Origin of the sequence: Streptomyces sp. NPDC047043, assembly GCF_040644055.1 — a bacterium.
Classification (GTDB): Bacteria; Actinomycetota; Actinomycetes; order Streptomycetales; family Streptomycetaceae; genus Streptomyces.
The window spans coordinates 144223-200569 of the sequence record NZ_JBEYVO010000003.1; the positions used below are offsets into that span (position 1 = coordinate 144223).

Here is a 56347-nt window from a genome sequence, read left to right on the forward strand (position 1 = left end):
GTCGGGGCCGGCCGGGGGTCCGGGGGTTGTCCCCCGGGTCAGCATTGCCACGGGCGTGGTCGAGCGCGACTTGGTGCCGGTCGAGGAGCGCTGACACCTGCCGGTGGGGGCGCCGCTTCAGTGGTGCCCCGCCGCTGATCGTGCCCGTTGGTATTGGCCGTGGCCGTCCTTCCTTGTGTAGTGCGCCGGCGGTCGGGGCCGGCCGGGGGTCCGGGGGTTGTCCCCCGGGTCAGCATTGCCACGGGCGTGGTCGAGCGCGACTTGGTGCCGGTCGAGGAGCGCTGACACCCGCCGGTGGGGCGCCGGGTGACTGGTGCCCCACGCTGGGGACGTACCGGGGTCTTCGGGAACGTCCGCCCAAGATTCGTCGCTGGCGGTGTGTGGGCGGCTGCGGGTCCGTTGTGGCTTGTCGCGCAGTTCCTCGCGCCCCTTGGGCCCGCTGCCGTGCCGTCGGCCGAGCGCCGAGCGAGTTCCAGGCGTAGAGCAAAAACAGAAGGCGCCCTGGCGCCGGTCCCCCCACGGGCCGACGTCCAGGGCGCCTTCCCATGTCCCGGTGCGGATTCCCCCCACGGGATCCGGCCGGGCGTTTGAGAGAGCAGCGCCTGAATCGCTGTCTTTCGGTGTTGCAGTTGTACTGCCGTTTGAGCAGAACGAGCAAAAGTCGCCGTACTACTCCTGTGTGCGGTCTGCCGGGACAACGCACGTTCGAGAGGGCCGCTCAAAGCTTCCCGATGTACGTGCCCCGGCAACGCAACTCTGAGGAAGTCCCCCAAGACATCCTCAGATGCCAGGTGGCGCCCCCCAAGACGCTGCCTGACATCGTCAACTTAGACCTTCGAACCCCTTCGATGGTTACGTTCACATCACTGTGATCTGCGTCTCTTGCATATGTCCGTTAGATGCGCAAGAGCCCCGATACGTCGATCGAGGCTCAAGCGTAAGGATGATGCGCGAGCCTTGTGAAGAGCTTATGTGAGGCTGGCGCCGGACTCCAGAGGTGCTTTCGCCTCGACTTGGCCTAACCGCCGGTAACTTCGCCGCAGTTCAGCGGAACGTCCGCAGCCGAAGGCTGTTCGTGACCACGAACACCGACGAGAAGGCCATCGCCGCCCCGGCGATCATCGGATTCAGCAGCCCGGCGGCGGCCAGCGGCAGCGCGGCCACGTTGTACCCGAAGGCCCACACGAGGTTGGCCTTGATGGTCGACAAGGTCCGCCGGGACAGCCGGATCGCGTCCGCCGCCACCCGCAGATCCCCGCGCACCAGCGTCAGGTCGCCCGCCTCGATCGCCGCGTCGGTCCCGGTCCCCATCGCCAGCCCCAGGTCGGCCGCGGCCAGCGCGGCCGCGTCGTTGACCCCGTCGCCGACCATCGCGACGCTCCGCCCCTCGCCCTGCAGCCGCCGTACGGCCTCGACCTTGTCCTCGGGCAGGACCTCCGCGATCACCTGCTCGATGCCGACGGATTGCGCCACCGCCTCGGCCACCGCACGGTTGTCCCCGGTCAGCAGCACGGGCGTGAGCCCCAGCGCACGCAGTTCGCGCACGGCCTGAGCGCTGGTCTCCTTGATCGCGTCGGCGACGGTGACGACACCGCGTGCCACTCCGTCCCAGCCGACCACCACGGCCGTACGACCGCCCCGCTCGGCCTCCTCCTTGGCGCGGGCCAGCTCCGGCGGCAGCTCGGCGCCATGCTCGGCGAGCCTCCCGACGGCCACCTCACGGCCCTCCACGCGCCCGCGTACGCCCCGTCCGGGCACGTTCTCGAAGCCCTCGACCTCCGGGAGCCGTCCGACCCGCTCCTCGGCGCCCACGGCGACCGCCCGGGCGACGGGGTGCTCGGAGGCGTGCTCGACGGCGCCCGCGAGCCGCAGTACTTCCTCCTCGTCGGCGCCTTCGGCGGCGTACACCTCCTGAAGGGCCATGCGGCCGCTGGTGACCGTTCCGGTCTTGTCGAGTACGACGGTGTCGACGCGGCGCGTGGATTCGAGGACCTCGGGGCCCTTGATGAGGATGCCGAGCTGCGCGCCGCGCCCCGTCCCGACCATCAGCGCGGTCGGCGTGGCCAGGCCCAGCGCACACGGGCAGGCGATGATCAGGACCGCGACCGCCGCGGTGAACGAGGCGGCGCTGTCGCCCGTGACGCCGAGCCACACCCCGAACGTGCCGATCGCGATCGCGATGACGACGGGCACGAAGACCGCCGAGATCCGGTCGGCGAGCCGCTGCACCTCCGCCTTGCCGTTCTGCGCGTCCTCCACCAGCTTCGCCATCCGCGCGAGCTGGGTGTCGGCGCCGACCCGGGTGGCCTCCACGACCAGCCGCCCGCCGGCGTTGACCGTGGCCCCGGTGACCGCGTCGCCGGCGCCCACGTCCACCGGCACCGACTCGCCGGTCAGCATCGAGGCGTCCACCGCCGACATGCCCTCGACGACGGTGCCGTCGGTCGCGATCTTCTCCCCGGGCCGTACGACGAAACGATCCCCCGCGGCCAGCCGGTACACGGGGATGCGCACTTCACGGCCGTCCCGCAGGACGGACACGTCCTTCGCGCCCAGCTCCATCAGGGCCCTGAGCGCCGCTCCCGCGCGCCGCTTGGAGCGGGCCTCCAGATAGCGGCCCAGCAGGATCAGCGCGACGACACCGGCGGCCACTTCGAGGTAGATCGTGGACGCGCCGTCCGTACGGGAGACGGTGAACCGGAATTCGTCGTGCATGCCCGGCATGCCCGCGTCACCGAAGAACAGCGCCCACAGCGACCAGCCGAACGCGGCCAGCGTGCCGACCGACACCAGCGTGTCCATGGTGGCCGCGCCGTGCCGGGCGTTCGTCCAGGCCGCCCTGTGGAAGGGCAGTCCGCCCCAGACGACCACGGGAGCGGCGAGGGTGAGCGCGAGCCACTGCCAGTTGTCGAACTGCAGGGCCGGGATCATCGACAGCAGCACGACGGGGAGTGCGAGCAGGGCGGAGACGGTGAACCGCTCGCGGTAGCCGGCGAGTTCGGGATCCTCCTCGGCGGCCGGCGTCTCGTCCTCGACGGGCTGCGGCGGTGCGGGCTCCTCGGCGGTGTACCCCGTCTTCACCACGGTGGTGATCAGGTCGGCGACCTGGATGCCGGCGGGGTAGGCGACCTTCGCCTTCCCCGTCGCGTAGTTCACCGTGGCGGTCACGCCGTCCATGCGGTTGAGCTTCTTCTCGACGCGGGCCGCGCAGGAGGCGCAGGTCATCCCGCCGATGAGCAGCTCGACGTCTGACGTGTCCGGGTCGGCTATCGGAATCTGGGTGGATGTGCTGGTCATGGCGGGCACCCGGTACCGGTCAGTCCTGGGCGACGAGCTCGAAGCCCGCCTCGTCCACCGCGGTGCGCACCGCTGCCTCGTCGAGCGGGGCCTCGGAGACGACGGTGACCTCGCCGGTCGCGGCGACAGCCTTGACCGAGCTGACGCCGGGGATCTCGGAGATCTCGCCGGAGACGGAGCCCTCGCAGTGTCCGCAGCTCATGCCGCTCACCTTGTAGACGGCGGTGACGGTACCCGGGGTGCCGGTCTGGGCGGTCATGTGGTTCTCCTCGTCGAGGCGTGTGGGGCTGTGGGGGCCCACTGGGGCCCTCCACTTCTCACACTATACCCCTAGGGGGTACCCATCCAAGGAGGGTCGAGGGGCGTCGGGCGGGGTGAGTCGCGGCGAAGCGCGCCCGGTCAGGGGGCGGGCTGTATCGATATGCGGCTCCGCCGCGGGGCGCGACCAGCCACGATGTACCCGCAGACACAAACGGCGATGGGAGCCCACATGCGGGCAGTGGTGTTCGAGCAGTACGGCGAGCCGGCCGAGGTGCGTGACGTGCCCGACCCCCGCCCTGCCGACCACGGAGTGGTCGTCCGCGTAGAAGCCACCGGCCTCTGCCGCAGCGACTGGCACGGCTGGCAGGGCCACGACCCCGACATCACCCTGCCCCACGTACCGGGCCACGAGCTGGCCGGTGTCGTGGAGGCCGTCGGCGGCAGAGTGACCGCCTGGCGTCCCGGCGACCGCGTCACCGTCCCCTTCGTGTGCGCCTGCGGAACCTGCGGGGCATGCGCGGCCGGAGACCAGCAGGTCTGCGAACGCCAGACGCAGCCCGGCTTCACGCACTGGGGCTCGTTCGCGCAGTACGTGGCGCTGGACCACGCCGACGTGAACCTGGTCGCGATCCCGGACGACCTGTCCTGCGCCACGGCCGCCTCCCTGGGCTGCCGGTTCGCGACGGCGTACCGCGCGGTGGTGCAGCAGGGCCGGGTGGCGGCGGGGGAGTGGGTCGCGGTGCACGGGTGCGGCGGGGTGGGCCTGTCCGCGGTGATGATCGCGGCGGCGTCGGGGGCGCGAGTGGTGGCCGTCGACGTATCGCCCCAAGCCCTGGACCTGGCACGGAAGTTCGGCGCGGTGGAGTGCGTGGACGCGGCGCGGACGCCGGACACGGCGGCGGCGGTCCTCGCCCTGACCGGCGGCGGCGCCCATCTGTCCCTCGACGCCCTCGGCTCGCCCGTCACCTGCGCCGCCTCCGTGAACGGCCTGCGCCGCCGCGGCCGGCACGTCCAGGTGGGCCTGCTCCCCTCACCCACCGGCACGACCCCCGTCCCGATGGCCCGCGCGATCGCCCTGGAGCTCGAACTCCTCGGCAGCCACGGCATGGCCGCGCACACCTACCCGCCGATGCTGGAGCTGGTGCGGGCGGGAGTGCTGCGCCCCGACCTGCTCGTCACGTCCACGATCACCCTGGACGCGACCCCCACCGCCCTGGCGGCGATGGGGACGGCGCCGGGGGCGGGGGTGACGGTCATCGAACCGTGGAGCTGAGGGCGGCCCACTCATGGTCGAGGATGGCCATGATCACCTCGTCCGCCCACATGCCGTCCCGCGACTCGACCTCTCTCCGGACCCCTTCCACCACGAACCCGACCTTCTCGTAGACGCGCAGGGCGCGCCGGTTGTGGCCATAGGCCTCCAACTGGATCCGGTGGAGGCCGAGTTGTTCGAAGCCGTGGCCGACGACGAGCCGGGTGGCCTCGGTGCCGAGCCCCCGGTTCCGGCCGCGCGGGCCGATCAGGGTGCGGAAGGTACAGCTGCGGGCATCCGGATCCCACTCGTACAGGACGACTTCGCCGACGAGTTCACCGGTGGCGCGGTCGGTGACGGCCAGGTCGAGGCGGTCGGGCTGGTCCGCCCGGGAGCCGTACCAGGTGCGCAGCCGCTCCGGAGTGAGCTCGGTGGAGGATTCGCCGGTGAAACGCCGGACCTCGGGGTCCTCGATGATCTCCCACATGGTGTCGGCGTCCGTCTCGGTGAACGGCCGCAGGACGGTCTTCTCGCCGGTGAGGAACGGTTTCACGGAGAAGTTGCTCATCGGACGACTGTGCCCCACGCGGCAGGTGGGGCACAGGTGGTTTTTCAGGAGGCCGGACGCCGGAGATCAGTCGTCTCTACGACCGCGATTGCCGGGCCTGGAAGCCACCCAGGCCCGGACCGTGTCGGCGTACCAATAGGGTCTGCCGCCCTCGACATGGTCGGGTGGGGGCAGCAGCCCGTGCTTGCGATAGGACCGCACGGTGTCCGGCTGCACCTTGATGTGCGCAGCGATCTCCTTGTACGACCAGAGGCGTGGGTCGGTCATGGGGTGCACCTCCCTGCGCGCACCGCGGGGGCGGCCGGAGGCGGCCGTCGGGGGAGCCGGGCGCTGCGCTGGCGATCACAAAGCCTGTGCCTCGTGAAACGAGGGGGAGCGAGGGCAGGACAGTGCCTGTGAGCCGGGTGTGACGCAACACTCGCGTACACATGACATGTGTGACACACGGGGGGCGTTTGTGACAGGAGTGCTGCAATGGTGTGGGCGACCCGAAGGCGCGGCGCGTTGACATCGCCGAAGGGCCCCTGGGCGCACGGGCGTTGGCGAGGTGGGCCGGACCCGCTGCGCCGGGCCCGGCCCACCGGCTCCCCCGCTTCCCCCATGGCGGGCGCGGTCGGAGATCTCCCCCGGGATCAACCGGCCGGACGATCAGCGTGCATTCAGCGGACCCTGCCGGTCTTGGAAAAAACCGCACTTCGCCCGGACGTGAGCAAGAGGCTCGTCGCCTCGCCGGTCATCCGGTCGACGGTCGGCACGCCGGGCTGCGACACCGGCGGGATGACGCGGGCCATGGTGAACTCCCGCGGAGTGCACCCCGTCATGGCCCTGAACTCGCCGCTGAGATGGGCCTGGTCGTAGAAGCCGCAGATCGCGGCGGTCTCCGCCTGGCCGCGGCCCTCCGTGAGCAGCCGCCGCGCGCGTTGCAGCCGCAGCACCCGCGCCGCGACCTTCGGGCCGAGTCCGATCTGCTCCCGGAACCGGTTCTCCAGGTGCCGTACGCTCCAGCCCACTTCTTCGGCGAGCGACCGCACCGGCACCGCCCCCCACGTCCGCACCAGCTCCGACCAGGCCCGTACGACCCGCGCCGAACTCGGCGTCCCGGCCTCCGACCAGCGCACCAACACGTCGTCGAGAAACCCGAACCGCTCCTCCCAGGTGGGCAACGAGGCCAGCGCGGCGGAGAGTTCGCGAACGGTGTTCCTACGGTCGCCCACCCGTCGCGTGGCCAGGGCGTGCGGCAGGTCGTCGGGATCGATGGTGCGGTCGATGAGTTCGTACAGCGGAGTCCCGAAGAGAGTGAACGACGCCCAAGGCGCCATCAGCACCTCGATCCCCGACAACCGCCCACTGTGCTCCCCGACGGCCGGCGTGGTCGTCGGCCCGGAGTACACGGACACAAGGGTGACCGGAGCCCGGCCGGAACGGGAGACACGTACGGGCTGCTCGAACCCGAGCAGCAGGGTTGCGGCCCCGATGGGAGCCTCGAGCCGGCGTCGAGGCCGGTCGAGGTTGAGCCGTATCCCGCGATAACTGATCACTCCGGGCCGCAGCCGAGGATCGGGCCGAGCAAGAACGGTCTCCCACGCCCCCCAGGCGCCCTGCCCGGACCGCACACGCACAGCACTCGTCATCCACCCATGCTGCAACGCCCTCAGGGGCGCGGGGAACTGCGCGACAAGCCCCAAACAACCCGCACTCGCCGACACACGGAACCCGGCACCCCAGTAGGCGCCCTTACGCCCCGCACGACCTGAGGAACGCCCGCGTACGCTTCGCGATCGGCAGCGGAGCGCTGGGCTCGCAGGGATACATGTCCTGCTCGACGATCGCGAACAGATCCACGTCCAACTTCCCCGCGGCCTCCAGGACGGGCCCAAGCGCAGGCACACCGGCCGGCGGCTCGCACATCACACCGCGCGCGACAGCCGGCCCGAACGGCACCTCATTGGCCCGCACATCCGCGAGGATCTCCGGATCCACCTGCTTGAGATGCAGATACCCGATCCGCTCCCCGTACGTCTCGATGAGCTTGACGCTGTCCCCACCGCAGTACGCGTAGTGCCCCGTGTCCAGACACAGGGACACCAGATCGGAGTCGGTCCCGTCGAGGAACCGTACGACGTTCTCCTCGCTGTCGATGTGGGTGTCGGCATGCGGATGCACGACGATCTGCAACCCGTACCGCTCCCGCACCTCCCGCCCGAGCCGCTCGGTCAGCGAAGTGAGATTCCGCCACTGCTCGACCGTCAGCGTGTCCGGCTCCAGCACCTCGCCGGTCTTGTCGTCCCGCCAGAACGACGGAATGACAACGAGATGCCTCGCACCCATGGCCTGCGCAAGCACCGCGTTGTCGGCGACGTGCGCCCAGGTCTTCTCCCAGACGGCCGCACCGTGGTGCAGCCCCGTGAACACCGTGCCGGCGGACACCTTCAGGCCGCGGCGCGAGGTTTCCTCCGTGAGGACGGTCGGATCGGTCGGCAGATACCCGTAGGGACCCAGCTCGATCCACTCGTAGCCGGACTGCGCGACCTCGTCGAGGAACCTCTGCCAGGGGACCTGCTGCGGATCGTCGGGGAACCACACACCCCACGAGTCGGGAGCCGACCCGATCCGGATGCGGGAGAGTGAGGACTGAGGAGACAACGACGTCATGGCGGTCAGCTTCAGCGCGAGCAGCAAGCGCTGTCAAGGTCTCGTCCGAATGTCTGGACAAAACATTGACAGGGTCGAGCACCCGGGACTACAAACGCGGGGAGAGCCGTGACGAAGGGATGCCGATGGCGTACGACCTGATCACCATGGGGCGGATCGGAGTGGACCTGTATCCGCTCCAGACCGGCGTCCCGCTGCCGCAGGTGACGTCCTTCGGCAAGTTCCTCGGCGGCTCGGCGACGAACGTCGCGGTCGCCGCGGCCCGCCTGGGACGCCGCACGGCCGTGATCACGCGCACCGGCGACGACCCCTTCGGCGCCTACCTCCACGAGGCCCTGCAGGGCTTCGGCGTCGACGACCGCTGGGTCACCCCGGTCCCGGGCCTGCCCACGCCGGTCACGTTCTGCGAGGTCTTCCCGCCGGACGACTTCCCGCTGTACTTCTACCGGCAGCCCAAGGCTCCCGACCTGGAGACAGACGCCCACGAGCTCGACCTCGACGCCATCCGGGACGCCCGTATCTTCTGGGTCACCGGCACCGGCCTGAGCGAGGAGCCGAGCCGTACGGCGACGCTGGCGGCCCTCGCCCACCGAGCCAAGTCCGGTACGACGGTCTTCGACCTCGACTGGCGCCCCATGTTCTGGAAGGACCCCGACTCCGCGCGCCCCTTCTACCGGGAGGCCCTGCGCCACACCACCGTCGCGGTCGGCAACCTCGACGAGGTCGAGGTCGCCACCGGGGTGCGCGAACCGCAGGCCGCCGCGCAGGCGTTGCTGGACGCCGGTGTCGAGATCGCCGTCGTCAAGCAGGGCCCCAAGGGCGTCCTCGCCGTCAGCAGCAAGGGCGACTCCGCCGAGGTCCCCCCGCTCCCGGTGAACGTCCTCAACGGCCTCGGAGCGGGCGACGCCTTCGGTGGCTCCCTCTGCAACGGTCTGCTGGAGGGCTGGGACCTGGAGACGATCATGCGGCACGGCAATGCGGCCGGCGCGATCGTCGCCTCCCGCCTGGAGTGCTCCTCCGCCATGCCGACCGTCGACGAGATCGAGTCCGCCCTCAAGGCCGGAGCGGTGCTGTGAGCACGCGCCGCCGCAAGGGCGTGGACGAGACGGGCGACACCGGCTGCCTGGGCATGACTGTGGCTGCGAGGAGCGAAGCCCCGGCCGCGTCCCCGACCGTCGACGTCGGCGAACTCGTCCGCATCCGCGCCCACCGCCCCGAGGCGATAGCGGAGGCGGCCGCCCGCCGCACCCGCAGGCCGCTGCTGAACGACTCCGGCCGGCTGATGATCGTCGCCGCCGACCACCCGGCCCGCGGCGCCCTCGGCGTCGGCGACCGCAAGTTCGCCATGGCCAACCGCGCCGACCTGCTCGAACGCCTCTGCCTGGCCCTGTCCCGCCCCGGCGTCGACGGCGTCCTCGCGACCGCCGACATCCTCGACGACCTGCTCCTGCTCGGCGCCCTCGACGGCAAGGTCGTCATGGGCTCGATGAACCGCGGCGGCCTGCAGGGCGCCAGCTTCGAACTCGACGACCGCTTCACCGGCCACCGCGCCGAGGACATCGAGCGGCTCGGCTTCGACGCGGGCAAGCTGCTGCTGCGCATCGACTACGACGACCCGGGCTCCCTCACCACCCTGGAGTCCACCGCCCGCGCCATCGACGACATGGCCGCCCGCCGGCTCCCGCTCTTCGTCGAGCCGTTCATCAGCCGCCGTACCGAGGAGGGCAGGCTGAAGAACGACCTGTCCGCCGAGGCCGTCACCAAGTCCATCGCCATCGCCTCCGGTCTGGGCGGCACTTCGGCCTACACCTGGCTGAAGCTGCCGGTCACCGAGAACCCCGACGACATGGCCGAGGTCATGGAGACCTCCACGCTCCCGGCCGTCCTGCTCGGCGGCGAGGTCGGTGACGACCAGGACGGCGCGTACGAGAAGTGGCGCGGCGCCCTCCAACTGCCCACCGTGCGCGGCCTGGTGGTCGGCCGTTCGCTGCTGTACCCGGCGGACGGCGATGTGGCCGCCGCGGTGGACACCGCGGTAGGACTGCTGTGAGGGGCGGATGTACCGTGCAAACAGGCACCGAAGTCACCACAGCCGAGTTCCAACTCCTGGGCGGGGAAAGCGTGTTCGCGTCGGTCACCGACGTCGCGCAGGCACCCCGGGACGCCCGGGTCCAGATCGCCTCCGGCGCGGGAAGCCGCTTCGCCCTGGCAGGAGCGAAGTGCGAGCGAAGACTCCCCGCCCGCTACGGCCCCGCGCCGGAGGTCCCCATGTGTGAACGCCGGTGGCAGCCGTTGCGTACCCGAGTCCATCGATGAAGGAGGGATGTCGATGACCTCGACGACGAGGCTCACGGTCGCGCAGGCACTCGTACGCTTCCTCGCCGCCCAGCACACCGAACGCGACGGCGTACGGCAGCGGCTGATCGGCGCGACCTGGGGCATCTTCGGCCATGGCAACGTCGCCGGGATCGGCCAGGCGCTCGTCGAGTACGCCGACGACATGCCGTACCACCAAGGCCGTAACGAACAGGCCATGGTGCACGCGGCAGTCGGCTATGCGCGGCAGTCCAACCGGCTGTCCACGCATGCCGTGACGACCTCCGTCGGCCCGGGGGCGACCAACCTCGTGACGGGCGCCGCGCTCGCCACCGTCAACCACCTCCCGGTCCTGCTCCTCCCCGGCGACGTCTTCGCCACCCGCCCCGCGGACCCGGTCCTCCAGCAGCTCGAGGTCCCGTACGCCGGCGATGTGTCCGTCAACGACAGCCTGCGCCCGGTGTCGAAGTACTTCGACCGCATCACGCGCCCCGAGGCCCTGATCCCGTCGGCCCTGAACGCCATGCGCGTGCTCACCGACCCCGTCGAGACCGGCGCCGTGACTCTCGCTCTTCCGCAGGACGTTCAGGCCGAGGCGTACGACTGGCCGGACGAGTTCTTCGCCGAGCGCACCTGGGTCGTACGGCGTCCGGGGGCCGACCCGACCGAACTCGCCGATGCGGTAAGGGCGATCAGGGGCGCGCGCAGGCCGCTGGCGATCGCGGGCGGCGGCGTCCACCACAGCCGGGCCGAGGAGGCCCTCGTCGAGTTCGCGGAGAGCACCGGCATACCGGTCGCCTCCACCCAGGCCGGCAAGGGTTCTCTGCGCTACGACCATCCCCAGGACGTCGGGGGAGTGGGCCACACCGGCACGGCGACCGCCGACGAACTCGCCCGCACCGCCGACCTGGTGATCGGCGTCGGCACGCGCTACACCGACTTCACCACGGCCTCCGGCACCCTCTTCACCGGCCAGGGCGTCCGCTTCCTCAACCTCAACATCGCGCCCTTCGACGGCCACAAGCTCGCCGGGATGCCGCTGATCGCGGACGCCCGCAGCGGACTGCAGGAGCTGACGGCGGCGCTGGACACGCATGCGTACCGGGTCGCGGCCTCCTACGTCACCGAGTACACCGAGGACAAGGAGCGCTGGGAGCAGCGCGTCGACGCCTGCTACGAGGCCGACGAGCCGGACGTACGGCCGACGCAGCCGCAGGTCCTGGGCGCGCTCGACGCTCTGGTGGACGAGTCGGACGTGATCATCAACGCGGCCGGCTCCCTCCCGGGCGACCTGCACAAGCTGTGGCGGGCGCGCTCGCGGGACCAGTACCACCTGGAGTACGGCTACTCCTGCATGGGCTACGAGATCCCGGCCGCGATCGGCGTGAAGATGGCCGCCCCCGAGCGGCCGGTCTGGGCGCTGGTCGGCGACGGCACGTATCTGATGATGCCGACGGAGATCGTGACCGCGGTGCAGGAGGGCATCGCGATCAAGGTGCTGCTCGTGCAGAACCACGGGTACGCGTCCATCGGCGGCCTGTCCGAGTCGGTGGGCGGCGAGCGGTTCGGCACGGCCTACCGCTTCCAGTCGGACGACGGTACGTACACGGGGGCGCCGCTGCCCGTGGATCTCGCCGCGAACGCCGCGAGCCTGGGCATGCGCGTGTTGCGTGCGAAGACCGTCGGCGACCTGCGGGACGCTCTGGCCGTGGCCCGCGCCGCCGACACACCCACATGTGTCTACGTCGAGACCGAAACGGCCGACACTGTGTCGGGCCCGCCGCCGGCGCAGGCCTGGTGGGATGTACCTGTGGCCGAGACCGCGACCCGACCGTCGGCGGTGAAGGCCCGTGAGCTGTACGAACGGCACGTCTCGACCCGACGCCGCCATCTGTGAAGGAGAAACCGGTCATGACGAAAATCGTCAACCACTGGATCGGCGGCAAGACCGCCGAGGGCACGTCGGGGAACTACGGCCCGGTCACCGACCCGGCGACCGGCGCCGTGACGACGAAGGTCGCGTTCGCCTCGGTCGACGAGGTGGACGCCGCGGTCGCCGCCGCCAAGGACGCCTTCGCGACCTGGGGCACCTCTTCGCTGGCCAAGCGGACCACGATCCTGTTCAGGTTCCGGGCGCTGCTCGAGGCGAACCGGGACGCGATCGCCGAGCTGATCACCGCCGAGCACGGCAAGGTGCACAGCGACGCGCTGGGCGAGGTGGCCCGCGGCCTGGAGATCGTGGACCTGGCGTGCGGGATCACCGTGCAGCTCAAGGGCGAGCTGTCGACCGAGGTGGCCAGCCGCGTGGACGTCTCGTCCATCCGCCAGCCGCTCGGTGTCGTCGCCGGCATCACGCCGTTCAACTTCCCGGCCATGGTGCCGATGTGGATGTTCCCGATCGCCATCGCGACCGGCAACACGTTCGTGCTGAAGCCGTCCGAGAAGGACCCGTCGGCCTCCATCAAGATCGCCGAGCTGCTGGCCGAGGCCGGTCTGCCGGACGGCGTCTTCAACGTCGTGCACGGCGACAAGGTGGCCGTCGACCGCCTCCTGGAGCACCCGGACGTCAAGGCCGTCTCCTTCGTCGGCTCGACCCCGATCGCCCGCTACATCCACACCACCGCCGCCGCCAACCACAAGCGCGTGCAGGCGCTGGGCGGCGCCAAGAACCACATGCTCGTCCTCCCGGACGCCGACCTGGACGCGGCGGCGGACGCGGCCGTCTCCGCCGCCTACGGCTCCGCGGGCGAGCGCTGCATGGCCATCTCCGCGGTGGTCGCGGTCGGCTCCATCGGCGACGAGCTGGTGGACAAGATCCGCGAGCGCGCCGAGAAGATCAAGATCGGGCCCGGCAACGACCCCACCTCCGAGATGGGCCCGCTGATCACCAAGGTGCACCGCGACAAGGTGGCCTCCTACGTGGAGGGCGCCGCCGCCGAGGGCGCCGAGGTCGTGCTCGACGGCACCGGCTACACGGTCGAGGGCTTCGAGGACGGCCACTGGATCGGCATCTCGCTGCTCGACAAGGTGCCCACCACCGCCAAGGCCTACCAGGACGAGATCTTCGGCCCGGTGCTGTCCGTGCTGCGCGTCGACACGTACGAGGAGGGCGTGGCCCTCATCAACGCCTCGCCGTTCGGCAACGGCACCGCGATCTTCACCCGTGACGGCGGCGCCGCGCGCCGCTTCCAGCTGGAGATCGAGGCCGGCATGGTCGGCGTCAACGTCCCGATCCCGGTCCCCGTCGGCTACCACAGCTTCGGCGGCTGGAAGGACTCGCTCTTCGGCGACCACCACATCTACGGCAACGACGGCACCCACTTCTACACCCGGGGCAAGGTCGTCACCACCCGCTGGCCCGACCCCGCCGACGCCCCCGCCGGCGTCGACCTCGGCTTCCCCCGCAACCACTGAGAACCTGCGGTGCCCCGCCCTCCCGGAGAGTCTCTCCGGGAGGGCGGGGCACCGCCATGTCCGGGTCAGCCCTGCTGCCCCTGGTTCTTCTTTATCGCCTCCGTGAGGTCGCCGACCTGCGCGGCCGCCGGGGCCTTCACTGGGGCCGTGGCGCCGAACTTCTCGAAGTCCATGGTCACCTTCACGGCGCCGATCTGCTGCTTCAGCCGGACCGGCAGGTCCTTGGGCCCGACCCAGATGTCCATGGTCAGCGAGTCGGCGCCGCCGGTCAGCGAGCCCATGACGTTGCTGTCGTCGCCGTAGGCGTCCTTGAACCTGCCCATGTGCGCCTTGTCGACCACGGCCCGGTAGTGCGTCGTGGTCTGCCCGTCGACGGTCTCCTTGCCGAGGTCCTTGACGTTGTTCGCGTACTTGAGGCTCTTCATCGAGGCCGCCGGGTTGCCCCCGCTGCTGCCGCTGAAGGCCTGCGAGCCCTTGTCGCCGAAGATCGCCGAGGAGTCGATCTTCATCCACTCCTTGCCCCGGAGCGGGCCGGAGGACTGCGGGTCGATGTCGTAGTAGTAGGCGCCGTCCACGAACAGGATCCGGGTCGTCGGGCTGGCGTGCAGCTGCTGCAGCTGGGCGGCCTTGGTGTCCATCAGGGCGTCGAACGCGAGGCCGTCGCCCCAGGAGTAGGTGCCGTTCATGGCGATCGGGGTGCCCGTGCCCATGTCGGTGCTCACCTTGACCTCGGCCGAGCCGAGCTGCTCGGTCCGGTCGGTCGCCCGCGCCAGCACCGCCATGATCTTGTCGGCGTTGTCCACGGCCTTGGCCGCGGTCTTCGCGCTCTCCGCGCCGCACGCGGACACCGCGACCATCGCCGCTGCCGTGAACCCCACCCAGGCAGCGGTGTACTTCAGCTTCATGAGTCCCCACCCATTGCTGTGATTCGGTTGTGAGTTTCTTGATCGATGACTGTAGCGGGACACACTGACAGGTCCGGATCCCGGACGTCCTCCCGTTTTTTCGCCGCGGCCCCTGCGATTTCCGTACGGCTCAACAGGGCGGTAGGACCTGACGGGAACACCGTATCCGCGCGTTTCAGTGCGATTGATCTACGGATTCCGCAGCAGAACACCCATTGACGCGATGGTTTTCGTCGGGGTTCCATGCAACACCGCCCCACCGCCGGAGGCGTTCCGCACGAGTCGATCGGAACCGCTTGATGACCGACACGCTCCGCCCTGTCGACACCGCCGTCCCAGAGGCACCGGACAGCAGTCCCACGCAGCTCAAGCGCTCCATCGGGGTGGTGGGCGGGACCCTCCTCACGCTGTCGTGCGTGACGCCCGCCTCCACCCTCTTCGTGGTCGTCCCGGACCTGTTCGGCTCGCTGGGCACCGCAACCGCCCTGACGATCGCCATCGGCTCGGTCCTCTGTATCGCCGTGGCGTTCTGCTACTCGGAGCTGGGCACCCTGATCCCCAGCGCGGGCGGCGAGTACGCGATGGTGTCGACGATGGCCGGACGGCTCGCCGGCTGGCTGGTCTTCGTCCTCTCGCTCCTGGTGGTGATGATCGTCCCGCCGGTGATCGCGATGGGTACGGCGGACTACCTGGCACTGGTGGTGCACCTGGACCCGTCGATCGCGGGAGCCGGCGTCATGCTGCTCGCGACCCTCGCCGGCCTGCTCGACCTGCGCGCCAACGCCTGGATCACCGGCATCTTCCTGGTCCTGGAGGTCATCGCGGCGGCCGTGGTGGCGGTCCTGGGCTTCGCGCACAGCGAGCGGGGCGTGGGCAGTCTGGTGTCGATGCAGGTGGCCGGCGCGGACGGCCACAACGACACGGTGACGGCGATGCTGGTGGTCTCGGGTCTGGCCATCGCCCTCTTCGTCACCCAGGGCTTCTCGACGGCCGTCTACCTCTCCGAGGAACTGGAGAACCCGCGCCGCAACGTGGCCCGCACGGTTCTGGCCACCCTCGCCATCTCCACGGTGATCATCCTGGTCCCGGTGGTGGCGATCACGATGGGCGCCTCGGACCTCTCCGAACTCACCGGCGGCGACATCAGCTCCATGGTCACCGCCTGGTCCAACTCCGCGGTCGGCACCTTCGTCAGCCTGTGCGTGGCCCTCGCGATCATCAACGCGGGCATCGTCATGGTCATCCAGAACTCCCGAGTCCTGTTCGCCTCGGCCCGCGACAAGGCCTGGCCCACCCCGGTCAACAACGTCTTCGCCAAGCTCGGCCGCTTCGGCTCCCCCTGGGTGGCCACCCTCGCGGTCGGGATCCCCGGCGCCCTCCTCTGCTTCGTCAACCTCGACACCCTGTACGGCGTCACGGGCGTCTCGGTGACGGGCATGTACCTCCTCGTCGCAGTGGCCGCCCTCCTCTCCCGCCGCGGCTCCCACCAGCACACGCACGCGTGGCGCATGCCCCTGTGGCCGGCGATGCCGGTCCTGCTCATCGCGGTCCTGGCGTACATCCTGAGCCAGCAGGAGGTGAGCTACCTGCTGTGGACGGGCGGCATCACTGCGGCGGCCACCCTGTACTGGGCGCTGTACCTGCGCCCGCGCAAGGCCACGCGGTGGCTTGTTTCACTGCCGGACGACGAGCGCTTTTAGGGGCGCGGGGCTGTATCGATTTGCGGCTGCGCCGCGTGGGCGCGACAAGCCACAACGAACCCGCGCCCGGCAAATCACAGAACGAACCGAGTTCGTAGCCGTACACCAGTCGCGGTACAAGAGGACCACCCCGTACTCCCACGGGATGGCCGCCCGTTCACCCCGGGGTCTGCTCCCACTGTCGGAGACTCCCCGTACCGTTGAGACATGGATCTTCGACCGCCCCGCCTGCGAGGGCTGCTTCGGGGGCCCCGGAGGCTACTGGCCGCCGGGGCCGCCGTCGTCGTACTCGCCGGTGCAGGTACGTGGACGGTAGCCACCGCCTCCGACGACGCACCGCAGGTACACCGCGCCGACCGGATCATGTCCGTGGACGGCGTACGCATCGACACCTCGTACTTCACTGCGGGCCCGGCCGGCAGGCGCCCCGCCGTGCTCCTGGCCCACGGATTCGGCGGCACCAAGCAGGACGTACGGCAGCAGGCGGAGGACCTGGCCGAGGACGGCTACGCGGTACTGACCTGGTCGGCCCGCGGCTTCGGCAGATCCACAGGCAAGATCGGCCTGAACGACCCCAAGGGCGAGGTCGCCGACGTCTCGAAGCTGATCGACTGGCTGGCGGAACAACCCCAGGTCGAACTCGACAAGCCCGGCGACCCGCGCGTCGGCGTCGCAGGCGCTTCCTACGGCGGCGCGATCTCCCTGCTGGCGGCAGGCCACGACCACCGTGTGGACGCCATCGCCCCGGCGATCACGTACTGGAACCTGGCGGACGCCCTGTTCCCGAACGGCGTCTTCAAGAAGCTCTGGGCCGGCATCTTCGTCAACACCGGCGGCGGCTGCGACAAGTTCCAGCCCGAGCTGTGCCGGATGTACGAGCGCGTGGCCGAGTCGGGCAAGCCGGACGCACAGGCGCGTGAACTCCTCGAGGCCCGCTCCCCGTCCGCCGTGGGCGACCGCATCAAGGTGCCCACACTCCTGCTGCAGGGCCAGACGGACTCCCTCTTCCCGCTCGGCCAGGCCGACGCCGCCGCGAGGGCCATCCGCGCCAACGGCGCCCCCGTCGACGTCGACTGGATCGCGGGCGGACACGACGGCGGCGACATGGAGACGAGCCGCGTCCAGTCACGCGTGCGTGCCTGGTTCGACCGCTACCTCAAGGACGACAAGGCCACGGACACCGGCCCGGCCTTCCGTGTCACCCGCACCGGAGGCGTCGACTCCACCGACGGCGCGGCCCAACTCCGGGGCGCGAGCGGCGACACCTATCCCGGCCTGGAGAGCGGCCGGAAGTCCATCGCCCTGACCGGCAACACACAGAGCTTCGACAACCCGGCAGGCGCCAGCCCGCCCGCCGTCTCCGCCCTGCCCGGCCTCGGCGGAGGCGGTCTCGCGCAGCTCTCCTCGCTCGGCGTCGGGGTGTCGCTGGACTTCCCCGGCCAGTTCGCGCAGTTCGAGTCGGCACCGGTGCGCAACAGCATGCGGATCACCGGGTCGCCGACGGTCACCGTCCACGTGAAGTCGACCAGCGAAGACGCCGTGCTCTTCGGGAAGGTCTACGACGTCGGACCCGGCGCCGGCACACCCGTGCTGCCCTCGCAGCTGGTGGCCCCCATCCGGGTCGAGGGCGCGAAGGCCGGCAAGGACGTGACGATCACGCTCCCGGCCGTCGACCACGAGGTCGAGCAGGGCCACCGTCTGCGCCTGGTCCTCGCCTCCACCGACCTGGGCTACGCCTCCCCGGCCACCCCGGCGACGTACACCGTCTCCGTCGACGGCGACCTCGAGGTGCCGACCGCACCCGGCGTCACGACCGCGGCCGCCCCGCTCCCGTCCTGGGTGTGGTGGCTCCCGCTGACCGGCGCGGTGATCGCCCTGGCGCTTCTCCTGACCAGCCGCCGCCGCACGACCACGGCACCGCCCCCCGCCCCCGAGCTCGCCGAAGTCCCGCTCCAGATCACGGACTTGAGCAAGCGGTACGCGAGGTCGGCGGACCGTTACGCGGTACGGGACCTGTCCTTCCGCGTGGAGAAGGGCCAGGTCCTGGGCCTGCTCGGCCCCAACGGCGCAGGCAAGACCACCACCCTCCGCATGCTGATGGGCCTGATCAAGCCGGACGGCGGCGAGATCCGCGTCTTCGGCCACGCGATCCGCCCCGGCTCCCCGGTCCTGTCCCGGGTCGGCGCGTTCGTCGAGGGCGCGGGCTTCCTGCCGCACCTCTCCGGCCGCGAGAACCTGGAGCTGTACTGGCAGGCGACGGGCCGTCCGGCCGAGGACGCACACCTGGACGAGGCCCTGGAGATCGCCGGCCTCGGCGACGCCCTCGCCCGAGCGGTGCGCACCTACTCCCAGGGCATGCGCCAGCGCCTGGCCATCGCCCAGGCCATGCTCGGCCTCCCGGACCTGCTCATCCTCGACGAGCCGACCAACGGCCTCGACCCGCCGCAGATCCGCGAGATGCGCGAGGTGATGATCCGCTACGCGGCCGCCGGCCGCACGGTGATCGTCTCCAGCCACCTCCTGGCCGAGGTCGAACAGTCCTGCACGCATCTGGTCGTCATGGACCGCGGCCGCCTCGTCCAGGCGGGCCCGGTCGGCGAGATCATCGGCTCCGGCGACACCCTCCTCGTCGGCCTGGCGACCGACATCGCGGACCCGCTGCTCGAGAAGGTGGCCGCACTGCCGGGAGTGGAGTCGGCGACACGGACGGACGGCGGCCTCCTGGTACGCCTGGCGCCCCGAAGGGGCGCGGGGAACGGCGCGACCAGCCACGACGGCGCCGCAGACGGACAACGGCATACGGCGGCACTTCCCAAGGCGCTCACCGGTGACGACACAGAGCCGGGCACCCTCGCGACCGCCACACGCGAAACGAACGGCACGGAACCGGCCGCAGCCGCCGGCTCGGGCTCCGCCGCCCGTCTCCTGGTGGAGCTGGTGCGCCTGGAGGTGCCGGTGGCCTCCCTCGGCCCCCACCGCCGTCTCGAAGACGCCTTCCTCACTCTGATCGGAGGTTCCGCATGAGCACGCTCGTCGAGCGCACCGAGACCGCCTCGGGGTACAAGGCGGGCCGCACCCTGCCCCTCCGGGTCGAGCTCGTCCGGCAGTTGAAGCGGCGGCGGACGCTGGTCATGGGCGGGATCCTCGCCGCGCTGCCGTTCGTGCTGCTGATCGCGTTCGCGATCGGCGGCGACCCGAGCGGCCGCAACGGCCAGGTCACGCTGATGGACACGGCCACCGCGTCCGGCGCCAACTTCGCCGCCGTCAACCTCTTCGTCTCCGCGGGCTTCCTGCTCGTCATCCCGGTCGCCCTGTTCTGCGGGGACACGGTCGCCTCGGAGGCCGGCTGGTCCTCCCTGCGCTATCTGCTCGCCGCCCCCGTGCCGCGCGCCCGCCTGCTGTGGTCCAAGCTCGTCGTCGGGCTCGGGCTCAGCCTGGCCGCGATGATCCTGCTGCCCGTGGTCGCGCTCGCCGTGGGCACGGCCGCCTACGGCTGGGGACCCCTCCAGATCCCCACCGGCGGCGCGCTGGACTCGGGGACGGCCGCCCAGCGCCTGCTCGTGGTCGTGGCGTACATCTTCGTGTCCCAACTGGTCACCGCCGGGCTGGCGTTCTGGCTGTCGACGAAGACCGACGCGCCCCTCGGCGCCGTCGGCGGCGCGGTCGGCCTCACCATCGTCGGCAACGTCCTGGACGCCGTGACGGCCCTCGGCGACTGGCGCGACTTCCTGCCCGCGCACTGGCAGTTCGCGTGGGCGGACGCCGTCCAGCCGCACCCCGAGTGGTCCGGCATGATCCAGGGCACGGCGATTTCCATAACGTACGCGCTCGTGCTGTTCGCCCTGGCCTTCCGGGGTTTCGCCCGCAAGGACGTGGTGTCCTAGGTCAACGGAGGATCTCCCACCGGTCTCAACGGCCCATGATCGTGGCCGTCTTGAGATCCATCCGCAACACCCCGTGCCGCACGTTCCGGCCCGCTGCGCCGTCACAGTCACAGACGTCGACGTCAACGCACCAAGGGGGCACGGAAGATGGAGCGGTACCGAACACCACGACCGGGCACGCGACACCGCACCCGACGACTGCGCACGCCGCACCACGCCACCCGTCGGCTGCGCACCGCCCTCCTCGCCCTCGCGGCGGCGAGCGGCCTGCTGCTCACGGCCTGCGGCGCGGGCGGTTCCGGGAGCAACAGCAACAAGGCCTCCGACAGCTCGAACAGGACCGGCTTCCCGGCCCCCGCCCCGCAGAACAGCCGGGCAACGGGCGAACAGAAGGACGGCGAGGACTCCTTCGCGAGCCCGTCCCCGACCCCCGACTACCTCTCCACCTTCGCCCTCGACGTCGACACGGCCTCCTACGGCTACGCCCGCCGCACCCTCGCCGCCGGCGGCCGCCCCGACCCCGCCACGATCCGCCCCGAGGAGTTCGTCAACAGCTTCCGCCAGGACTACGAACGCCCCGACGGCAACGGCTTCACGGTCACCGTCGACGGCGCCCGTACCGACGAGAAGGACTGGTCCCTGGTCCGCGTCGGCCTCGCCACCCGCCCGGCCACCGACACCGGCGAACGCCCGCCCGCCGCGCTGACCTTCGTCATCGACATCTCCGGCTCCATGTCGGAGCCGGGCCGTCTGGACCTCGCCCAGAAGTCCCTCGACACGATGACGGACCGTCTGCGCGACGACGACTCGGTCGCGATCGTCACCTTCAGCGACAAGGCCGAGCAGGTCCTGCCGATGACCCGCCTCGGCGGCCACCGCGGCGAGATCCACGACGCGATCGACGGCCTGGAGCCGACCTACTCCACCAACCTCGGAGCGGGCGTCGAGACCGGCTACGCCACCGCCGTCGAGGGCCGCCGCGAGAACGCCACCAACCGCGTCGTCCTCGTCTCGGACGCCCTCGCCAACGACGGCGACACCGACCCGGACTCCATCCTGGAGCGCATCTCCTCGGCCCGCCGCGAGTACGGCATCACCCTCTTCGGCGTCGGAGTCGGCAGCGACTACGGCGACGCCCTCATGGAACGCCTCGCCGACAAGGGCGACGGCCACACCGTGTACGTGTCGGCGGAGGACGACGCCCGCAAGGTCTTCTGCCAGGACCTCCCGCAGAACATCGACCTGACCGCCCGCGACGCCAAGGCCCAGGTCGCCTTCGACCCCGAGACGGTCGAGGACTTCCGCCTCGTCGGGTACGACGACCGCCGGGTCGCCGACGACGACTTCCGCAACGACCGCGTCGACGGCGGAGAGGTCGGCCCCGGCCACACGGTCACCGCCCTGTACGCCGTTCACACCAGGCCCGGCGCCGACGGCCACCTCGCCACGGCCACCGTCCGCTGGCTCGACCCCGACACCCGCGACCCGCACGAGAAGTCCGGTGAGTTGGAGACGGGCGCCCTCCGCGACTCCCTCTGGGAGGCAGGCCCCCGCTTCCAAGTCACCGCCGTGGCCGCCTACTTCGCCGATGCCCTGCGCCAGGGCGACGAGCGCTGGACCACTCTCCCCGGCGACCCCGGTCTGGGGGAACTGCAGGACCGTGCCGAGCAGTTGGCGAAGAAGACCGAGGACAAGGACGTGCAACAACTCGCCGAGGCGATAGCACAGGCCCACCGAGACCAGGGCTAGAACACCAGTCCCGTGGTCACGGGCCCATTGACCTTTTCTTACTTGCGAGTAAGTTGACCTCCCAATCAGAGCCGACTGGGGGCGTCATGGGCGTACGCAAGGATCTGAAACGAGCGAAGCAGCGCGCCGACCTGGGGTCCCGCACCAGGACCGAGGTCGTCAAGGACGAGGACGGTGTCGTCCGCGAGGCCCGCACCCCCGCCCTCGCCCCGCGCCCGACCACCGGCAGCACGGCCGACCTCCCCTTCACCAACGCGGCCGAGGCCCCCGACGCGGTGATCCTGCGCCGCAAGGTGCACGACACCTGGCAGCCCGTCACCGCGGCGGCCTTCGCCCGCGAAGTCACCGCCGTGGCCAAGGGGTTGATCGCCGCCGGCCTCGAACCGGGCGGACGGGTCGCCGTGATGTCCCGCACCCGCTACGAGTGGACGGTCCTCGACTTCGCGATCTGGGCGGCGGGCGGCCAGACGGTCCCCGTCTACGCCACCTCCTCGGCCGAACAGGTCGAGTGGATCATCCGCGACTCCGGCACCCGCTTCGTCGTCACCGAAACCACCGAGAACGCCGCCACGGTGACGACGGGCACGGCCCGCCACGAACGCCGGCCGCGCATTTGGCAGTTGGACGCAGACGCACTCACCGACCTCACCATTCTCGGCGACGACGTCCCGGACGAGGAGATCACCAAGCGGCGTACGGCCCTCACCCCCGACACGATCGCGACCATCTGCTACACCTCCGGCACCACCGGCAAACCGAAGGGCTGCGTCCTCACCCACGCCAACCTGCACGCCGAAGCCGCCAACACCGTCGAACTGCTCCACCCGATCTTCAAGGAGGTCACCCGCCAGGTCGCCTCGACGCTCCTCTTCCTCCCCCTCGCCCACATCCTCGGCCGCACCCTCCAGATCGCCTGCCTGATGGCCCGCATCGAGATCGGCCACTGCCCGAGCATCAAGCCCGACGAACTCCGCCCGGCCCTCAAGGAGTTCCGCCCGACCTTCCTCGTCGGCGTCCCGTACCTCTTCGAGAAGATCCACGACACCGGCCGCGCGACCGCCGAGAAGATCGGCCGCGGCGCCTCCTTCGACCGCGCGGACCGCATCGGCGTCCGCTTCGGGGAGGCGTACCTGAACAAGTTCCTGGAGACCGGCAAGGGCCCCGGCCCGGCCCTCTACGCCGCCTGGGCCCTGTACGACCTGCTGGTCTACCGCCGCGTCCGCAAGGAACTCGGCGGCCGCATGCGCTACGCCATCAGCGGCGGCTCCCCGCTCGACCGCAACCTCAACCTGTTCTTCTACGCCGCCGGGATCATCGTCTACGAGGGCTACGGCCTGACGGAGACGAGCGCGGCCGCCACCATCGTCCCGCCTCTCGAACCCCGCCCGGGCACGGTCGGCGTCCCGGTCCCCGGCACCGCGGTGCGCATCGCCGACGACGGGGAGGTGCTCATCAAGGGCGGCATCGTCTTCGGCTCGTACTGGAACAACCCGGCCGCGAGTGACGCCGTGCGCCAGGACGAGTGGTTCGCGACCGGCGACCTCGGCTCCCTCGACGAGGACGGCTACCTCACCATCACCGGCCGCAAGAAGGACATCCTCGTCACCTCCGGCGGCAAGAACGTCTCCCCGGCCGTCCTGGAGGACCGGCTGCGCAGCCGTCCGCCGATCGGCCAGTGCCTCGTCGTCGGCGACAACCGCCCCTTCGTCGCCGCCCTGATCACCCTCGACCCCGAGACCGTCGCCCACTGGCTGACGGTCCGCAAGCTGCCCGCGGACACCCCGATGTCCGAGGCCGTACGGGATCCGCGGATGCGCGCCGACGTCCAGAAGGCCGTCGACTACGCCAACGAGGCCGTCTCCCGGGCCGAGTCGATCCGCGCCTTCGCGCTGGTCGAGGGCGAGTTCACGGAGGACAACGGCCTGCTCACCCCGTCGCTCAAGGTCAAGCGACACGCCGTGACAGCGGCGTACAAGGAGGAGATCGAGGCGCTGTACCGCGGCTGAACACGCTTCAGGGGTCACTCGTGCGGGCGATCGCACAGAGCAGACCAGCTCAAGTGGCGCAATTAAGTGATATATGACTAAGTGTCATTGTTGTGTCACTGTGAGCGAATCTGCGGCGTAGGAGGATGCATGGCCCCTGATCGCCGCCGGTCCGCCCTCGGACGATTGACCTACAGCACCGCCGCGGTGGCCGTGGTCACGGCCCTCGCCCAGGGCCCGGCCTTCCCGACGGCCTTCGCCGCACCGAGCCCGCCCCCGTCGCCGCCGGCCGCCCCGGCCGTCCCGCCCGCCCCTTCGGGACCGGACGAGCGCCGGTTCGCGTTCGGCGCGTTCCTCGACTCCGAGGCCGAAGGCCTGGAGCGACTGAAGGAGTTCAGCGGCTGGCTGGGCGGCGCCGAACTGCGCGTGGGGCACACGTATCTGCCCGGGGACCTGTGGAGCAACATCGAGGGCGCGCACAACTTCCTCGACAGCTGGGCCAAGTGGCGCCGTGCCAAGGCCGACCGGCTGCTCGTGCTCAACGTCCCCTTGATGGAGCGCAACGAGGAGGGCGTCTCCGACATGGGCGTCAGACGGCTGCTGCGGCGCGCGGCGGCCGGCGCGTTCGACGACCACTTCCGGGTGCTGGCCCAGCGCCTGGTCGACCTGGGCGCGACCGACACGGTGCTCGTGCTCGGCTGGGAGATGAACGGCATCACCTACACCCACCGCTGCGGCCCCGACCCGGAGAACTGGAAGCGGTACTGGCGGCGCATCGTCACCGTCATGCGCTCGGTCCCCGGGCAGAAGTTCAGGTTCGACTTCAACCCGAACCGGGGCAGGGACGCGATCCCGTGGCCGGAGTGCTACCCCGGCGACGACGTCGTCGACGTCATCGGCATGGACTCCTACGACCAGCCCCGCGGAATGTCGTTCGACGAGGAGGTGTCCGAGCCCTACGGCCTGCAGTTCCACGTGGACTTCGCGCGGGCCCACGGCAAGCCGATCTCGTATCCCGAGTGGGGCCTGTACCGCAACGGCGACAACGACGAGTACATGCTGCGCATGCTCGCGTGGATGGACGAGCACAAGCCGCTGTACAACACGATCACCGACTACTGCCCGCACGGCGTGTGGCTGTGCTCCGACAACCCCCGCTCGTCCGCGCTGTACCGCGCGGTGCTGACCGCGAACCTGAGACCGCAGCCGACACCGGGACCGTCGGTCCCCCTCCCGAACCCGCCCACGGCTCCCGCCGCACCGACCCCGCCCACGGTCCCCGCCGTACCGGTGCCGACGCCGGCACAGCCGCCGACCCCGGCACCGACTCCCGAACCGACGCCACCGGCCAAGCCGCCCGAGTGCACGCCGGCGGGCCTCGTGCACCTGCTGCAGCAGTTGATCGGCGCCAAGAGCACCGCCTGCCCCCACTGAGCGGGCCCTACCAGTGTTCCTTGGTGTCCGGGCGGATGCGCCGGACCTTCCTGGCCCCGCACCGGGCGGCGACGTCGCAGAGGGTGGCGGCCAGCAGCGGCAGGGTGCGCAGACCGGCCAGCAGTAAACGCTGGTTGACGACCGTGTCGGGGTTCCAGCGGTACTTGTACGGCTCGTCGCCGCGCAGCAGGCTCAGCACCCGGCTCTCACCGCCGGACGCGAGGCGCTCGGTGGACGCGCGCAGCAGCATCGTCGCCACGTCCACCCTGCGCTCCCGCAGCCCCGGATGGAAGCCGTACAGGTACTGGCCCGCCAGCCCGCCCGACAGCAGATGCAGGTTGACCGCCACCACCGCGCCGTCGAGCAGGAACTCCGTCAGCGTGGCCTGACCGGACCGGGCCATCGGGACCACCGAGCGGACCAGGTGCTCCAGGAAACGCGGCCGGATGTGCTCGGGCGTCATCTTCTTGCCCTCCCACTGCAGGCGGTGCAGGTCGATCAGCCGCCGCAGCGCGGTCTCCGTCTCGTCGGGACTCACCCCGCGCCACTCGACACCGACCTTGCCGCACCTGTTGATCTTGTTGCGCACCCGCTGGGCCCGCGCCGGCGGCAGCCGCTTGACCAACTCCGTCATGGGTACGGCGGGCAGCTCCAGGCACGCCGAGTCCTGCAGGCGGCGGCGCGGACCGCGCCAGTGCCGGTAGACCTGCTCCACCGCGCTGCCCGGCCGCACCTCCCGGAAGTCGATCAGAGCAGTGCGGGCCGCGCCGGCCAGGGCGTCCGCCAGGGCCACGCTGCCCTGCTCGGCGGCGCTCTCGTCGATCAGCACGTCGCAGAAGTCGGAGATGGCACCGCCGATCGGCACCAGCTTGGGCAGTGGATGCCGCACCCGCATCAGCGGCGCGGCGGCCACCAGTTCACCGTCCCGGCGGACCAGGAACAGCCGCAGCCCGTCGGGTGTGCCGTAGGAGAGCCACCAGGAGTGCAGCCAGGCATGGCTCTGGAACGGTGTCGCCGACGGGCAGGCCCCGTGCAGGCGTGCCCACTCCTCGGACAGCGCGGCGAACGTGCGCTCGTCGGTGCACAGTTCCACCGACATCGCGCGGGCGGGCGTGGTCGTCGGAGCGCTCATCGGGCGTCCGCGGCGTGGGTCGGGGCGGGCACCGTCGGCTGGCCCGCGCCGTCCCCCTCCTCGGCCCGCCGCGGCCGGGCCAGCAGCACCAGGCCGCCCAGCAGACCTCCGGCGCTCGCACCCACCAGCCCGGCCAGCTTCGGCGAGACGGACGACGGTTCGGTGGGCTTCAGAGCGCGGGAGAGCCGCTCGAGCCGGATGCCGGTGGTGGCCTTGGTGTGGCTCGCCTGCGTGACGAGCGCGCCGGACACGGCGTCGGCCATGTCGACGGCCTGGGCAGGGCTCGTCGAGGTCGCCGAGACGGAGACCATCGGCGCGTCCGGCGAGGTCGCGACCTGCACGTTCTTGCGCAGCTTCGCGGCCGGCACACCCGCCGCCACCTGCGCGTCCCCGAGCACCGCGAGCTGCGGGGCCACCCGGCCGTACGCCTGCGCGAAGCCGAGTGCGTCGGCGCAGTCGACGTCGGAGCGGCCGGCCGCCACGGCGACGACGGAACTCGTCGCCGTGTACTGCGGCGGCTTCACCGTTCCGTACGCGCCGCCGGCCACGGCTCCGAGCAGCGCGCCGGCCGGCAGCAGCCACCACGAGGGCAGCCGCCTCGCACGTGCGCTCGCACGGTGCCGGTCACGCTGAGCGGGGTTGTCGGTCATCGAGAACTCACTTCCAGGGTCGAGCCGGCCAGGGCGGCCGTGTACACATCCATCAACTGCCGGGCGCTGTACGCGATGTCGTAGCGCCGCACGGCCTCCGGGGCGGTTCGCCCGCCCGGGCCCGCGGCCCGCAGCCGCAGCAGTTCCCGCACGTACGCCCCGGTGCCGCCGGTGATGCGCAGGGCGCCGGGTGCCGCGTCGGGCGGCAGGTCCTCCACGGCGGGGCAGCTCGCGTACAGCACGGGGAGCCCGGCGGCCAGCGCCTCCACCACGGCCAGCCCGAAGGCCTCCTCGGCCGACGGCGAGGCGAGCACGTCCATCGCGCACAGCAGCGCGACCAGGTCGGGCGCGTCGTCGCCGGGGTCCGGCAGACAGGGCCGCTCGCCCGTCAGCACCAGCCGGTCCGCGACCCCCAGCGCCCGCGCGGAGCGCCTGAGCGCCGTCTCCTCGGGCCCGCCGCCCACCAGCAGCAGCCGTACGTCGCCGGGCAGCCGGGACAGCGCGTGCACCAGCAGGTCGAATCGCTTGCCCCGGGCGAGGCGCCCCACCCCGCCGATGACGTACGCGTCCTCCGGCAGCCCGTAGTAGGCCCGGGCCTCCTTGCGGCGCACCTCGTCGAAGCGGAAGCGGGGCGCGTCGATGCCGTTCGGGATGACGCGGATACGGGGCCCGGGCACGCCCCAGTGGCGCAGTCGCTCGGCCACCGTCGGCGAGACGGCGACCGTGGCGCGGCCGAGGCGCTCGCCCGCCAGGTACAGCGCGCGTACGCCCGCGGTCAGCGGCCGGCCCTCCAGCAGGGTGTCGCCGATCGAGTGCTCGGTGGCCACGACGGCCCGGACTCCCGCGAGCCGCGCCGCGATCCGGCCGTACAGGCAGGCCCGGTACAGGTGGGTGTGCACGAGGTCGTAGCCGCCGGCCCGGATCAGCCGGGTCAGGCGGGGCAGTGCGCCGAGGTCGCGGTTGCCGGTCATCCCGAGGTGGGTGACGCGGACACCGTCGGCGGCCAGGCCCGCGGCAACCGGGCCGGGGTTGGTCAGGGTCACCACGTCGCACTGCGCGGGAAGGTGCCGCAACAGCAGGCGCAGCTGCTGTTCCGCTCCGCCGACGCCGAGGCCGGTGATGACGTGCAGGGCCCTCACACGGCCTCCACAGCGCGGCCGTAGAGCCGGGCCAGGCGTCGCTTCAGCGCCAGCCGCGCCGGGGTGTCGGCCATCCCGACGTGGATGCGGGGCAGCGCGAAGTCGCCGCAGCCCTCCGGGCCGGGGGTGATCGAGCACGCATAGCGGTAGCCGGCCAGGCGCACGGCGGCGGCGACGCGCTCGTCGAGGTAGCCGTACGGGTAGCAGAAGCCGTCGATGTCACCGCCGGTGATCGCGGCGAGCAGATGCCGGCTGTCGGTGACCTCGCTGTGCAGCACCTCGTCCGTGACCTTGGTCAGGTCGAGGTGGGTCAGGCCGTGCGAGGCGATCTCCATGCCGGCGGCCGCGGCGCGGTGGATGCCGGCCACGTCGAGCAGCGGCTTGCGCGGCCCGAGCGGCTCCCACCCGTTCTCGCCGCCGAGCCGCCCGGGCAGCACGAACACGGTCGCGGTGAAGCCCCAGCGGTACAGCACGGGCAGCGCGCAGCTGATGAAGTCGGCGTACCCGTCGTCGAAGGTGAGGCCCACCAGCCCGCGCTCGGTGCCGCGGGCGCGGGCCGCGAGCAGCTCTCGCATGCTCACCCCGCGCAGGCCGCGGTCGGACATCCAGCCGAGCTGGCGGTCGAGGCACGCGGGCGTGACGGTGACGTTGTAGGGATCCTCCGGGCAGTCCGAGACGGAGTGGTACATGGCCACCCAGACGGCGGGGCCACGCTTGGAGCGCCTTTTGGCGGGTGTGTGCGGTGCAGCGGAGACGTCAGCGACCATGGACCGGCTTTCGGGTGAGGGAGTGACGGAGGAAGTGCACGACGGGAAGCAGTAGGGACCGGGCGTCCGCCGCGTCGAGGATCCACGCCAGCAGCAGGAACACGGCGGTCACGGAGAAGGAGCAGACGGCGACGGACGCCGCGGGCGAGGTGAACAGCCCCGCGCTCAGCAGCCCAACACCGGTGGCGCACAGGGCCGCGAACACCGGCCGGACCAGCTGGCCGACGACCCGGCGGACCTGCACGGGCACACTGCGCGGCCCCAGGCCCTGCAGCATGAGCAGCGCGGTGACGGTGATGCCGATCGCGTTGCCCGCGGCGATACCGCGCGCCCCCCAGGGCCCGACGGCCCAGGCATTGACGACGACGGTGACGAGCGCGCCCACCCCCATCGCGCCCAGCGGGAACCACGTGGTGCGCCCGGCCGCGAAGTACGACCGCACGAGCGCCCCCACCAGCGTCTGCCCGAGCAGCCCGGCCGCGTACACCCGCATGACCGAGGCGGTCGCCGCGGTGTCCTGAGCGGTGAACGCCCCGCGCTGGAACAGGAGTTGGACGATCTGCGGGGCGCAGGCCACGACCACCGCGGCGCCCAGCAGGACGAGACAGGCGATCAGCGCGATGTCCCGCTCGACCCGGTCCCGGGCCCCCTCGGTGTCGCCCTCGGCGATGGCCTGCGCCACCACCGGGAAGGTGACGACGCACACCATCATCGACAGCGACATCGGCAACTGGGCGATCTTCTGGGCGTAGTTGAGGTGCGAGATGGCCCCGGCGGGCAGCGCCGAGGCGAAGTGGCGCTCGATGAGGACCTGCGACTGCCGGCACAGCGCGAACAGCAGCACCGCGGCGACGAGCCCGGACGACAGCGTCCGCCCGCCACCCCCGTCGTAGCCGCACTCGGCCCGCCCGGACCGCTTGGCGATCCGCCGCACCAGCGACGGCGTCTGTACGGCGACCATGAGGCACCCGCCGAGCGCGACACCGAGAGCGGCGGACCGCACGCCCCAGCGCTCACCGACGACGAACATCGTGGTGATGATCGCGATGTTGTACGCGATGTAGATCGCGCCGGGAGCCAGATACGAACGGTGCGCCCGCAGCGCCGCGCTGCAGTACCCGGCCAGCCCGAAGCTCAGCACACAGGTCGCGGTCAGCCGGGTGCAGGACACGGCGAGCGACGGGTCGGGCAGACCGGGCGCGAGAGCGGAGACCAGCAGCGGCGCCCCGGCCACCAGCGCGGCGGCCGTCGCGGCGAAGACCAGGCACAGCCGCGGCAACGAGGCGCCGACCAGGGCGCGTACGGGATCGAGGGCGCCGTTCCCGCGCGCCCGGCGCGCCAGCGCCATGCTGAACGCGGGCACCAGCACGAACGCCATGCCGTCCTCGATCAGCAGCGTCGCCGCCAGTTCGGGCACGGTCCAGGCCACCAGGAACGCGTCGGTCGCCTCACCGGCACCGAAGAGGTGCGCGAGCGCCTGGTCCCGGCCGAGGCCGAGGACCGCCCCGGCCATGGACAGCACGGCGGACAGCAGCGTCGCCTTGGCGAGGAAGCGGCCCGAGCCGGTGTCCGCGCGCAGGGCACCGGCCGGGCCGTGGCCGTCGCCCGCCGGGAGCGTGCCGTCCAGCCCGGTCGTGTGGTCGTAGGGGCCCGCGGTCCGCGCGGGACCGGGCCTCATCGCGCGTCCGATTCGGCGGCGGGGCCGGTCGTCGCCCCGCCCGCCAGCGACCACCAGGCGGCGAGGCCGAAGCAGACGGCCGTCAGGGTGGTGGAGGGTCCGCCGATGTCGGCGTACAGGAAGTTCACCAGTTGCCACAGCAGCAGTCCGCAGGCCGCGAGCGCGCAGTCCCGGGCGGGTCCGGCCCGCCGCAGCCGGCGCAGTGCGCAGACCAGCAGGGCCGGCCAGCTGCCCGCCACAGTGAGCAGGCCCAGCAGACCCTGCTCGCTCAGGACCAGCATGTACATGTTGTGCGGGGAGAGCAGGGGCTGGCGCCGGAAGGCCTGACCCGCGCCCTCGGTGTCGCTGCCCGACGACAGCGCGAGCGAGGCGTGGGAGTCCCGGTAGGCGGGGAAGGCCTTCAGGCCCACGCCCGTCACCGGGTGCTCGCGCCATATGTCGGTGGCCGCCGCCCACATCGTGTAGCGGTCGAGGACCGACTGGTCAGGAGTGTCGGTGACCTGGGTGATGCTGGACAGCCGCTCCTGCAGCGCCGAGCCGCCCACACCGAACCCGCCCACCAGCACCACCGCGGCCGCGGCCGCCGCCGCGAACAGCTTCAACGCCCGCCGCACTCCCGCCAACAGCAGCAGCGCCCCGCAGGCCGCGGCCGTAGCGATCCAGGCACCCCGGCTGAACGACATCGCGAGCGGCACGAGCAGCGCAACCGCACACCCGGCCGCCACGACCCGCTGCCGGCGCGCCCGTGCCCCGAGGGCGAGACCGGTCAGGGCCACCACACCGGACGCGACGACGCTGGCCATCCCCATCACGTCGGACGGCCCGAACGTGCCCACCGCCCGGATGTCGGCCCCCTGGTACGAGGCCCCGGTCCCGGTCAGGTACTGGTGCACGCCGACGGCCCCCTGCCACAGCGCGAGTCCGGCCAGCGACCAGAGCACCAGCCGGGCGTCGCGCCGGTCGCGCACCAGCAGCACCACCCCGAGCGGGACCAGCACGAAAACCTGCAGATAGCGGGCCAGTCCGTCGATCCCGTCGCCGGGCGTCACCGCCCCGGTCGCGGCGACCGCGACACCCACCACGGGCAGCCCGAGCACGACCGCCGCCGTCCGCGTCAGCGGACGCTGCGTCCGCCCCACACTGCGTACGGCGGCCCAGAGCACGACCAGCCCGCAGGCCAGGTCGGCGGGCGTGGCGCCGCTGTCCGGCTCGGCCGGCAGCGCCAGCAGGGCGACCACCGCCACGACGGGCAGCACGGGAGCGGCCCGGCGCAGCGCCGACAGCGGCGGTACGAGCGGTACGGAGGCCGCCGAGGGAGTGCTCACCGGCGCTCAGCTCCCCGTCGGACGTACGAACAGGGCCGCCGTACGCACCAGGATGCAGATGTCCTGCCACAGCGACCAGTTGTCGATGTAGGCGTTGTCGAAGCGGCACCGGTCCTCGATGGAGGTGTCGCCGCGCAGCCCGTGGATCTGGGCGAGCCCGGTGATGCCGGTCGGCATCCGGTGACGCTCCGAGTAGCACGGGTAGGTCTGGCTGAACTGGGCGACGAAATAAGGCCGTTCGGGCCGCGGGCCGACCAGGCTCATGTCGCCGCGGCAGACGTTCCACAGCTGCAGCAGCTCGTCCAGCGAGGTGCGGCGCAGGAACTGGCAGAAGCGGCTCATCTCCTGCTCGTTCGCGACGCTCCAGCGGGTCGCCGCCTCGTGCGCGCTGGCGGGCCGGTGGGTGCGGAACTTCAGCAGCGTGAACGGCCGTCCGTCCTTGCCGATCCGCTCCTGCCGGAACACCACGCCGGGCCCGTCCTTGACCCGCAGCACGACCGCGCACACCAGCAGCACCGGACAGGCCAGCAACAGCAGCGACCCCGCCAGCACCACGTCGAGCACCCGCTTGCCCGTGCTGCCGGGCCGCCGGCCTCCCGGACACAGCAACCTGCGGGAGAAACCGGCCAGATGCCCGGCGCTCTCACGCCGCCCACCGGTGCGGTACGACGGCGCGTACGCGTCCAGCTCCCACAGCACGCATCCGTACGCGGCGAGATCCCGCAGCACGGGTGCCTTCTCCAGCCGCGTGGTGGCCCCCACGACGAGCACCGTCTCCACACCGTTCTGGACGACCGCCCGACGCGTCGCCTGATCCGTCGTCAGCACCGGCAGCTCGGGGCCGTCTCCGGAGTCGGCGAGGACGTCCAGCGGGCCGGTGACCAGGCCGATCGGCCTTACTCCGCAGCCCGGTCGGCGCAGCAGCGCGGCGGCGACGGTCCGCGCCGTGGCGATCGGGCCGACCACCAGGGCGGGGCTGGGCCCGCGCAGCAGCGTCCGCTGTGCGTGCACCGCCGCGCGGCCGGCACAGGCCGCGGCGCAGTGCACGGCGAACGCGACGCCCAGCACGGTCGGCGGAATCGGCCGCAGCGGGGAGAACGCCGCGACGGCCGCCCAGCCGAGGGCGATCCGCCCGCAGAGGGAGGGGAAGACGTCGAGCACACCGGGCACGACCCAGAGGTCGTACAGACGGGCCCGCCGGTTCAGTCCCATCACACCGAGGGCCAGCAGAACGATGAGCAACGGGTACCTGTGGGCTCCGGGCACGACGAGGGCCCCCAGCACAGCTGCGCCGCCGTCGACGAGGAGCAGGGGCAGCCGGGCGGTCCGGCGCGGACGGCGGGCCCTCCTTCCGGGGGGCAGTCCGCGCCCGGCTGCGGGGCCGCGCTGGTCGAGGACGGAGACAGCGTGCTCTGCCGTCCGCGGCTGCTGCCCCGTAGGAGAGGGGACGGTACTTTCCGCAGTCATCTGGTGGTGCACTTCCTGCTCTCGTTGGGTGCGACGGCCGGCGTGCCAACGACGCCGAGCAGTTCGCGGTACACGTCGGTCACGGCCTCGGCCGCGCGCCGTAGATCGTGAGCGGCGAGCACATGCCGGCGGCCCTGCGCGCCCAGCGCCGCGCGCAGCTGCCCGTCCCGCAACAGCGCCGTCAGCGCCCGCGCCAGCGCTGCGGGGTCCTCCGGCGGCACCAGGCAGTACGGCAGTTGCTCCGGCGGCAGGCTCTCGCGCGCCCCGTCCACGTCCGTGACGACGACCGGCCGGGCGCACGCCATGGCCTCCAGCGGGGCGAGCGCCATGCCCTCCCAGCGGGACGGCAGGACCACGAGGTCGGCGGCCCGGTACCAGGGGGCGGCGTCGGCCGCGGCACCGGCGAAGCTCACCGACTCGGGCGCACAGCCGCGCAGTTGCTCCGCATCCGGACCGTCGCCGACCAGCACCAACCGCGCACCGGCCACCTCTCGCACCACCTCCGGCCAGGCCCGGAGCAGCACGTCCTGCCCCTTCTGACGGCACAGCCGGCCCACGCACACGACCAGCGGACCCGCCCCGGACGCCGCGTCGTCCCCCTCCGGCCGGAACCGATGCGTGTCGACACCGTTGGGGACCACGCGCCAAGGGGCGCTGATTCCGCACCGTTCCCCGGTACGCCGCTCCGCCTCGCTCACGCACACGACACGGTTCGCCCACCGCGCCCCGAACCGCTCCCAGCCCAGCGCCAGCCGCGCGACGACTCCGTCCGCGGCCTCGAACGACCAGGCGTGCGGCTGGAAGACGGTCGGGAGGCGGCCGCGCACCGCGAGCCGGGCCGCGAGCCCCGCCTTCGCGCTGTGCGCATGCACCAGGTGCGGTCCCACGTCGCGCAGAATCCGCGCCAACTGCCTTACTTCGCGCGGGAGTCGGGAGCCCGGCGAGCGGGTCGCGTCCCAGCGGAGCACCGTGCAGCCCGGCGTGCGCAGGGCGTTCGTCAGCGTTCCCCCCTCCGGACAGGCCACGCTCACCCGCAGTCCCGCGGCGAGCTGAGCCGCCACCAGGTCCGTCACGACCCGCGCGACACCGCCCTCGACGGGCTGGGCGACATGCAGGATGTGCGGGGAAATACGCATGAGCGAGGCTGCCCTTCCGAACAAAAGAGTCCGAGCCGGGGCCAGGACGTGCGGCTCGTGTTTCCGATATAAAATCCCGCACCCGTTCGAGAGCGTGAGTTCCGTTGTTTCGACCGGCATCGCCGACTTTACGAGGTGAGCAACTGTAGCCGCTCATCCGTATTTAGCTGCCGACCCGTCAACTGTGTCGGAATGGTGGCGTTTCCATGGGCTATTTGTCGCGTCGGACCACCCATTCGGAGCAGGGGTGTCGGCAACAGGGTTTCCACAAAGCCCCGTCCTCGTTAGGCCAGGAGAAGTGAGGCTTACGAAAGAAAGGCACACGATGAAGACTCTGAAGGCTGCCGCCGTCGTCGCCGGCTCCCTTGCCATCGCCGGCGTTGCCCTGCCCGCCGTCGCGGCGGACATGCCGGCGCAGGGCCTTGTGGACAGCGGAAAGATGGTCGCGGGCGGTGTCCCGGAGGCAGCCAAGGTGTCGACCGGCTACGTGGGCGACAACGTCAAGGACGTGGCGTCGGGCGTGAAGGACGGTGTGAAGAACTCGGGAGTCGTGAAGACCCCCGTCGTCGGCAGCACTGTTCCGAAGGCCGCCCTGCCGGGTCCCGTCGACGGCCAGCTGCTCGGTGGGCTGCCGCTCGGCAAGGGCAAGTAGGCAGTCCTGTAGAGCAGGTTGGGCGATTCGGGTCGGCTCCGCATTCCTCGGAGCCGGCCCTTTTGGCATATGCGGGGGAGTGCGGCCGTCATGGCGAGGGACTGCGATCGCCCGGCGTGCGCTGGGCCAAACGAACGACTCGGGGTGACCGAATGCGGGAGAGCGCCGTTGGTCCCATTGGAATGACCCCAGTTCGTACGTCGGGGTCCTCCGCCGACGCGAGCCGGCAGGAATGCCGTAGGCGGTGGGGCGCTTTCCCTCCTCCTTGTTGCGCGCCTTACTCGACCGGCGACATATCTGCCGGCCTTCGTCGGCCGTCTCCTGACCGCGGGGCCTGTCTGCATCCGACGCAGACAGGCCCCGCGGGCTTTTGCGGAACTCGGCAGAATCGCGCGGACGCACGGAAAAGCCGATGGCGGCCCACCGGAACTCCGGCGGGCCGCCATCGGGTGAAGTACGGCTCAGAAGAGGAAGCCGCCGTGGTACGGGGCGTTCTGCGACTGGTCGACCTTGTCCGTGTTGCACGCGGCGTAGTGCGAGTTCGGCGCGGCCACGCCTCCGAGGACGGCGCCGTTGGACCACGGGGCGATGCAGCGACCGTCGATGAGCGAGCCGTTGACGATGGCCAAGCCCTGCTGGGGGGCGTTCACGACGACCGGGCCCTGCGAGAAGCCGTTGCCGCCGGTGACGGTGGTGTTGGTGTCGTCGGCCGAGGCAACTCCGCCGGCCGCGAGGACGATGCCCGCGGCGAGGGCGGAAATGGCCGTAACCTTGTTACGCATGAGATGCGCCTTTCGGTGGGGCGGTTGGGATTTCCGTGCTCCGAATTGCTCGGTGCAGGTCAGAAGAGCAGGCCGCCCTTGTAGGCAGCGTTCTGCGACTGGTCGACCTTCGCCGTGTTGCACGCGGCGTAGTGCGAGTTCGGGGCGACGGTGCCGGCGAGGACGGCGCCGTTCGACCACGGCGCGACGCAACGGAGGTCGACGGCCGTGCCGTTGACGACGGCAACGCCCTGCTGGGGGGCGTTCACGACGACCGGGGCCGACGAGAAGCCGTCACCGCCGGTGACCTCGGTGCAGTTGTCGGCTGCGGCGGTGCCGGCCGCCGCCAGGACGATGCCTGCGGCGAGAGCGGAGATTGCCGAAACCTTGTTACGCATGAGATGCGCCTTTCCAGGGTGTGTTCGGGGATACGCCTGCTCCGAATTGCTCGGTGCAGGTCAGAAGAGCAGGCCGCCCTTGTAAACGTCGTTCTGCGACTGGTCGACCTTGTCCGTGTTGCACGCGGCGTAGTGCGAGTTCGGGGCGACGGTGCCGGCGAGGACGGCGCCGTTGGACCACGGCGCGATGCAGCGACCGTCGATGAGCGTTCCGTTGACGATGAGGACGCCCTGCTGGGGGGCGTTCACGACGACCGGGGACGACGAAAAGCCTTTGCCGCCGGTGACGGTGGTGTTGGTGTCGCTGGCAGAGGCAACGCCGACGCTGCTCATGACAGCACCGAGTGTGAGGGCAGTGATGACCGCGAACTTCCTGGGCACGTCGATTCCTTCCTGAATTCCACGGTTGCGCACGCTTGCATACCAGGAAACCTTGATATGCGCGTATAAGTCACGGGAAGAGCGTCTAATGCGGGCTGATTCCATCGGATGGCGCAATGCAGCCTGTTCCGGCAGGACGAGCGGGAATGGAGGGGGCGGTATCCACGCGGCTCATCAATGGGCGCCAACGCGTGTCCGGCCCACCGGAAGGGAGAGGGCCGGTGGGCCGGAAAGACGGTTCGTGGGTCCCGGCGGTATTCGGAGACCGCCGAGTCCGGATGGGGAGCTGTGCGTGACGGACGAGCGTCAGAATTCCGGGCCCGCCTGCTACGGCTTTCGCCGTACGGCCGGCTCCTACGGTTTCCGCGCAGTCACCGGCTGATCAAGGTACCGAGGCCGGCAGCGGTCGGCGCCTCGAGCGGGTGGACCTGGACGGCGCCGTTCCCGGCCGGGTTCTTCAGCGGGAGGGTGGGCTTCTTGGCGGCGTTCGGGTCCATGCCGTCCAGGTAGACGCCGGAGAGGCCGGCGGTCTTGTTGGCTCCGGAGACGGCCTGGTTCGTGTCGAAGGCGCTACCGTTGGTCAACTTGCCCTTGTTGGCCAGTCGCGCCACGGTGTCGGCCGCGGGCACGACCGCCGGAGTCACCTTGGTCGGGGACATGAGACCGAGCAGGCCACCGTTCGAGGGGGCCGGAGCCGGGGCGGCCGACGCCGCAACGGCGGAACCGCCCACGAGACTCGCGCCGATGGCCAGCGCAGCAGTTGTGAAAACTGCCTTCTTCATGATTCACCTCGATTGAAAGTACCTGTGATCCGACGGCTGGAGAACATAGCAGTCCAAGGCCTGTGTAAAAGCGGCGCGCTACTCCATACGCATGAAATTCGGTGGGGTGAACAATGCCTTGAGTGCGGTGCCGTCGGAGGGATTCACATCTGGTCGTTGAATCGATTGATCGTATGGTGCACCAGGCTTTGATCACATCAATAATCCGAAAGAGGAATTTCGGCCCGACAGTCGGAATCCTGGCCGGTCCGCTCCCTTCGCAGCCCTACTCTCGCCGCCATGACTGCCGACAGTGCCAAGTTCACACCGACCGCGTCCGCTGCCGTCTCCACCGGCAAGTCGCTTGTCTGGTCCGAGGAGTTCAACGCCCCGATCGCCTGGGGCGCCAAGTGGGTCGGCGACAGAACCAGCGCCTACCGCTACGGGAACCACAACCCGGACGACAACAAGCTCGACTGGCTCGACCCCGGCTGTGTGTCCGTCTCCGGCGGTGTGGTCACCTTCACCGCCACCCCGGCCGGCCACACTCTCGAGAACGGTCTGCAGGCCTGGCGCACCGGACTGCTCACCACCGAGTACTCCGCCGAGGGCTTCCAGGTCAGGACCGGCGACCACGTCGAGACCCGTGTGAAGCTGCCTTCTCGGGACGGTGCCTGGCCGGCGCTGTGGACCTGGAAGGACGGCCGGAACGAGATCGACACCTTCGAGTACCACCCGGACAACCCGCACCTGCTGGAGCTGTCCAACCACGTCCACTCCGGCTGCACGTACCACACCGACGCCGAGGCGATCGTCCCCGACGAGTGGGTGACCATCGGCAGTTGCTACGGAGAGCACTCCGTCGACTGGTACGTCGACGGCGAACGCGTCTTCCGGGACGGGACCGGAGTGGGGGTCGACTGGTCGGCGTACCTGATCCTGAACCTGTCGTTGTGCGCCGGGCAGTACCACCCGGCCCCCTCCGCGCCGGGGCCGATCACCTTCTCGGCAAGCCACCTCCGCGTCTACAGATAACGCGTCTTCAGACAACAAGGCGTATCGCGGCCACCGCTCTCCGCGTCACCCTTCTGGTCGGCTTTGCCGGTCCGGCCGCGGTTGCGGCCCACTCGGTCCGAGAGCGTATCCACACGACGTCCCATGCCCCCGTCCCCGGCGCGGACGCGCTGCTCGCCCAGGTCAAGAGCCTCGGCGATCTCGGCAGCGAGCTCACTCCGGTCACCGCCCTGCTCGACGAAGTGCTCAAGGCCGACAACGGCCAACTGCCGACCGACCAGGCGCAGAAGCTCGTCACTGCCGTGAGGGACGCCATCGCCAAGGCCTCCGCGGCAGCCCACACGGTTTTGGCCACGACGACCACCGTCGCCGTGCCGGTCACCAAGTTCGCAGCCGTCGGCAAGGCGCCGGCGGCCAAGGATCTCAAGGGCGACGCGCTCGCCGCCCTGCAGAAGGCGACCGACACCCTGCTCGCCGCCATCACCTCGGGCGACGCGAGCAAGGTCGTCCCGGCGGTCACCGGCATGGTGACCGGACTGGTCAACTACCTTGCCGCGACACTGCTCGCCGGCGGGCTGCCCGCAGCGAACCTGCCGGGTCTGCCCGGCCTGCCACTGCCGTTGCGGGTCGGGTGATCCTTCTCCGCCGCCGGACCGGCCACCGTGGCCGGTCCGGCGGCGGAGACGTTCGCGTCCCTCGTCCGTGTGGCCGGACCCGGTGGCATCGGCCGGACGGGTGAGCAGGGGCCGGGTCGCTCGCGGCCCGTCGGTAGGGTCGCGCGATGACCTCAACCCCAAGCGACACCAGCCCCTCCGGCATCGCCGAGCTCGGCACGCTCGTCCTGCTGCCCTGGAGCGGCGAGGCCCCGGACGGAAGCGACATGCCGTATCTGCTGGCCTACTCGCTCGGAGACGCGGAGGGCGGTCCGGAGGCGACGGCCGCCGCGGTGGAGGGGTTGTTGGCGAGCAACGGGCTGTCGGTCGGCGGGAATCTACTCGACGGCACCGCCATGCCGGGCCTGGCCGTCACCCTGCGCGTCGAGGGCGGGCAGGTGGGCGTCGGCCTGCCGCAGCTGGGCGCCCGGTGCGCCGCTCCGCCGGAATGGCTCGCGGCGATCGCCGAACGCGGTTACGCCTACCTCGTGTTCACCACCCGCGCCTGGCCCGAGGGCCGGCCCGGCCGGGCGATCGAGCCGGCCGCGCTGGCCGCCTTCGCCGGTGCCGAGCAGACCTTGCGGGCCGCCGCGCACGTCCTCCTGCCGGCGCTCGGCCCGCGCGGCTGATGCGGCGGGCCGCGGGCGGGCCCGCGTTCGCCGTGCTGCTGGTGCTCACCGGCGCGGCCGGGCTGCTGGCCTCCTGGGTCATCACGCTCGACAAGTTCAAGCTCCTGGAGGACCCCGGCTTCGTCCCGGGGTGCAGCCTGAACCCGGTGGTGTCGTGCGGCAGCGTGATGAAGAGCGACCAGGCCCAGGCCTTCGGCTTCCCCAATCCGATGCTCGGTCTGGTGGCCTACGGCATCGTCGTCTGCGTCGGAGTGAGCCTGCTGGCCGGGGCGACGTTCCCCGGCTGGTACTGGCTGACCTTCGAGGCGGGCTGTCTGTTCGGGATCGGGTTCGTGTCCTGGCTGCAGTTCGAGTCGCTGTACCGGATCGGTGCGCTGTGCCTGTGGTGCTGTCTGGCCTGGGTCGCGACGATCCTCCTGTTCTGGTATGTGACGTCGTTCGTCGTGCGGGGCGGCTTCCTGCCCGCTCCTGGCCTGGTGAAGGGCTTCTTCGAGGAGTTCACCTGGGTGCTGCCGCTGCTGCACGTCGGAGTCGTCGGGATGCTGATCCTGACCCGCTGGTGGTCCTTCTGGACGACGTGATGGTTACTGCGGCCGGGCGATTCTTCAACCGACGGCGGGGCCGTACCTGAGCTGAGGTCGGCCACCTGAGCAACCCTTGCCGGACAGCACCGGACGAGGGAGTGAGTCATGGTCGTCACCGCCGGCGGAGTGCCGAAGGGTGCGGAGCAGGGGACCGGGAGCCCGGCGAGAAGCAGGCCCGAGCCGCGGCCGTGGCAGGCGATAAGGCGCAGGCTGCTCGCCTCCTTCGCGGCCCTGGCGCTCGCTCCCCTCGTCGCCGCCTCGCGCGCGCAGCGGCCCGTAAACGGTTCCGCAGCACCCGAGGGCGCGGGGGCCACGGCCTTCGACGAGATCTACCAAGGCCGCCGTATCCGGGGCACCTTGCTCGCCGCCGACGAATGCGGCGCCGACGACTACGAGTGGCAGGTCACCGTGGACGGTCACCCGCTGCACCTGATGCGCCGCGCCGACGGCAGCTGGCTGACCATGGTCGACCACTACAGCTCGTACCGCACCTCGCTGGAGGCGACGAGGGCGGCCGTCGACGAACTCGGCCCCGGACGGCGGCTGCGCGATCTGGCCCCCGGCCCGCTCGGCGGAAGGTATCTGCACATGGGGGCGACGCATGGCGTACGTGCGTAAGGACGTCAGCATGCTGACCAGCGCCGAGCGGCGGCGGTTCGTGAACGCCCTGCTCGAGATCAAATGGCGTGGTGTGTACGACGAGTTCGTGCGGATGCACATCGCGTACTACACCGCCGACGGTGAACGCGGCCTGCGTGCGGCCCACATGGGACCCTCCTTCCTGCCCTGGCACCGCCGCTTCCTGCTGGAGCTGGAGGGGGCGCTGCGCCGGGTCGACCCGGCGGTGACGGTGCCGTACTGGGACTGGACAAGGCACCGTTCGACGACCTCTCTGCCCTGGACCGACGACCTGCTCGGCGGCAACGGCCGCAGCTCGGACCGCATGGTCGTCACCGGGCCGTTCGCGTACACGCAGGGCTACTGGACCATCAGGGAGGGCGTCACCGACGGGCCGTTCCTGACCCGGGACCTCGGGCGGCCCGCCGACCCCATCACGCTGCCGACGAAGGCCGAGCTGGATTCCGCGCTCGCCGAGCGGGTCTACGACACCTCGCCCTGGGACTCCACCTGCACCAAGGGGTTCCGCAACAAGCTGGAGGGGTGGAAGACCGGGCGGGACGACGTCCACTGGCGCAACCACAACCGCGTGCACCGCTGGGTCGGCGGGGCCATGCTCGGCGGGGCCTCCGTCAACGACCCCGTGTTCTGGCTGCACCACGCCTTCGTCGACATGCAGTGGACCCGCTGGCAGCGCAGACACAAGGGGGCCGGCTATCTGCCGGCCAGGCAGCCCGGCCCCGGCGACGCGCAGAGCGGGCGGATCGTCGCCCGGCACGAGAAGATGCCGCCGTGGGGTGTGACGCCGGACGAGATGGAGGACGTGAGCCGGATCTACCGGTACGCCTGACCCGGCGTCACGTCGGCAGCCGTGCTCAGCCCAGCCGTCGTACCGGTGACCCGTCCAGGAACGCCCGGATGTCCTCCACCGTCTCCCCGTAGTACGTCTCGTAGTTGGACCGCGAGACATAGCCGAGGTGGGGTGTGGCGAGCAGGCGGGGGGCCGTGCGCATCGGGTGGTCGGCGGGGAGGGGCTCGAGGTCGAAGACGTCGATGCCGGCGCCGGCGATGCGGCTCTCGTGCAGGGCGGCGAGCAGGGCGTCCTGGTCGACGATCGCGGCGCGCGAGGTGTTGATCAGGTGCGCGGTGGGCTTGAGCAGGGCGAGTTCGGCGGGGCCGAGCAGGCCGCGGGTGCGGTCGCTCAGGGCCAGGTGGACCGAGACGAAGTCGCTGGTCGACAGCAACTCCTCCTTGGAGGCGGCGAGTTCGACGCCCACCTCGTCGGCGTACTCCTTGGTGAGGTTCTGGCTCCAGGCGGTGACGTGCATGCCGAAGGCGAGGCCCACGTGCGCCACGCGGCTGCCGATCTTGCCGAGGCCGAGCAGGCCGAGGCGGCGGCCGTGCAGGTCGGCGCCGACCGTCTGCTGCCAAGGGCCGCCGGAGCGAAGGGAGTTGGCCTCCTCGACGATGCCGCGGGCGAGGCCGAGGAGCAGGGCCCAGGTCAGTTCGACGGGCGGCGTCGAGGAGCTCGCCGTGCCGCACACGATGACGCCGTGCGCCTCGGCGGCGGCGTGGTCGATGACGGTGTTGCGCATGCCGGAGGCGACGAGCAGCTGCAGACGGGGCAGACGGGCGAGGAGGGAGGCGGGGAAGGGGACGCGCTCGCGCAGGGTGACGACGATGTCGAACTCGGCGAGGGCGGCGGCCAGTTCGTCCTCGGTGGCGAAGTGTTCGGGGAAGGACGTGACCTCCACCCGGTCGGCCACCGGTGACCAGTCGGCGAGCTCCGTCGCCACCTGCTGGTAGTCGTCGAGTACGGCGCAGCGCAGTCGCACGGCGGGTCCCTTTCTTCGGCGTACCTGGTCCGGTCAGTAATGGTCCCGCATGAGGTCGGTGGCCCAGTCGGGTTGGGCGGTGGGGCCGGGGGCGGTTCTTGCCGCGCTGGGCGAGGACGTCTCGTATGTGCCCTGCCTTCCTGGGGAGTTGAGCGGGTGGTGAGGCGCCGTCAGTGGGCGATCCGCCCGGCCTTGGCCTGTACGTGGGCGACGTAGCGGACGGTGAAGACCATCGGGACGGCGAAGCCGGCGATCTGGATGAGGGTGGCGGGGGTGGAGTGGCCGTGTCCGGTGTGGGCCTCGTAGGCCAGCGCCAGGGCGGTCAGCACGAAGGCCGCGGTCCACACGGCGGTGATGACGACGTTGACGCGGATGAACGGCTTGAGCTCCCACAGCTCACGGGGCGTGGTGCGCTTGGCGATGCCCAGCGTGAACGGGCGCCCGATGGCCAGCGAGCCCCCGGCGATGACCGCGAGGACGCCGGAGGACAGGGCCGCGGAGTAGGCGTGGATGCCGGAGTGCGGGTCCGCGAAGGCGATGGCCGCCAGGGCGGCGAAGTAGGCCGCCGAGCCCGTTTCGATGATGAGCGCGTCGAATCCGGCGCCCGACCGCTTCTGCTCGACGATGATCGCCACCGCGACCACCAGGGCCGCCAGGGCGCCCCACTGCCAGTCTCCCGAGGGGATGACGGCGAAGACGATCCACGGCAGGAAGGTACGCAGGTACGACATCGGGGACCCCCGGTTTTTAAGTTCCTCTTCCAACATGTCAAAACTAGAAGGTCGCACTGTGACATGTCAATAGTGGAAGGTGGAGGGTAGGGTGAGTGCATGAGCCTTCGACATGCACTGCTCGGGCTCCTCTCGGAGCGCCCCGCCAGCGGGTACGACCTGCTGAAACTGTTCGAGACGTCGCTCGCCAACGTCTGGCCCGCGACGCAGAGCCAGATCTACACGGAGCTCACCAAGCTGGCCGGCACCGGTCTGATCACGGTGGCGGCGGAGGGCCCGCGTGGCCGCAAGGAGTACGCCATCACCGACGAGGGGCTGGTGGAGCTGCGGCACTGGCTGACCGAGACCCCTCCACAGCGGAACACCCGCAGCGACGTACTGCTGCGGGTGTTCTTCCTCGGAGTGCTGACGCCCGATCAGGCGCGGTCCTATCTCACCGAGTTGATGGAGATGTCCGAACAGGGAGCGGAGAGCCTGCGCCGCCTGTCGGACTCCATCGACTGGGACGACGACAACCTGTCGGTCTACGGCCGGATCGCCCTGGAGTATGGCTTGCGGTTCAACGCGATGCGGCGGGAGTGGGCTGAGTGGGCGGCCGAGCAGATCAAGTAGTCATGTCTTTCGAGGCGGCGCGGGTCGGCTTGCCCAGCGCCCAGAACAGCACGCCGAGGAGCATGAACCCGACCAGGGGGATGGCCTCCGTCAGCAGGTACTTGACGCGCTCGTCGTGACTCCAGCCGTCCGGCGCGTAGTCGGCGCTGAACCAGTTGTCGCCGGCCCCGGGGGCGACGAGCTGCAGGGTGGCGAACAGGACGAGCAGCGTGAGGACGATGCTGATGGCCAGGGGAGCGGGCGCCTTGTAGGGGCGGGGGACGTCCGGGGCCTTGCGGCGCAGGACCGCGAGGGCCGGGAAGATGCCCAGGTAGCTGACCAGCGTGGTGGAGACGGCCAGGCCCAGGACGGCGCCGAAGAGCTTCGCCGCGCTGCCGTTGGTCAGTTCGTGGGCCAGCACCAGTACGACGGTGGAGACCAGGCCGCTGAGGATGTTGACCCGCACCGGTGTGCCGAAGCGGCTGGAGATGACGCCGAGGAAACGGGGCGCGGCGCCGTCGTAGCCGGAGACGGCGAGGGCTCGGTCGGAGCCCATGACCCAAGTCACGCCGGAGGACAGCACCGTGAGGATGAACATGATCGCGGCGAGGTCCCCGAGCGCGCTGCCGGCACCGCTCAGCGTGGCCGTGCCGTCGGAGGCGACGTGGCCGCCGTACACGGTGAAGACCTGGCGGATCGCGTCGATGAAGCCGCCGAGACCGGTGATGGCCTTGACCGGCAGGACGACCAGGATGCCGAGGATCGGCAGCGCGTAGAGCAGGACGGCGAGGCCGGCGCTGCGGAAGATGGCGAAGGGTACGTCCTTCTGAGCGTCGGTCATCTCCTCGCCGGCGGTGTTGGGCAGCTCGAAACCGACGTAGTTGAACATCAGGACCGGCACCAGGCCGACGAATCCCACGTACGTCGGGGAGAAGTCGCCGAGCCCGAAGCCGTGCAGGCCGTGCTTGATGCCGTAGATGACGACGGTGACGGTGAACAGGCCGAGCAGGACGAAGCGGCTCCAGGCGCCGACGGTGGGGATCCACTTGCCGACGTCGAAGGAGAGGATCGCGGCGAGCACGCCCACCCACACGAACACCAGGGTGAAGACGTAGAAGGCCGGGGTGCTCAGGTCCTTGCCGTCGTTGAAGAAGGTGGTGAAGGCCGTGACGGCGGAGACGGAGAGCGTGCCGCCGAGCCACACCGGATTGGTGATCCAGTACAGGAAATTGTTGACGGCGCCTGCCAGGCGTCCGAAGGCGCGACTGGTCCAGATGTAGGGGCCGCCCTCGTCGGGGAACGCGGCCCCGAGCTCGGCGGTCAGCAGCGCGGACGGCACGAAGAACAGGACGGCCAGCACGATCAGCCAGGTGAAGGCTTCGGCACCGGACGAGGCCACCGTGCCGATGGTGTCCACGCCGACGATGGTGCAGAGAAGGAAGAAGAGGATGTCGAAGCGGCCGAAGTGCTTGCGCAGCTTCTGCCGTTCCGTCTGGGCTGCCGCCGGCGCGCCGGTCGGCTCGAATGCTATTTGCTCAGCGGCCACCGGGAGCTCCTGCGTGTGGGTGGGTGCGGGCGCGAGATTTGGCCAATGATCTGCCGCCGCACAAAAGCCCACAAGCGTTCATGGACAAGTCTTGACCATGACTTCTTCGCACGAAGCCACCGGAAACCGCACAGAAACATGGGGGTGGCAGTGGAGAGGAGTGGAAGCGCCCCCGGCAGGACTCGAACCTGCGGCCAAGCGCTTAGAAGGCGCCTGCTCTATCCACTGAGCTACGGGGGCCGGGTGTGTGGCCTCTGTCTTGGGTGCCCGGGTGTGGGCCGGTCCGTGACGTTGCCGGGGACAAGGATAGGGCTCCCGCGTCCTTGTCCCTGTTGCTTCGCCTCCGTGGCTCGATGTGGAGGTTCGGTGAAGCGGTCCTGATAATCGCAGGCAGGTACGAATCGTGCATCGCTTTTGGGCCCTTGCGCACCGGGTGTTGTGCACTCGTTATGCCTGGACTGTGCCTGCGTCCCAGTCGTCCCTTCCGTCCCTTGTGTCCTGTCGGCGCGCAGACATGCTCATATGCTTCAAAATTCCCCTAAAATTGGGCATTCTTCGCATGTGGTGACCTTGGACGTACGGCCTCAGCTGCTCGACGCACTCTCCGCCCTGCGCGACCGTGTCGCCGCCGCACGCTTCCCGCTGCCCCTGGCGGGGGCTCCACGCGCGCGTGCCAACCGCGACGAACTGCTCGCGCAGCTCGACGACTACTTGGTGCCCCGGTTGAGAGAGCCCGAAGCGCCCTTGCTGGCCGTCGTGGGCGGATCGACCGGCGCCGGCAAGTCGACCCTAGTCAACTCCCTTGTGGGGCGGCGGGTCAGCGAGGCGGGTGTGCTGCGGCCGACCACGCGGACACCGGTGCTGGTGTGCAACCCGGAGGACCATCACTGGTTCAGCGGGATGCGCGTGCTGCCCGACCTCACGCGCGTGTGGGTGCCCCATCGGGACGCGCAGGACGACCTGTTGCTCCCCGACGACAGCCCCGTGCGCGTGCTGCGCGTCGAGACCGCGGACACGCTGCCGCGCGGCCTCGCCCTCCTCGACGCCCCCGACATCGACTCCCTGCTCTCCGACAACCGCATCCTCGCCGCCGAACTCCTCTGCGCCGCCGACATCTGGGTCATGGTCACCACGGCCGCCAGATACGCCGACGCCGTCCCCTGGCATCTGCTGCGTACCGCCAAGGAGTACGACGCCATGCTCGTGACGGTGCTCGACCGCGTGCCGCACCAGGTCGTCTCCGAGGTGTCGCGGCAGTACGGCGCACTGCTCACCAAGGCCGGGCTCGGCGACCTACCGCGCTTCACGGTGCCCGAACTGCCCGAGTCCGCCTGGGGGAGCGGGCTGCTGCCGGCCACCGCCGTGGCGCCGCTGCGGACCTGGCTGGTGCACCTGGCGCAGGACCCGGCCGCCCGGCAGCACGCCATGGCCCGTACCGCCTACGGGGTGCTCGATTCCCTCAAGGCCCGGATGCCCGAACTGGCCAGTGCCGCCGCGGCCCAGTACGCGGCCGCCCTCCGGCTCACCTCCGCCGTCGACGGGGCGTACGACAGCGAGTACGCGCGCGTACGGGGGCGTTTGCAGGCCGGTGCCGTGCTCGCCGGGGACGCGCTGAAGCGGTGGCGGGCGTTTCCGCTCGACTGCACCGCCGGTGAGCTCCTCGACGCGCTCGTGGGGAGCCTGGCCGCGCTGCTGCTGTGCGCCGTCACCGCCGCCGACGAGCGCGTCGACGAGGCCTGGCGGCGCGAACCCGCGGCGCGCGCACCGGAACTGACGGAGCGAGACCCCTCCCTGGAGAGCGCCGAGCACCGCATCGGGATGGCCGTACGGCGGTGGCGGCGCGAGCTGGAGGAGTACGCCGAGGAGGAGGTGCGCGACCTCGACCGCAACGTCGCACCGGATCCCGAGGTGGTCGCCGCCCTCGTCGCCACCGTGCTGCTGGGCGGCCGCCGGGCGCGCTCGGCCGGTGAGTCGCTCGCCGAGCGGATCGGCGCGCACGGGGCGCTGCGGCTGCGCGACCGCGGCGGACGACTGCTCGCCGACCACCTGGACCGGGTCATGCACACCGAACGCGAGCGCCGGCTGGCGCCCCTCGACGCGCTGGAAGTCCACGCCGAGCCCCAGGCCGAACTCATCGCCGCGCTGTCCGTCATGCAGAAGGAGAGGTGACCGGTGACCGCCGTCACTGACCAGGACCACACCGAGCACGCTGATCACACCGATCGCCCGGAAGGCGCGGGCTCCGAGGCCGCGCGCACCGAAGAGGGGACCTCTCCGGACGGCGGCAAGGACGATTCCATGGACGCCTCTGGGGAGGGCACTTCCGGGAGCGGCCTTCCCGAGGAGGGCGCTGCGGATGAAGAGGGCACTGCGGAGGACCGGGTCGATGACGAAGCCGGTGCCGGGGAACCGGTCGGCGGTGCGCGTCCCGGTGCGGCCGACGAGCGGCACGCGCGCGTGAGCGACGACGACAGCGACGGCCGTAAGGACGGCGTGGGCTCGGGTCGTCGCGACGGCGACGGGGCCGCTCGCAAGGACGTGGCGGCCTCCATCCGCAAGGGCGGTGACGGGCTCGGCCGTAAAGGCGTCGACGGGCCCGGTCGTGGGGAATCCGGCGGACCCGGTCGTGAGGAAGCCGGCAGACCCGGACGTAAGGAATCCGGCAGGCCCGGCCGTAAGGAAGCCGACGGGCCGGGTCGCAGGGACGACGACGGATTCGGTCGTACGGACTCCTCGGGCGTCTGGGACGACGGGCTGATCGCGCGGCGGGTGAACGAGGACGGAACCGGGGCCGAACCCGTCGCCGCCGTGGACGTCCGGGCGCACCGTCCGCAGGCCGTCGCGCCGCTCGTCTACGACCGCCCGTTGCGGTCGCGGCTCGAGGCCCTGCGGGAGCTGGTCGGGCTCTCGCGGACGCGGCTCGACAGCCACACGCTCGCGGAGGCCGGGCGGGTGCTCGACGAGGCGGCGGCACGACGCAGGCTCTCCGGGCAGCACACCGTGGTCGCCATCGCGGGCGCGACGGGCAGCGGCAAGTCGACGCTGTTCAACACCCTTGCCGGGGTGGCCATTTCGGAGACGGGCGTACGACGGCCCACCACCGCGGCGCCCATCGCGTGCAGTTGGAGCGACGGCGGGGCGAGCCTCATCGAGCGGCTCGGCATCCCGCCCCGGCTGCGGCGGCGCCCGTTGCAGAACTCCGAGTCGGAGGCGCAGTTGCGCGGGCTCGTCCTGGTCGATCTGCCCGACCACGACTCGGCCGCCGTACAGCACCGTGAGCAGGTCGACCGCGTCCTGGCGCTCGTCGATGCCGTCATCTGGGTCGTCGATCCCGAGAAGTACGCGGACGCCGTCCTCCACGAGCGCTATCTGCGGCCCATGGCGGGGCACGCCGAGATCATGTTCATCGTCCTCAACCAGACCGACCGGCTGCCCGGCGAGGCCACCGACCAGGTGCTCGACGATCTGCGCCGGCTGCTCGACGAGGACGGGATCGCCCTGGGGGAGTACGGCGATCCGGGCGCCACCGTGCTCGGGCTGTCCGCGCTCACCGGGGACGGAGTCGGCGAACTGCGTGAGTCGCTCAGCCAGTTCGTGGCCGAACGCGGCGCCGCCGCGCGCCGGATCTCCGCCGACCTCGACTCCGCCGCGGCGGGGCTGAGGCCCGTCTACGCCACGCGGCGGCGCACCGGGCTGAGCGAGGAGGCGCGCGACGAGTTCGCCGCCCGGCTCGCGGACGCCGTGGGCGCCACCGCCGCGGGCGAGGCCGCCGAGCGCGCGTGGCTGCGCAACGCCAACCGTGCGTGCGGGACGCCGTGGCTGCGACTGTGGCGGTGGTACCAGGACCGGTACGAAGCGCCCACGGGGCGGCTGACGTTGACCGGTCAGCCGGACGAGGAGGCCACGGCGCGCCAGCGCGTCGAGCATGCGGTGCGCACGCTTGCCGACCGGGCCTCGGCCGGGCTGCCGGCGCCTTGGGCGCAGGCGGTGCGGGAGGCGGCCGTCCGGGGCTCCCAGGGGCTGCCCGAGGCGCTCGACGACCTGGCGGCGCGGGCGGGACTGCCGCCGGGGCGGCCGCCGCGGCCCGGGTGGTGGCCGGCGGCCGTGCTGGGGCAGGCGGCCATGACCATCCTCCAAGTCGTCGGCGGGCTCTGGCTGTTGGCCCAGATCATCGGGTTCATGGCGCCCAACCTGGGCGTGCCGGTGCTGCTGATGGTGACCGGCATCGTCGGCGGCCCGCTCGTCGAGTGGGGCTGCCGGATGGCGGCGCGGGGGCCTGCCCGGCGCTACGGCACGGATGCGGAACGGCGGTTGCGGGAGGCGGCCGCCGGGTGCGGGCGGGCGCGGGTGCTGGATCCGGTGGCGGCGGAACTGCTGCGGTACCGGGAGGTACGGGAGCAGTACGGGCGGGTCACGGGTGTGACGGGAGTGGGGATCACGACCGGGTGAACCCGGGTGTGACGGCGTGCCCCTCGGCTGATGACCACTCGTCCGGGTGACGGAGTTTTCCACAGGCTGGGGATGATCCACAGGGCTCAGCGGGCTCGGCCCGACGGAGGCAGTCTGGCGATGCGGCGATCGCGAGGGACGTGATCGCCGCGGCAGACGCAGCCGTACGGGACGGGCCCGTACGTGTATCCGCCCGGCCCCGGCGGCCGGGTGAGGGAGGGACTCGCGATGAACGAGACGATCATCTGTGCCGTGGGCAACGTGGCGACGCAGCCGGTGTACCTGGACCTGGCGACGGGGCCGTCGGCGCGGTTCCGGCTCGCGGTGACCTCGCGCTATCTGGACCGGGAGAAGAACGCCTGGACCGACGGCCACACCAACTTCTTCACGGTGTGGGTCAGGCGGCAGCTGGCCGCGAACGTGCAGGCCTCGCTCAACGTCGGCGATCCCGTCATCGTGCAGGGCCGGTTGAAGGTGCGCTCGGACGTGCGCGAGGGGCAGAACTGGATCTCGGCGGACCTCGACGCGGTGGCCGTCGGACACGATCTCGCGCGCGGTACGTCGGCCTTCCGGCGGGTGGTCAGGCCGGACGCCGGCGCGGCTGTTCCGCAGCAGCCCGAGCCCAACTGGGAGACGCCTCCCGGAGGTTCGCAGGAGGTCCGAGCTCAACAGGAGCCGGAACCCGCTGCGGTGACGTGATGTCAGAAAGTGCCCCGAGCTGACCGGACTGCGGCTTATCGACGAATGCGCTCCGAACGGCCCGGTGGATTTGTCGATAAGCCCTGCTCACAGGCCGTGTTGGCGATAACGATTCCGAGTCGGATCGGTTGTACGACGGTATGACTGGGAAGCGCGGTGCTCCGCGTCCCTAGGATGCCGGGCATAGCTCTCGGGGCTTCTGATTCTGCTGGTGGGACCACACCCCCACATCAACGGGTCCTGCTCGAAGGGGAATTTGGTGTTGTTTGCTTCGTTCTCTGCGTTTGCCGTGCGCAGGCGAGGGGCGGTCCGCCTCGCCGCCGCGACGATGGTGTCCGGGCTCGTGGCCGCCGGCGTGCTCACCGGGGCCGGCGCGGCCGCCGCCGAGGAGACGACACAGAGCCAGGGCGGGGCGACGGCCACCATAGGCGGGCTCAAGACGTACGGTGCGGCCGTCATCCACGAGGACACCGGGGACCAGCAGATCTCGGCGGGCCTGTTCGAGATGTCCGTCGACGGCGGCGGCATGCTGCAGACGTACTGCGTCGACATCCACAACCCCACCCAGCGGGACGCCAAGTACCACGAGACCGCCTGGAGCGGCACGTCGCTGGGCGCCAACAAGGACGCCGGCAAGATCCGCTGGATCCTGCAGAACTCCTACCCGCAGGTCAACGACCTCGCGGCGCTCGCCGCCAAGGCGGGCGTCAAGGGCGGACTGACCGAGCAGGACGCGGCGGCCGGCACCCAGGTGGCCATCTGGCGCTACTCGGACGGGGCCGACGTCGACGCCGTGGACCCGCAGGCCGAGAAGCTCGCGGACTACCTCCACAAGAGCGCGGTGGGCGTCGCGGAACCCCAGGCGTCGCTGACCCTGGACCCGCCCGCGGTCTCCGGTCACCCCGGTGAGCTGCTCGGCCCGGTGACCGTGCACACCAACGCGGCCGGTGTGACGCTGACGCCGCCTGCGGACGCGGCCACCAGCGGAGTGCGGATCGTCGGCAAGGACGGCAAGCCGCTCGTGTCCGCGGCCGACGGCAGCCAGGTCTTCTTCGACGTGCCCGAGAAGGCGGCGCCCGGCTCGGCCGAGCTGACCGTGCAGGCCTCGACCACCGTGGCGGTCGGCCGGGCCTTCACCTCCGAGAGCCGGAGCCAGACGCAGATCCTGGCCGGCTCCAGCGAGTCGACGGTCTCGGCGACGGCGGGCGCGACCTGGGCGAAGAAGGGCGCCATACCTGCCCTCTCCGCCGCGAGGAACTGCACCAAGGGCGGCGTGGACATCACCGCGGCCAACCAGGGCGACGAGGCGTTCACCTTCGAGCTGATGGGCGCCGAGCACAGCATCCCGGCGGGCGAGTCGCGCACGGTGACGATTCCGCTGCAGGAGGACCAGGCGTACGACTTCACCATCACGGGGCCGGGCGGCTTCGTGAAGCGGTTCACCGGCGTCCTCGACTGCAAGACGCAGAGCGAGGCGGGCGGCGAGACGACCCAGACGCTCAGCGAGCCGAGCCCGGCCACGGTGGGCGGCGGCACGTACGACGACACCAACCTCGCCGCCACCGGCGGCTCCAGTGCGACCCCCCTGATCGCGGGTGTGGCCATCGCGCTGGTGGTGATCGGCGGCGCGGCCCTGGTGGTCGTACAGAAGAAGAAGGCGCCGACGCAGGACTGAGAGTCGACGCAGGACTGAGACGAGACGGGGGGCCGGACGGCAGGATGGCCTCATGACCAAGTCATCCGCACTTCCGGAGCACCACGCCCCCTCGGGCTCCGTGCTGTCCCTGTGGTCGCACGACTCGGTGCTGTCGATCGGCTCGGTGGGGTCGGTGCTGTCCATCGGCTCCGTCGGCTCGGCCCTGTCCGTCGGCTCGATCGGCAGCGCGCTCTCCGTGGGCTCGATCGGCTCGGCGCTGTCCCTGATCTCGACCGGATCCTGGCTGAGTAAGGGCTCGGTGCTGTCCGCGCAGTCCCAGTGGTCGGTGCTCTCCTGGCGCTCGTCTCGTTCGTTCCGGTCGGCCGGGGCGGTGGGCGCGGTGACCGTGACTGCGTTGCTGCTGGCTCGGCGGACGCTGCAGAAGTCGTCGGACGGGGTTGGCTGAGCTGCGGTCGGCGACTGTGAAGCCGCAGGTCAGGGGCGTGCGGCCATACGGGTTTCCCCCGCAGGGTGGACGTCGGGCAAGATGGGTGTTACTTGCCGCCGGAGGGCATAAAACAGCCCCTCACCAGCGGTTTTCCTGCCGATGAGGGGCCGTGTCAGGCGGCTTGGGCCGTCTCTGGGCCGTCATGAGCGTGACCGGCGGCCCGATACATCGCGGAGATGGCTTTGCGGGTGCGCGTCTCGCTGGACGGCATCAGGTGCGTATAGACGCGGAGCGTGAACCCCGGATCGCTGTGACCGAGGTACAGGCTCAGCGCCTTGATGCTCTCTCCGGCGTCCAGGAGGACCGAGGCGTAGAAGTGGCGTAGGGCGTGCATGCCGTGCTCGCGGGCCACCGCGAACCGCTGCCCCTTCTCGGGGACGGGGATGATCCCGGCGGACGCCAACGCGGGCTTCCACGACTGATCGTTGAACCCTTGGCTCCAGATGGCGGAGTCGACGCTGTTCGTGAAGATCAGCCGGTGCGTGACCTTCGGGCCGTCCGGCCTGAGCCACGGCAAGGTCACCTCGACAGGCGGGAACCGCTTCATGTGCTCCTGCAGCGCGGCCGACACCTCGGGATCGAGGGGGACGTCACGGAGCTTGCCGCGCTTGGGCGGAGCGAAGACGAGCGTTCCGCGAACCTTCTTGACCTGCTGGCGGACGTAGAGCCAGCCGAGATCCCCGAGGTTGTCGACGGCGAGCCCGAAGATCTCGCCCTGCCGCAGGCCGCACCCGGCGCCGACGTCGACCATGACTTGGTAGCGCTCGGGCAGTCCGGCCCGTACGCCGAACACCTGCTCAGCGGACCACGGATGGACGCGTGTCGGCAGGGGACGGGGTGCCTTGACCGATCGGGCTCGGCATGGGTTCGAGGCCAACAGGCGGTCATCTACGGCCGCGTTGAGCACCGAGGAGACGGCGTCGAAGATCAGGCGTCGGTACTGGGCTGAGGACACTGCCCCTTCGAGCTGGCGGTTCCAGTCGCGGATGTGCTCCGGCTGGAAGGAGCCCACGGGCCGCGTGCCGAGGTAGGGCAGCGCATGAAGCCTCAACCGGCCTTCCACGGCGGCCCGGCTCGTGAGATCGATGGTGAGCGCTGCCAGCCACTTTTCCGCGTACTCCCGGAAGGTGATCCGCGCCGCTTGCGGGTCGATGTACTGCCCGCGCGCCATGTCCGCTTCGATGTTGGTCAACCAGGCGTCGGCCAGCCGCTTTTGCTTGTCGGGGAAGCCCTTCGACTTCTCCGTCCCGTCCGGGGCGACGTAGCGGGCGCGGTAGCGCAGGCCCGTGCCGTAGCGCTCGGTCTTGGCCTTGCGGGTCTTGCCGTCCGGGCCAGTCTCGGTCTTGTACCAGCGGTCTTGGATGTGTCCGGCCATTAGGCAGCCTCCTCAATTTGGGAGTCCACCCAGGCGCGTACGTCGGTCGGGTCGAAGCGGAGATGCCGACCGACGCGGAAGCCGCGGGGACCGGTGCGCTTGCGGCGCCATTGGTAGACCGTCTCGACGCTGGGCAGCTCGAACATCTCGACCAGGTCGTCAGGAGTCAGGAAGCGGTTCGGCAGCTCTGATGTCATGGTCACCACTCCCTTTCGTCGGCGAGTGTGCGTAGCTCTTCGCGGGCGGTTTCTCGGTTGAGTTGGAGGTCGTGGGCGATGGTGGCGGCGAGGGCGGATTCGCCGGGGGTGTGGCCGTGGCCGGCGTACTGCCAGTCGGCGAGGACGAGGACGGTGTCCGGCTCGTGCTCGTCGAGGCCGAGGGCGGCGCGTTCCTGAGTGGCGCGGTAGTCGGCGCGTGTCTGGCGGAGGGCGCCGAGGGTGGTGGAGTAGCGGCGGGACTTGGTGGAGAAGTGGCCGCGGAAGCCGAGCATGTGGGCCCAGGCCCAGAGCCGGCGGTCGGGGTAGAGCGGGTCGAGGTGCTTGCAGGCTTCGATCAGGTGGCGGGCGTGGTCGGGGACGCCGTGGCGGTCGAGGTCGGCGAGTTCGCCGATGCGGCGGTCGAGGGTGCCGGTGTTCTCGGCGGCCTTGGTGGCGTACTTGGCGACGTAGGAGGCGACGGCCTGTTCGGTGAGGTCGGATGTGTCGCCGAAGGCCTTGACGGGGCGGATGTCGAGTTCGCGGCCCCAGCGGAGCGTGCGGGCGGGTTGGTCGCCGGCCGCGGGCAGGTGGAGGCTGGTGTAGGGGTGCCGGGCGGCGGCGCGGATGGCGTCGGTGAGCAGGTCGACGCTCGCCCAGGCGGGCGGTGCCCAGTCGGGGCCGTCGGGTCCGTCGAGGCGGATCACGGCGTGGAAGTGGATGGCGCCGCGTTTTTGGAATTCGGCGACCTTGCCGTAGGAGAGGCGGCAGGCCTCCTTGAGTGCGCGTTGGGTGAGGCCGGCGCGGGCGGCGATCTCGCGGCGGAGCCGGTTGGTGAAGCGCTGCCACAGGTCGCCGGCGTGGTTGTTGAACAGCACGGCACCCGCGTAGTCGTAGCCGTCCGGGTCGAGGGCGGTGCCGAGGACGGGGTCGTCCTCGCGGTGGTGGCGGCCGCAGCGGCAGGCTCCGTGGTCGGGCCGGTTGTGGACCGGGCCGAACGAGGGGGCAGTGAGGGTGGCGAAGACCCGCGGATGGTCCCGGACGGTGGCCGGGATGTCGCGGCGGTCGTCCCCGGCGAGCCCGGCGCGGATCAGGTGGTAGGTGTCGCCCGCATAGGTCCAGGCGCAGGAGGGGCAGCGGGAGGCGCGCCGGTTGCCGCACGCGATGCGCAACCGACCGCCGGGCTCGCCGTGGGTGGTGTAGTGGTGCAGTCTCTCGCCGGTGGCCTTGTCGATGCGAGTGGTCCAGCCGGTCAGGTGGATGGGATCAGCGCAGCCGCCGGTGCGGTGGATCTGATGCTGCCAGCGCTCGAAGTCGGGGGCGGACGCGACTCGCAGCAGGTCGCGGAGGGCGATCGGATCGGTCAGCAGGTCAGGCACGGGCCGCCTCCCGCACCAGGTCGAGGAGAGCGCGGGTGGGGGTCCACAGGCCGCGGGCACCGGGGCAGGAGACGGGCCGGTGCAGGCGATGGACGTCGGTGAGGTGCCAGTGCCACTGTCCGGGGGCCGACCACAGGGTGCACATGCCGTCGTCTGCGTGGCAGTCGTCCAGGCGGGCCCAGCCCAGAACGGCGCCGGCCGGTTGCGGACGGTTCAGGAAGGGGCGGGCCATGACCGCGTAC

At 71.0% G+C, this 56347-nt stretch carries 50 protein-coding genes, 1 tRNA gene and 1 pseudogene (1 of these 52 cut by a window edge); 25 read left to right on the forward strand and 27 right to left on the reverse strand.

Going from position 1 to position 56347, the window contains the following annotated elements; translation table 11 throughout:
- Positions 1 to 1044: 1044 nt before the first annotated feature.
- A complete protein-coding gene (locus ABZ880_RS05870; RefSeq protein WP_361257484.1) occupies positions 1045 to 3297 on the reverse strand; it encodes a heavy metal translocating P-type ATPase in 2253 nt (750 codons plus the stop codon).
- A 19-nt stretch (positions 3298 to 3316) separates the two neighbouring features.
- Entirely contained in the window at positions 3317 to 3556 is a 240-nt protein-coding gene (locus ABZ880_RS05875; RefSeq protein ID WP_361257486.1) for a heavy-metal-associated domain-containing protein, read from the reverse strand.
- Between the two features lie 231 nt (positions 3557 to 3787).
- Here ABZ880_RS05875 and ABZ880_RS05880 point away from each other — a divergent pair, with 231 nt between their 5' ends.
- A complete protein-coding gene (locus tag ABZ880_RS05880) occupies positions 3788 to 4831 on the forward strand; it encodes a zinc-dependent alcohol dehydrogenase family protein (RefSeq protein ID WP_361257489.1) in 1044 nt (347 codons plus the stop codon).
- Here the strand turns inward: ABZ880_RS05880 and ABZ880_RS05885 are convergent.
- The 4 genes from ABZ880_RS05885 to ABZ880_RS05900 form a co-directional block, all read right to left on the reverse strand.
- A complete protein-coding gene (locus tag ABZ880_RS05885) occupies positions 4812 to 5378 on the reverse strand; it encodes a GNAT family protein (RefSeq protein ID WP_361257492.1) in 567 nt (188 codons plus the stop codon). The genes ABZ880_RS05880 and ABZ880_RS05885 overlap by 20 nt on opposite strands.
- A 66-nt stretch (positions 5379 to 5444) precedes the next feature.
- Positions 5445 to 5645 (reverse strand): MerR family transcriptional regulator, encoded by a 201-nt coding sequence (locus ABZ880_RS05890; RefSeq protein WP_361257495.1) that lies wholly within the window; start codon positions 5643 to 5645, stop codon positions 5445 to 5447.
- 392 nt (positions 5646 to 6037) lie between these two features.
- On the reverse strand, positions 6038 to 7009 hold the full coding sequence (locus ABZ880_RS05895) for a helix-turn-helix domain-containing protein (RefSeq protein WP_361257498.1): 972 nt from the start codon (positions 7007 to 7009) through the stop codon (positions 6038 to 6040).
- 103 nt (positions 7010 to 7112) lie between these two features.
- Positions 7113 to 8030 (reverse strand): sugar phosphate isomerase/epimerase, encoded by a 918-nt coding sequence (locus ABZ880_RS05900; RefSeq protein WP_361258171.1) that lies wholly within the window; start codon positions 8028 to 8030, stop codon positions 7113 to 7115.
- A 125-nt stretch (positions 8031 to 8155) separates the two neighbouring features.
- Here ABZ880_RS05900 and iolC point away from each other — a divergent pair, with 125 nt between their 5' ends.
- The 5 genes and pseudogenes from iolC (at position 8156) to mmsA (ending at position 13760) form a co-directional block, all read left to right on the forward strand.
- Positions 8156 to 9106 (forward strand): 5-dehydro-2-deoxygluconokinase, encoded by a 951-nt coding sequence (gene iolC, locus ABZ880_RS05905; protein WP_361257501.1) that lies wholly within the window; start codon positions 8156 to 8158, stop codon positions 9104 to 9106.
- A 53-nt stretch (positions 9107 to 9159) separates the two neighbouring features.
- Complete coding sequence (locus ABZ880_RS05910) at positions 9160 to 10080, forward strand: deoxyribose-phosphate aldolase (RefSeq protein ID WP_361258174.1); 921 nt, start codon at positions 9160 to 9162, stop codon at positions 10078 to 10080.
- A 44-nt stretch (positions 10081 to 10124) separates the two neighbouring features.
- Positions 10125 to 10301: pseudogene (locus ABZ880_RS05915) on the forward strand (5-deoxy-glucuronate isomerase); the annotation flags it as partial.
- Between the two features lie 58 nt (positions 10302 to 10359).
- Positions 10360 to 12243 carry a 3D-(3,5/4)-trihydroxycyclohexane-1,2-dione acylhydrolase (decyclizing) gene (gene iolD, locus ABZ880_RS05920; protein ID WP_361257504.1) on the forward strand — a complete coding sequence of 628 codons (1884 nt, stop codon included), beginning with the start codon at positions 10360 to 10362 and terminating at the stop codon, positions 12241 to 12243.
- 14 nt (positions 12244 to 12257) lie between these two features.
- The gene (mmsA, locus tag ABZ880_RS05925; protein WP_361257507.1) at positions 12258 to 13760 is read left to right on the forward strand and encodes a CoA-acylating methylmalonate-semialdehyde dehydrogenase; all 1503 of its coding nucleotides are present in this window, start codon (positions 12258 to 12260) and stop codon (positions 13758 to 13760) included.
- Between the two features lie 65 nt (positions 13761 to 13825).
- Here the strand turns inward: mmsA and ABZ880_RS05930 are convergent, their stop codons facing one another.
- The gene (locus ABZ880_RS05930) at positions 13826 to 14665 is read right to left on the reverse strand and encodes a hypothetical protein (protein ID WP_361257510.1); all 840 of its coding nucleotides are present in this window, start codon (positions 14663 to 14665) and stop codon (positions 13826 to 13828) included.
- A gap of 299 nt (positions 14666 to 14964) precedes the next feature.
- On the opposite strand from ABZ880_RS05930, the gene ABZ880_RS05935 reads away from it, so the two are divergent.
- The 6 genes from ABZ880_RS05935 to ABZ880_RS05960 all read left to right on the forward strand — a co-directional run bounded on the left by ABZ880_RS05935 (position 14965) and on the right by ABZ880_RS05960 (position 25417).
- On the forward strand, positions 14965 to 16365 hold the full coding sequence (locus tag ABZ880_RS05935) for an APC family permease (RefSeq protein WP_361257513.1): 1401 nt from the start codon (positions 14965 to 14967) through the stop codon (positions 16363 to 16365).
- A 207-nt stretch (positions 16366 to 16572) separates the two neighbouring features.
- Entirely contained in the window at positions 16573 to 19389 is a 2817-nt protein-coding gene (locus ABZ880_RS05940) for a CocE/NonD family hydrolase (RefSeq protein WP_361257516.1), read from the forward strand.
- The gene (locus tag ABZ880_RS05945; RefSeq protein ID WP_361257519.1) at positions 19386 to 20249 is read left to right on the forward strand and encodes an ABC transporter permease; all 864 of its coding nucleotides are present in this window, start codon (positions 19386 to 19388) and stop codon (positions 20247 to 20249) included. The genes ABZ880_RS05940 and ABZ880_RS05945 overlap by 4 nt, the downstream gene beginning before the upstream one ends.
- 147 nt (positions 20250 to 20396) lie before the next feature.
- On the forward strand, positions 20397 to 21998 hold the full coding sequence (locus tag ABZ880_RS05950; protein ID WP_361257522.1) for a von Willebrand factor type A domain-containing protein: 1602 nt from the start codon (positions 20397 to 20399) through the stop codon (positions 21996 to 21998).
- 86 nt (positions 21999 to 22084) lie between these two features.
- Positions 22085 to 24004, forward strand: coding sequence for an AMP-dependent synthetase/ligase (locus ABZ880_RS05955; protein WP_361257525.1), 1920 nt, complete (start codon positions 22085 to 22087; stop codon positions 24002 to 24004).
- 129 nt (positions 24005 to 24133) lie between these two features.
- Positions 24134 to 25417: a glycosyl hydrolase gene (locus ABZ880_RS05960; protein WP_361257528.1), complete on the forward strand. Its 1284-nt coding sequence runs from the start codon at positions 24134 to 24136 to the stop codon at positions 25415 to 25417.
- Between the two features lie 7 nt (positions 25418 to 25424).
- Here the strand turns inward: ABZ880_RS05960 and ABZ880_RS05965 are convergent, their stop codons facing one another.
- The 8 genes from ABZ880_RS05965 to ABZ880_RS06000 are packed head-to-tail and all read right to left on the reverse strand — an operon-like array spanning position 25425 to position 34711.
- A complete protein-coding gene (locus tag ABZ880_RS05965) occupies positions 25425 to 26549 on the reverse strand; it encodes a GNAT family N-acetyltransferase (protein WP_361257531.1) in 1125 nt (374 codons plus the stop codon).
- Positions 26546 to 27199: a lipopolysaccharide biosynthesis protein gene (locus ABZ880_RS05970; RefSeq protein WP_361257534.1), complete on the reverse strand. Its 654-nt coding sequence runs from the start codon at positions 27197 to 27199 to the stop codon at positions 26546 to 26548. The genes ABZ880_RS05965 and ABZ880_RS05970 overlap by 4 nt, the downstream gene beginning before the upstream one ends.
- Complete coding sequence (locus ABZ880_RS05975) at positions 27196 to 28338, reverse strand: glycosyltransferase (protein ID WP_361257538.1); 1143 nt, start codon at positions 28336 to 28338, stop codon at positions 27196 to 27198. Before ABZ880_RS05975 ends, ABZ880_RS05970 begins: the two co-directional genes overlap by 4 nt.
- Positions 28335 to 29105, reverse strand: a complete 771-nt coding sequence (locus ABZ880_RS05980) for a polysaccharide deacetylase family protein (protein WP_361257541.1) — start codon at positions 29103 to 29105, stop codon at positions 28335 to 28337. Before ABZ880_RS05980 ends, ABZ880_RS05975 begins: the two co-directional genes overlap by 4 nt.
- The gene (locus ABZ880_RS05985; RefSeq protein WP_361257544.1) at positions 29095 to 30783 is read right to left on the reverse strand and encodes a lipid II flippase MurJ; all 1689 of its coding nucleotides are present in this window, start codon (positions 30781 to 30783) and stop codon (positions 29095 to 29097) included. Before ABZ880_RS05985 ends, ABZ880_RS05980 begins: the two co-directional genes overlap by 11 nt.
- Positions 30780 to 32108, reverse strand: a complete 1329-nt coding sequence (locus ABZ880_RS05990) for an O-antigen ligase family protein (RefSeq protein ID WP_361257547.1) — start codon at positions 32106 to 32108, stop codon at positions 30780 to 30782. Before ABZ880_RS05990 ends, ABZ880_RS05985 begins: the two co-directional genes overlap by 4 nt.
- A gap of 6 nt (positions 32109 to 32114) precedes the next feature.
- Positions 32115 to 33575 carry an exopolysaccharide biosynthesis polyprenyl glycosylphosphotransferase gene (locus tag ABZ880_RS05995; protein WP_361257550.1) on the reverse strand — a complete coding sequence of 487 codons (1461 nt, stop codon included), beginning with the start codon at positions 33573 to 33575 and terminating at the stop codon, positions 32115 to 32117.
- Positions 33572 to 34711, reverse strand: coding sequence for a glycosyltransferase family 4 protein (locus ABZ880_RS06000; protein ID WP_361257553.1), 1140 nt, complete (start codon positions 34709 to 34711; stop codon positions 33572 to 33574). Before ABZ880_RS06000 ends, ABZ880_RS05995 begins: the two co-directional genes overlap by 4 nt.
- Positions 34712 to 35036: 325 nt before the next feature.
- Between ABZ880_RS06000 and ABZ880_RS06005 the strand changes: the two genes are divergently transcribed.
- A complete protein-coding gene (locus tag ABZ880_RS06005; protein ID WP_361257556.1) occupies positions 35037 to 35363 on the forward strand; it encodes a hypothetical protein in 327 nt (108 codons plus the stop codon).
- A gap of 461 nt (positions 35364 to 35824) precedes the next feature.
- Here the strand turns inward: ABZ880_RS06005 and ABZ880_RS06010 are convergent, their stop codons facing one another.
- The 4 genes from ABZ880_RS06010 to ABZ880_RS06025 form a co-directional block, all read right to left on the reverse strand.
- Complete coding sequence (locus ABZ880_RS06010; RefSeq protein WP_361257559.1) at positions 35825 to 36145, reverse strand: hypothetical protein; 321 nt, start codon at positions 36143 to 36145, stop codon at positions 35825 to 35827.
- A gap of 59 nt (positions 36146 to 36204) precedes the next feature.
- Positions 36205 to 36522, reverse strand: coding sequence for a hypothetical protein (locus ABZ880_RS06015; RefSeq protein ID WP_361257562.1), 318 nt, complete (start codon positions 36520 to 36522; stop codon positions 36205 to 36207).
- A 60-nt stretch (positions 36523 to 36582) separates the two neighbouring features.
- A complete protein-coding gene (locus ABZ880_RS06020; RefSeq protein ID WP_361258177.1) occupies positions 36583 to 36903 on the reverse strand; it encodes a hypothetical protein in 321 nt (106 codons plus the stop codon).
- A gap of 371 nt (positions 36904 to 37274) precedes the next feature.
- Entirely contained in the window at positions 37275 to 37685 is a 411-nt protein-coding gene (locus ABZ880_RS06025; protein ID WP_361257564.1) for a hypothetical protein, read from the reverse strand.
- Positions 37686 to 37964: 279 nt separating this feature from the next.
- On the opposite strand from ABZ880_RS06025, the gene ABZ880_RS06030 reads away from it, so the two are divergent.
- The 6 genes from ABZ880_RS06030 (at position 37965) to ABZ880_RS06055 (ending at position 42012) form a co-directional block, all read left to right on the forward strand.
- On the forward strand, positions 37965 to 38699 hold the full coding sequence (locus tag ABZ880_RS06030; RefSeq protein WP_361257567.1) for a beta-glucanase: 735 nt from the start codon (positions 37965 to 37967) through the stop codon (positions 38697 to 38699).
- Between the two features lie 221 nt (positions 38700 to 38920).
- Positions 38921 to 39313 carry a hypothetical protein gene (locus tag ABZ880_RS06035; RefSeq protein WP_361257569.1) on the forward strand — a complete coding sequence of 131 codons (393 nt, stop codon included), beginning with the start codon at positions 38921 to 38923 and terminating at the stop codon, positions 39311 to 39313.
- 146 nt (positions 39314 to 39459) lie between these two features.
- Positions 39460 to 39960 carry a DUF5949 family protein gene (locus ABZ880_RS06040; RefSeq protein WP_361257572.1) on the forward strand — a complete coding sequence of 167 codons (501 nt, stop codon included), beginning with the start codon at positions 39460 to 39462 and terminating at the stop codon, positions 39958 to 39960.
- Complete coding sequence (locus ABZ880_RS06045; RefSeq protein ID WP_361257575.1) at positions 39960 to 40541, forward strand: vitamin K epoxide reductase family protein; 582 nt, start codon at positions 39960 to 39962, stop codon at positions 40539 to 40541. The genes ABZ880_RS06040 and ABZ880_RS06045 overlap by 1 nt, the downstream gene beginning before the upstream one ends.
- A 108-nt stretch (positions 40542 to 40649) precedes the next feature.
- Positions 40650 to 41162, forward strand: a complete 513-nt coding sequence (locus ABZ880_RS06050) for a tyrosinase family oxidase copper chaperone (protein WP_361257578.1) — start codon at positions 40650 to 40652, stop codon at positions 41160 to 41162.
- The gene (locus ABZ880_RS06055) at positions 41146 to 42012 is read left to right on the forward strand and encodes a tyrosinase family protein (RefSeq protein WP_361257580.1); all 867 of its coding nucleotides are present in this window, start codon (positions 41146 to 41148) and stop codon (positions 42010 to 42012) included. The genes ABZ880_RS06050 and ABZ880_RS06055 overlap by 17 nt, the downstream gene beginning before the upstream one ends.
- A 25-nt stretch (positions 42013 to 42037) precedes the next feature.
- Here ABZ880_RS06055 and ABZ880_RS06060 read toward each other — a convergent pair whose 3' ends face one another.
- Together ABZ880_RS06060 and ABZ880_RS06065 are read right to left on the reverse strand one after the other, a co-directional pair.
- A complete protein-coding gene (locus ABZ880_RS06060) occupies positions 42038 to 42997 on the reverse strand; it encodes a D-2-hydroxyacid dehydrogenase family protein (RefSeq protein WP_361257583.1) in 960 nt (319 codons plus the stop codon).
- 170 nt (positions 42998 to 43167) lie between these two features.
- Positions 43168 to 43728 carry a hypothetical protein gene (locus tag ABZ880_RS06065; RefSeq protein WP_361257586.1) on the reverse strand — a complete coding sequence of 187 codons (561 nt, stop codon included), beginning with the start codon at positions 43726 to 43728 and terminating at the stop codon, positions 43168 to 43170.
- Between the two features lie 99 nt (positions 43729 to 43827).
- On the opposite strand from ABZ880_RS06065, the gene ABZ880_RS06070 reads away from it, so the two are divergent.
- Positions 43828 to 44340 carry a PadR family transcriptional regulator gene (locus tag ABZ880_RS06070; protein WP_361257590.1) on the forward strand — a complete coding sequence of 171 codons (513 nt, stop codon included), beginning with the start codon at positions 43828 to 43830 and terminating at the stop codon, positions 44338 to 44340.
- Here the strand turns inward: ABZ880_RS06070 and ABZ880_RS06075 are convergent.
- Together ABZ880_RS06075 and ABZ880_RS06080 are read right to left on the reverse strand one after the other, a co-directional pair.
- A complete protein-coding gene (locus ABZ880_RS06075; RefSeq protein WP_361257593.1) occupies positions 44333 to 45865 on the reverse strand; it encodes an APC family permease in 1533 nt (510 codons plus the stop codon). The genes ABZ880_RS06070 and ABZ880_RS06075 overlap by 8 nt on opposite strands.
- Positions 45866 to 46032: 167 nt before the next feature.
- A tRNA-Arg gene (locus ABZ880_RS06080) sits at positions 46033 to 46105 on the reverse strand.
- Between the two features lie 321 nt (positions 46106 to 46426).
- Between ABZ880_RS06080 and ABZ880_RS06085 the strand changes: the two genes are divergently transcribed.
- From ABZ880_RS06085 to ABZ880_RS06105, 5 genes are all read left to right on the forward strand, one after another.
- Entirely contained in the window at positions 46427 to 48034 is a 1608-nt protein-coding gene (locus tag ABZ880_RS06085; protein WP_361257596.1) for a dynamin family protein, read from the forward strand.
- Positions 48035 to 48037: 3 nt separating this feature from the next.
- Positions 48038 to 50314 carry a GTPase gene (locus ABZ880_RS06090; RefSeq protein ID WP_361257599.1) on the forward strand — a complete coding sequence of 759 codons (2277 nt, stop codon included), beginning with the start codon at positions 48038 to 48040 and terminating at the stop codon, positions 50312 to 50314.
- A gap of 228 nt (positions 50315 to 50542) precedes the next feature.
- A complete protein-coding gene (locus tag ABZ880_RS06095; RefSeq protein WP_361257602.1) occupies positions 50543 to 51013 on the forward strand; it encodes a single-stranded DNA-binding protein in 471 nt (156 codons plus the stop codon).
- A 262-nt stretch (positions 51014 to 51275) separates the two neighbouring features.
- Positions 51276 to 52688: a Cys-Gln thioester bond-forming surface protein gene (locus tag ABZ880_RS06100; RefSeq protein WP_361258180.1), complete on the forward strand. Its 1413-nt coding sequence runs from the start codon at positions 51276 to 51278 to the stop codon at positions 52686 to 52688.
- A 52-nt stretch (positions 52689 to 52740) separates the two neighbouring features.
- Positions 52741 to 53115, forward strand: a complete 375-nt coding sequence (locus tag ABZ880_RS06105) for a hypothetical protein (protein WP_361257605.1) — start codon at positions 52741 to 52743, stop codon at positions 53113 to 53115.
- A gap of 154 nt (positions 53116 to 53269) precedes the next feature.
- Here ABZ880_RS06105 and ABZ880_RS06110 read toward each other — a convergent pair whose 3' ends face one another.
- The 4 genes in view from ABZ880_RS06110 to ABZ880_RS06125 are tightly spaced (at most 2 nt apart) and all read right to left on the reverse strand, a layout consistent with a single transcriptional unit that may run on beyond the window.
- Positions 53270 to 54532, reverse strand: coding sequence for a site-specific integrase (locus ABZ880_RS06110; RefSeq protein ID WP_361257607.1), 1263 nt, complete (start codon positions 54530 to 54532; stop codon positions 53270 to 53272).
- A complete protein-coding gene (locus ABZ880_RS06115; protein WP_361257609.1) occupies positions 54532 to 54729 on the reverse strand; it encodes a helix-turn-helix domain-containing protein in 198 nt (65 codons plus the stop codon). The genes ABZ880_RS06110 and ABZ880_RS06115 overlap by 1 nt, the downstream gene beginning before the upstream one ends.
- 2 nt (positions 54730 to 54731) lie before the next feature.
- Positions 54732 to 56105, reverse strand: a complete 1374-nt coding sequence (gene repSA, locus ABZ880_RS06120) for a replication initiator protein RepSA (RefSeq protein WP_361257613.1) — start codon at positions 56103 to 56105, stop codon at positions 54732 to 54734.
- Positions 56098 to 56347, reverse strand: the 3' portion of a protein-coding gene (locus ABZ880_RS06125; RefSeq protein ID WP_361257616.1) for an ASCH domain-containing protein. The gene runs 167 nt beyond the window's last position; only the last 250 of its 417 coding nucleotides appear in the window; its start codon lies off the right edge, out of view; its stop codon occupies positions 56098 to 56100. The genes repSA and ABZ880_RS06125 overlap by 8 nt, the downstream gene beginning before the upstream one ends.

Coding starts and splice junctions, on each gene's coding strand:
- ABZ880_RS05970 (WP_361257534.1), bottom strand. CDS start 27,199: ATGACCGACAACCCCGCTCAGCGTGACCGGCACCGTGCGAGCGCACGT.
- ABZ880_RS06010 (WP_361257559.1), bottom strand. CDS start 36,145: ATGCGTAACAAGGTTACGGCCATTTCCGCCCTCGCCGCGGGCATCGTC.
- ABZ880_RS06000 (WP_361257553.1), bottom strand. CDS start 34,711: ATGCGTATTTCCCCGCACATCCTGCATGTCGCCCAGCCCGTCGAGGGC.
- ABZ880_RS06050 (WP_361257578.1), top strand. CDS start 40,650: ATGGTCGTCACCGCCGGCGGAGTGCCGAAGGGTGCGGAGCAGGGGACC.
- ABZ880_RS05995 (WP_361257550.1), bottom strand. CDS start 33,575: ATGACTGCGGAAAGTACCGTCCCCTCTCCTACGGGGCAGCAGCCGCGG.
- ABZ880_RS05960 (WP_361257528.1), top strand. CDS start 24,134: ATGGCCCCTGATCGCCGCCGGTCCGCCCTCGGACGATTGACCTACAGC.
- ABZ880_RS05875 (WP_361257486.1), bottom strand. CDS start 3,556: ATGACCGCCCAGACCGGCACCCCGGGTACCGTCACCGCCGTCTACAAG.
- ABZ880_RS06095 (WP_361257602.1), top strand. CDS start 50,543: ATGAACGAGACGATCATCTGTGCCGTGGGCAACGTGGCGACGCAGCCG.
- ABZ880_RS06115 (WP_361257609.1), bottom strand. CDS start 54,729: ATGACATCAGAGCTGCCGAACCGCTTCCTGACTCCTGACGACCTGGTC.
- ABZ880_RS05950 (WP_361257522.1), top strand. CDS start 20,397: ATGGAGCGGTACCGAACACCACGACCGGGCACGCGACACCGCACCCGA.
- mmsA (WP_361257507.1), top strand. CDS start 12,258: ATGACGAAAATCGTCAACCACTGGATCGGCGGCAAGACCGCCGAGGGC.
- ABZ880_RS05910 (WP_361258174.1), top strand. CDS start 9,160: ATGACTGTGGCTGCGAGGAGCGAAGCCCCGGCCGCGTCCCCGACCGTC.
- ABZ880_RS06055 (WP_361257580.1), top strand. CDS start 41,146: ATGGCGTACGTGCGTAAGGACGTCAGCATGCTGACCAGCGCCGAGCGG.
- iolC (WP_361257501.1), top strand. CDS start 8,156: ATGGCGTACGACCTGATCACCATGGGGCGGATCGGAGTGGACCTGTAT.
- ABZ880_RS06110 (WP_361257607.1), bottom strand. CDS start 54,532: ATGGCCGGACACATCCAAGACCGCTGGTACAAGACCGAGACTGGCCCG.
- ABZ880_RS05880 (WP_361257489.1), top strand. CDS start 3,788: ATGCGGGCAGTGGTGTTCGAGCAGTACGGCGAGCCGGCCGAGGTGCGT.
- ABZ880_RS06040 (WP_361257572.1), top strand. CDS start 39,460: ATGACCTCAACCCCAAGCGACACCAGCCCCTCCGGCATCGCCGAGCTC.
- ABZ880_RS05965 (WP_361257531.1), bottom strand. CDS start 26,549: ATGAGCGCTCCGACGACCACGCCCGCCCGCGCGATGTCGGTGGAACTG.
- ABZ880_RS05935 (WP_361257513.1), top strand. CDS start 14,965: ATGACCGACACGCTCCGCCCTGTCGACACCGCCGTCCCAGAGGCACCG.
- ABZ880_RS05980 (WP_361257541.1), bottom strand. CDS start 29,105: ATGGTCGCTGACGTCTCCGCTGCACCGCACACACCCGCCAAAAGGCGC.
- ABZ880_RS06030 (WP_361257567.1), top strand. CDS start 37,965: ATGACTGCCGACAGTGCCAAGTTCACACCGACCGCGTCCGCTGCCGTC.
- ABZ880_RS06045 (WP_361257575.1), top strand. CDS start 39,960: ATGCGGCGGGCCGCGGGCGGGCCCGCGTTCGCCGTGCTGCTGGTGCTC.
- ABZ880_RS06005 (WP_361257556.1), top strand. CDS start 35,037: ATGAAGACTCTGAAGGCTGCCGCCGTCGTCGCCGGCTCCCTTGCCATC.
- ABZ880_RS05955 (WP_361257525.1), top strand. CDS start 22,085: ATGGGCGTACGCAAGGATCTGAAACGAGCGAAGCAGCGCGCCGACCTG.
- ABZ880_RS05890 (WP_361257495.1), bottom strand. CDS start 5,645: ATGACCGACCCACGCCTCTGGTCGTACAAGGAGATCGCTGCGCACATC.
- iolD (WP_361257504.1), top strand. CDS start 10,360: ATGACCTCGACGACGAGGCTCACGGTCGCGCAGGCACTCGTACGCTTC.
- ABZ880_RS05940 (WP_361257516.1), top strand. CDS start 16,573: ATGGATCTTCGACCGCCCCGCCTGCGAGGGCTGCTTCGGGGGCCCCGG.
- ABZ880_RS06105 (WP_361257605.1), top strand. CDS start 52,741: ATGACCAAGTCATCCGCACTTCCGGAGCACCACGCCCCCTCGGGCTCC.
- ABZ880_RS05895 (WP_361257498.1), bottom strand. CDS start 7,009: ATGACGAGTGCTGTGCGTGTGCGGTCCGGGCAGGGCGCCTGGGGGGCG.
- ABZ880_RS05900 (WP_361258171.1), bottom strand. CDS start 8,030: ATGACGTCGTTGTCTCCTCAGTCCTCACTCTCCCGCATCCGGATCGGG.
- ABZ880_RS05985 (WP_361257544.1), bottom strand. CDS start 30,783: ATGAGGCCCGGTCCCGCGCGGACCGCGGGCCCCTACGACCACACGACC.
- ABZ880_RS06025 (WP_361257564.1), bottom strand. CDS start 37,685: ATGAAGAAGGCAGTTTTCACAACTGCTGCGCTGGCCATCGGCGCGAGT.
- ABZ880_RS05945 (WP_361257519.1), top strand. CDS start 19,386: ATGAGCACGCTCGTCGAGCGCACCGAGACCGCCTCGGGGTACAAGGCG.
- ABZ880_RS05870 (WP_361257484.1), bottom strand. CDS start 3,297: ATGACCAGCACATCCACCCAGATTCCGATAGCCGACCCGGACACGTCA.
- ABZ880_RS05885 (WP_361257492.1), bottom strand. CDS start 5,378: ATGAGCAACTTCTCCGTGAAACCGTTCCTCACCGGCGAGAAGACCGTC.
- ABZ880_RS06065 (WP_361257586.1), bottom strand. CDS start 43,728: ATGTCGTACCTGCGTACCTTCCTGCCGTGGATCGTCTTCGCCGTCATC.
- ABZ880_RS05930 (WP_361257510.1), bottom strand. CDS start 14,665: ATGAAGCTGAAGTACACCGCTGCCTGGGTGGGGTTCACGGCAGCGGCG.
- ABZ880_RS06070 (WP_361257590.1), top strand. CDS start 43,828: ATGAGCCTTCGACATGCACTGCTCGGGCTCCTCTCGGAGCGCCCCGCC.
- ABZ880_RS06015 (WP_361257562.1), bottom strand. CDS start 36,522: ATGCGTAACAAGGTTTCGGCAATCTCCGCTCTCGCCGCAGGCATCGTC.